This window comes from Rossellomorea sp. YZS02, assembly GCF_033963925.1.
Classification (GTDB): domain Bacteria; phylum Bacillota; class Bacilli; order Bacillales; family Bacillaceae_B; genus Rossellomorea.
Map to the genome: position 1 here is coordinate 115,343 of NZ_JAXBLY010000011.1, position 43,979 is coordinate 159,321.

35 protein-coding genes, 1 tRNA gene and 1 other RNA gene (1 of these 37 cut by a window edge) are annotated in these 43,979 nt (G+C 43.7%); 5 read left to right on the forward strand and 32 right to left on the reverse strand.

All coding sequences use genetic code 11. From position 1 onward, the window contains the following. The 9 genes from qoxB to SLH55_RS12520 form a co-directional block, all read right to left on the reverse strand. Positions 1-1,921, reverse strand: the 5' portion of a protein-coding gene (gene qoxB / locus SLH55_RS12480) for a cytochrome aa3 quinol oxidase subunit I (RefSeq protein WP_320323556.1). It extends 41 nt beyond the left edge of the window; the window shows 1,921 of its 1,962 coding nt (coding positions 1-1,921); its start codon is at positions 1,919-1,921; its stop codon lies off the left edge, out of view. 16 nt (positions 1,922-1,937) lie between these two features. Next, entirely contained in the window at positions 1,938-2,990 is a 1,053-nt protein-coding gene (gene qoxA, locus SLH55_RS12485) for a cytochrome aa3 quinol oxidase subunit II (RefSeq protein WP_320323557.1), read from the reverse strand. Positions 2,991-3,344: 354 nt separating this feature from the next. Then, positions 3,345-4,871 (reverse strand): multicopper oxidase family protein, encoded by a 1,527-nt coding sequence (locus SLH55_RS12490; RefSeq protein WP_320323558.1) that lies wholly within the window; start codon positions 4,869-4,871, stop codon positions 3,345-3,347. Between the two features lie 71 nt (positions 4,872-4,942). After that, positions 4,943-5,182, reverse strand: a complete 240-nt coding sequence (locus SLH55_RS12495; RefSeq protein ID WP_219166052.1) for an SHOCT domain-containing protein — start codon at positions 5,180-5,182, stop codon at positions 4,943-4,945. 244 nt (positions 5,183-5,426) lie between these two features. Next, positions 5,427-5,708: a glutaredoxin family protein gene (locus SLH55_RS12500; protein ID WP_320323559.1), complete on the reverse strand. Its 282-nt coding sequence runs from the start codon at positions 5,706-5,708 to the stop codon at positions 5,427-5,429. A 29-nt stretch (positions 5,709-5,737) separates the two neighbouring features. Next, the gene (locus SLH55_RS12505; protein WP_320323560.1) at positions 5,738-8,194 is read right to left on the reverse strand and encodes a heavy metal translocating P-type ATPase; all 2,457 of its coding nucleotides are present in this window, start codon (positions 8,192-8,194) and stop codon (positions 5,738-5,740) included. Positions 8,195-8,208: 14 nt separating this feature from the next. Further along, a complete protein-coding gene (locus tag SLH55_RS12510; RefSeq protein ID WP_219166046.1) occupies positions 8,209-8,424 on the reverse strand; it encodes a heavy-metal-associated domain-containing protein in 216 nt (71 codons plus the stop codon). Between the two features lie 24 nt (positions 8,425-8,448). Then, entirely contained in the window at positions 8,449-8,910 is a 462-nt protein-coding gene (locus tag SLH55_RS12515) for a CopY/TcrY family copper transport repressor (protein ID WP_219166044.1), read from the reverse strand. A 225-nt stretch (positions 8,911-9,135) separates the two neighbouring features. Further along, positions 9,136-9,690 carry a YdhK family protein gene (locus tag SLH55_RS12520; RefSeq protein ID WP_219166043.1) on the reverse strand — a complete coding sequence of 185 codons (555 nt, stop codon included), beginning with the start codon at positions 9,688-9,690 and terminating at the stop codon, positions 9,136-9,138. 216 nt (positions 9,691-9,906) lie between these two features. Between SLH55_RS12520 and SLH55_RS12525 the strand changes: the two genes are divergently transcribed. Genes SLH55_RS12525 through SLH55_RS12535 form a run of 3 tightly spaced genes read left to right on the forward strand, consistent with a single transcriptional unit; the run spans position 9,907 to position 12,911 of the window. Next, positions 9,907-11,268 carry an ATP-binding protein gene (locus tag SLH55_RS12525; protein WP_219166041.1) on the forward strand — a complete coding sequence of 454 codons (1,362 nt, stop codon included), beginning with the start codon at positions 9,907-9,909 and terminating at the stop codon, positions 11,266-11,268. Between the two features lie 16 nt (positions 11,269-11,284). Then, on the forward strand, positions 11,285-11,971 hold the full coding sequence (locus tag SLH55_RS12530) for a response regulator transcription factor (RefSeq protein ID WP_219166039.1): 687 nt from the start codon (positions 11,285-11,287) through the stop codon (positions 11,969-11,971). Between the two features lie 19 nt (positions 11,972-11,990). Next, positions 11,991-12,911: a F510_1955 family glycosylhydrolase gene (locus SLH55_RS12535; RefSeq protein ID WP_320323561.1), complete on the forward strand. Its 921-nt coding sequence runs from the start codon at positions 11,991-11,993 to the stop codon at positions 12,909-12,911. 51 nt (positions 12,912-12,962) lie between these two features. Here SLH55_RS12535 and SLH55_RS12540 read toward each other — a convergent pair whose 3' ends face one another. Together SLH55_RS12540 and SLH55_RS12545 are read right to left on the reverse strand one after the other, a co-directional pair. Continuing rightward, on the reverse strand, positions 12,963-13,289 hold the full coding sequence (locus tag SLH55_RS12540; protein WP_219166035.1) for a four-helix bundle copper-binding protein: 327 nt from the start codon (positions 13,287-13,289) through the stop codon (positions 12,963-12,965). 206 nt (positions 13,290-13,495) lie between these two features. Further along, on the reverse strand, positions 13,496-14,677 hold the full coding sequence (locus tag SLH55_RS12545; protein ID WP_219166034.1) for a permease: 1,182 nt from the start codon (positions 14,675-14,677) through the stop codon (positions 13,496-13,498). A gap of 297 nt (positions 14,678-14,974) precedes the next feature. Between SLH55_RS12545 and SLH55_RS12550 the strand changes: the two genes are divergently transcribed. Continuing rightward, positions 14,975-15,424, forward strand: a complete 450-nt coding sequence (locus SLH55_RS12550; protein WP_219166032.1) for a DUF305 domain-containing protein — start codon at positions 14,975-14,977, stop codon at positions 15,422-15,424. A 410-nt stretch (positions 15,425-15,834) separates the two neighbouring features. Here the strand turns inward: SLH55_RS12550 and ssrA are convergent. From ssrA to SLH55_RS12625, 15 genes are all read right to left on the reverse strand, one after another. Continuing rightward, positions 15,835-16,175: a transfer-messenger RNA gene (ssrA, locus tag SLH55_RS12555) on the reverse strand. A 157-nt stretch (positions 16,176-16,332) separates the two neighbouring features. Next, complete coding sequence (smpB, locus tag SLH55_RS12560; protein WP_173107530.1) at positions 16,333-16,803, reverse strand: SsrA-binding protein SmpB; 471 nt, start codon at positions 16,801-16,803, stop codon at positions 16,333-16,335. Positions 16,804-16,921: 118 nt separating this feature from the next. Then, positions 16,922-19,264, reverse strand: coding sequence for a ribonuclease R (rnr, locus tag SLH55_RS12565; RefSeq protein ID WP_320323562.1), 2,343 nt, complete (start codon positions 19,262-19,264; stop codon positions 16,922-16,924). 27 nt (positions 19,265-19,291) lie between these two features. After that, positions 19,292-20,038 (reverse strand): alpha/beta hydrolase, encoded by a 747-nt coding sequence (locus tag SLH55_RS12570; RefSeq protein WP_219166029.1) that lies wholly within the window; start codon positions 20,036-20,038, stop codon positions 19,292-19,294. A gap of 486 nt (positions 20,039-20,524) precedes the next feature. Then, positions 20,525-20,752 (reverse strand): preprotein translocase subunit SecG, encoded by a 228-nt coding sequence (gene secG / locus SLH55_RS12575; RefSeq protein WP_206857361.1) that lies wholly within the window; start codon positions 20,750-20,752, stop codon positions 20,525-20,527. Positions 20,753-21,159: 407 nt separating this feature from the next. Continuing rightward, positions 21,160-22,452 carry a phosphopyruvate hydratase gene (gene eno, locus SLH55_RS12580; RefSeq protein WP_320323563.1) on the reverse strand — a complete coding sequence of 431 codons (1,293 nt, stop codon included), beginning with the start codon at positions 22,450-22,452 and terminating at the stop codon, positions 21,160-21,162. Between the two features lie 13 nt (positions 22,453-22,465). Beyond that, the gene (gpmI, locus tag SLH55_RS12585) at positions 22,466-24,001 is read right to left on the reverse strand and encodes a 2,3-bisphosphoglycerate-independent phosphoglycerate mutase (protein ID WP_320323564.1); all 1,536 of its coding nucleotides are present in this window, start codon (positions 23,999-24,001) and stop codon (positions 22,466-22,468) included. Continuing rightward, the gene (gene tpiA / locus SLH55_RS12590) at positions 23,994-24,758 is read right to left on the reverse strand and encodes a triose-phosphate isomerase (RefSeq protein WP_219166024.1); all 765 of its coding nucleotides are present in this window, start codon (positions 24,756-24,758) and stop codon (positions 23,994-23,996) included. Before tpiA ends, gpmI begins: the two co-directional genes overlap by 8 nt. A gap of 61 nt (positions 24,759-24,819) precedes the next feature. Continuing rightward, positions 24,820-26,004, reverse strand: coding sequence for a phosphoglycerate kinase (locus SLH55_RS12595; protein WP_219166022.1), 1,185 nt, complete (start codon positions 26,002-26,004; stop codon positions 24,820-24,822). Positions 26,005-26,186: 182 nt separating this feature from the next. Further along, positions 26,187-27,194: a type I glyceraldehyde-3-phosphate dehydrogenase gene (gene gap / locus SLH55_RS12600; RefSeq protein WP_044338275.1), complete on the reverse strand. Its 1,008-nt coding sequence runs from the start codon at positions 27,192-27,194 to the stop codon at positions 26,187-26,189. A gap of 56 nt (positions 27,195-27,250) precedes the next feature. After that, positions 27,251-28,267, reverse strand: coding sequence for a sugar-binding transcriptional regulator (locus SLH55_RS12605; RefSeq protein WP_219166020.1), 1,017 nt, complete (start codon positions 28,265-28,267; stop codon positions 27,251-27,253). Positions 28,268-28,414: 147 nt separating this feature from the next. After that, on the reverse strand, positions 28,415-28,660 hold the full coding sequence (locus tag SLH55_RS12610; RefSeq protein WP_320323565.1) for a glutaredoxin family protein: 246 nt from the start codon (positions 28,658-28,660) through the stop codon (positions 28,415-28,417). Positions 28,661-28,785: 125 nt separating this feature from the next. Further along, complete coding sequence (gene rpoN, locus SLH55_RS12615) at positions 28,786-30,126, reverse strand: RNA polymerase factor sigma-54 (RefSeq protein WP_320323566.1); 1,341 nt, start codon at positions 30,124-30,126, stop codon at positions 28,786-28,788. 400 nt (positions 30,127-30,526) lie between these two features. Next, a complete protein-coding gene (locus SLH55_RS12620; protein WP_320323567.1) occupies positions 30,527-31,126 on the reverse strand; it encodes a 3'-5' exonuclease in 600 nt (199 codons plus the stop codon). 380 nt (positions 31,127-31,506) lie between these two features. Further along, positions 31,507-31,578, reverse strand: a tRNA-Arg gene (locus tag SLH55_RS12625). Between the two features lie 609 nt (positions 31,579-32,187). Here SLH55_RS12625 and clpP point away from each other — a divergent pair. Further along, positions 32,188-32,784, forward strand: coding sequence for an ATP-dependent Clp endopeptidase proteolytic subunit ClpP (gene clpP, locus SLH55_RS12630; RefSeq protein ID WP_044338279.1), 597 nt, complete (start codon positions 32,188-32,190; stop codon positions 32,782-32,784). Between the two features lie 96 nt (positions 32,785-32,880). Here clpP and SLH55_RS12635 read toward each other — a convergent pair whose 3' ends face one another. From SLH55_RS12635 to SLH55_RS12660, 6 genes are read right to left on the reverse strand one after another with little or no spacing between them, the layout of a single operon-like run. After that, entirely contained in the window at positions 32,881-35,757 is a 2,877-nt protein-coding gene (locus SLH55_RS12635; protein WP_320323568.1) for an ATP-binding protein, read from the reverse strand. Beyond that, positions 35,741-36,115, reverse strand: coding sequence for a response regulator transcription factor (locus SLH55_RS12640; RefSeq protein ID WP_226676136.1), 375 nt, complete (start codon positions 36,113-36,115; stop codon positions 35,741-35,743). The genes SLH55_RS12635 and SLH55_RS12640 overlap by 17 nt, the downstream gene beginning before the upstream one ends. Before the next feature lie 3 nt (positions 36,116-36,118). After that, entirely contained in the window at positions 36,119-39,352 is a 3,234-nt protein-coding gene (locus tag SLH55_RS12645; RefSeq protein ID WP_320323569.1) for a hypothetical protein, read from the reverse strand. Then, a complete protein-coding gene (locus tag SLH55_RS12650; protein WP_320323570.1) occupies positions 39,349-40,749 on the reverse strand; it encodes a glycosyltransferase in 1,401 nt (466 codons plus the stop codon). The genes SLH55_RS12645 and SLH55_RS12650 overlap by 4 nt, the downstream gene beginning before the upstream one ends. Further along, on the reverse strand, positions 40,746-41,789 hold the full coding sequence (locus SLH55_RS12655) for a HEAT repeat domain-containing protein (protein ID WP_219166006.1): 1,044 nt from the start codon (positions 41,787-41,789) through the stop codon (positions 40,746-40,748). Before SLH55_RS12655 ends, SLH55_RS12650 begins: the two co-directional genes overlap by 4 nt. After that, positions 41,790-43,391: a diguanylate cyclase gene (locus SLH55_RS12660; protein WP_320323571.1), complete on the reverse strand. Its 1,602-nt coding sequence runs from the start codon at positions 43,389-43,391 to the stop codon at positions 41,790-41,792. Between the last annotated feature and the right edge of the window lie 588 nt (positions 43,392-43,979).

A 43,979-nucleotide genomic window follows, 5' to 3' on the forward strand; every position in this document is an offset into this window, starting at 1 on the left:
CTTCCACACTTACATAATAGCCTTCATCCTGTTTGTGGGACATCATTGAACGGAATGCCATGCATCCGAAGATCCCGACAAGTGCTGCTATCGCCATCCAGAACAGTTCAAATACTAAACCAAATCCTGCGACGAAGAACAGCGCGGACATGATGAAAGGTGTCCCTGCATTGCTTGGCATGTGAATCGGTTGATATTCGAAGTTGTCAGGAACCATCTTTCTTCCTTCTTGCTTCATATCATAAAATGCATCATGACTTTTCACTTCAGGAACGTGTGCAAAGTTGTAATGAGGCGGGATTGCTGAACTTGTTGCCCATTCAAGGGTACGTCCATCCCACGCGTCACCTGTTGTTTCTCTCTCTGCAAAACGGTAGCTGTAATAGATACCATAAACGAGTACCATGAATCCTACTCCCATTCCGAAAGCTCCGACAGAAGAAATTACATTCAATGCTGTCCAGCCATCTTCAGGACCATACGTGTATACACGTCTTGGCATACCTGCAAATCCTAATACGAACTGAGGTAAGAAACAAAGATTGAATCCGATGGAGAATAACCAGAAAGCCCATCGTCCGATTCGTTCATTCATCTTATGACCAAACATCTTAGGATACCAGTATGCAAGTCCCGCGAAGCAGGCAAATACAACACCGGCAATCAATGTGTAATGGAAGTGAGCAACCAGGAAGTAGTTATTGTGATATTGGAAGTCGGCCGCAGCCATTCCAAGCATAACCCCTGTTACCCCACCGATAAGGAATGTCGGGATGAACGCAACAGACCATAACATCGGTACAGTAAATTCGATCTTCCCTTTAAATAAGGTACCTAACCAGTTGAATATTTTGATTCCCGTCGGTATGGCAATCGCCATCGTTGAAATCGAGAATACACTGTTCACTGCTGCGCTTCCGCCCATCGTAAAGAAGTGATGGACCCAAACAACAAAGCTTAGTCCAGAGATCGCAACAAGTGAGATAATCATAGATTTATAACCAAATAGTGTTTTTCTTGCAAAAGTAGCAATGATTTCTGAGAAAATCCCGAAGGCCGGTAATATAACGATATATACTTCCGGGTGCCCCCATAGCCAGAACAGGTTTGACCAGAGCATCGGGTTACCACCATCCGTAAGCGTGAAGAAGTGGGAACCGAATAAACGGTCAAATGTCATTAGAGCTAATGTGACAGTCAAAATCGGGAATGCGAATACGATGATGAATGCCGTGATCAGCGTTGTCCATGTAAACATTGGCATGCGAAGAAGCGTCATGCCTGGTGCACGCATCTTAATGATGGTGACGACAAAGTTGATCCCTGTGAGTAACGTACCGATACCCGATATTTGCAGACCTAAGAGGTAATAGTTAATACCCGGTCCAGGACTACCTTCGATCGCAAGCGGTGCGTAGTTCGTCCAACCTGCGTTCGGTGATCCACCGAATACGAAAGAAATATTGAAAAGGATTGCCCCGAACATAAATGACCAGAAGCTTAGGTTATTCAAATAAGGGAATGCTACGTCCCTTGCACCAATTTGCAAAGGAACGACCACGTTCATCAATCCAAGTAAGAACGGCATCGCCATGAACAGGATCATGATTGTACCGTGAGTCGTAAAGATTTCATTATAGTGCTCAGATGTCAAAAATGAGTTATTCGGCACCGTCAATTGTGCCCTCATCAAAAGGGCATCGACCCCTCCGCGGAAGAGCATGACAAGTGCTGCCAGGATATACATAATCCCGATTTTTTTATGATCAACGCTTGTGATCCAATCGTTCCACAGCCATTTCCACTTTTTAAAGTAGGTGAGGACTGCAACGATTGCGACTACGGTGAAAGCGATCGAAATGTTGGCTCCTATGATCAACGGATCGTTGAGGATAAGATTATCCTTAATAAAATCAAACATTTAAAGTCCTCCTTTCTTAATGCTCGTGACTGCCATGATCTTCATGGTCGTCTTCTTTATCTTCATCTTTTTTCATATCATCCTGGTCCATGTCTTCGTGACCTTCCATATCTTCCATGTCACCATGACCATCCATGTGCATTTGCCCATGAACACTCATAGCGTCTTTATCCGCGCCGCCAACTGTCGTATCAAGGCCATATTTCTGACGGATGGCCATGGCGTATTCAGAGTTCTTCCCATGATCGACGAACTCTAAGTGAGTGGAAGAGAATGTCATCTTATCAACCGTTTCAGGAAGCATCAGTTTTTCATACGTGTCTTCCGTCAATTTCGGTTCGTTCGATTGAGCATCTTCGACCCAATCTTCATATTTGTCTTGTTTCATGGCAACGAAATCAAACGTTTGGTGCGTCATTCCTTCACCGGTGAAGTTTGAATTCCTTCCATCATACGTGCCCGGCTCATCAGCCTGCAGATATAAGTCATTGACCATACCAGGCATTCCATAGATCTGACCGCCGATTTGAGGTACCCAGAATGAAGCCATGGAATCTGCCGCTGTTACCTTGAATAGAATTGGGTGATCTTCAGGAACATTCACATAGTTGACCGTTTCGATTCCTTCTTCAGGATAGCTGAAGATCCATTTCCAATCGACAGCCGTCGCATGGATCACGATTGGATCCTTATGAGAGGTCGCTTCCGGTGCGTCTCTTAATTCATAAAGGGCTTTTGTGTTCGGAATGGATAATGCGATGACGATCAGGACGGGAATGAGTGTCCAAATAATCTCAAGGAAAGTACTTCCGTGCATATCCGGCTTATAGTCACTATTCTTCTTACTGCTTCGATACTTGAACAAGATGATCGTAAAGAAACCGAGAACAACAACCATAATGGCAATCATATAGTATATCGATAACATAATCAGATCTTTTTGGACGGCTCCGACCGGTCCTTTAGGATCGAGGATGATTAATTCGCTATCAGTACTGAATATAATGATGAAAAATAACGAAATGAGACTTATTAAAACAATTAAATACGGTTTAAATTTATTAAACAAAAGAAATCACCTTCCTTTATGTAGAATTTACTCTCGTAGACCTATACTATCAAATTCTCTAAACACGTACCCTTAATAACTGCATTTTTAAACAGATTTTCGAAATTTCGACGCATTTTATTCACAGAACGGTAACAATGTTGGAAAGAATTTCTCAAGGGACAAAAAAATAACTCTCAAAGTTATCTGAGAATAACATTGAGAGCGTTTTATAGGTTGATTATTTAGAATATTATCATCTATATTTTTATAAAATATGAACAGATTTCGAAATCATATCATTATGTCAGGAGAATTTTAATCGTAAGCATCTTTTATCTCTGAAGTATGAAAACACGCTCTTATCATCCATTTTCAGTTCGGTTGGTTTTCTTTTTCACCACCTAAATCAAACGGGGAGTAGACGCCTTCATAGTCCACGATCGTCACCATTCCCCTGGCGGCATGATTGTTATCGTGGCAATGAAATAACCATTCTCCAACATTATCCGCTTTAAAATAAATAACATATTCCTCTCCGGGTTTTACATGAATTAAATCTTTGACGATCGGCTTTTCAAATTCCCTTCCATTCTTCGAGTTCACTTGAAAGCGATGGCCATGCAAATGCATAGGATGATTCATCCTGCCATTATTTCTAAGTGTGACCTTAACGATGTCCCCATCTTTTACATGGATAGGTGGTGTATCTGGAAAGGTTTCATCGTTAATTTGAAATGACATGCCTTCTCCCATTGACATCCCCATACTTAGGTCCATGTCGTAGGTAACATCCGGTTCAGGAATTTCTCCGAAAATAGGCTTCTCGCTCCCATATGAAATCCCCTTCGCCACACCTGCTTCTTTAGCGAGTGTGGCGCCCTGATGTCGATTTTGATTTCTCTCGGAAACGACCGGGATGATCATATCTTCCGCATTTTCTACACTCTGTTCCTGACCGATAAATACCGTTTCCTTTTCAGGCTTCGTAAATTCCACATCCATTCGTTCTCCAGGGGCTATTTCAAGAACATTGGATTCGTGGTCTTCAGACACCACATGTTCTGCATCATTTGCTATGACTCTCATTGACCCTTTCGGGAAAACCAAGCGATGCTCCTGGTATCCGGCATTAACAAATCTCAATCTCGCTTTTTCACCCGCTTCCATCGTAAGCGGCTCGATCGCTCTTCCCGCTTTTCCGTTCACGGTAAAGGTATCGTACATTTGTTTCGTATCCGCTTCACCGTCTCCGGACATCGCTCCCATCATCATACCTCCCATATTGGAGATATCCTCTCTCTCTTGATCTACTGACCACTCATCCAGGATGAACACTTCATCCATCTTATACTCTTTTTCCTTTTCTTCGACAACGAGTGATCCATATAAACCTTTGTCAACCTGTATAGAGCTTTGTTGATGGGAATGGTACCAATACGTGCCTGCATCATTCGCGACGAATTCATACGTAAAACTTTCGCCAGGTTGAACGGCATCCTGGGTCAACCCTGGAATGCCATCCATTTTGTTCGGTAAAAGGACCCCGTGCCAGTGAATTGTCACCGGTACGTCCAACTCGTTCACAAGCTTTACTTGTACAACATCACCTTCTGTGACACGGAGAGATTCTCCTGGCACTGTACCATTATAGGTCCAGGCAGATACCTTTTTATCCTCACTGATGTTCCACTGTTTTTCCTCTGCAGTCAGAACGAATTTCTTAACTGGATGATCCTTTTTTTCTTGCGCACTCACTTCCAGAATACTCGTTTCTCCACCTTTCACTTCCTTTGGTAAACTCAAATCTCCACTTCTATACCAAGGTGATTGAAGGAACACGATGATTCCGATTCCCACTAATCCGATAATGAGCATAGAGCCAATGACCTTTCTATTCATAGCTGTCTCCCCTTTTTTCTCACTTGAAGTTTTCTAACACCCAAGTTCCGGAAAAATCTCATACCATTCATTTATTCATCTATTTTCCGTTTGAGCCGCTCATATTCTTCTTCCGTGATTTCTCCTTTTGCCAAACGCTCCTTCAGCAGTCCTAATGAATGATGATTATGATGGTGAGTTGAATGACTAGACTGCCCCGGGTTCTTCCCCCTCATCATCCAAATGAATATGCCAACAATCGCTACTATTAATATGATAAAAAGAAAGCCAGTTCCAAAGAAACCTGCGCCCATTCCTCCACCGTTCATCATAGAATCATCTCCTTTATACTTATACTCTCTTTATACCCAATGAGGTATCTACAAAAACAATCTTTTCTCTCAAATTGATAAGATTCCCCCTTTTTTATAACCAGAATCACCTTTCTATTTCCCCGTAAATGTGCAAATAAAATGGAGAAAGAAAAAAATCAGATACCCCCTGTCAATCAACAGGACATATCTGATATGGTTGGATTCTCCATCATCTTTGTTTTAGATGATGGAACGGTTGAAGTCATTTCAACCCTAATAACTGCTGAATTTCCTCTTTATTATTCTCAAATCCAATTAAATTCTTTACAAGCTTTTTCTTCCCGAATAGACTTTTCTCGTAAAAGACAAAGGAAGGCACGATCCTTGAACCCACAATCTCTTTGAGTTCTTTTTCATACCTATCCTCTTCACCTACGTTCTTATGAACATAGTCGATCTCCTGTTCATTTAAATATTCTTTTGCCGCTTGACAATCTGAACAGGTGGGTCGGGTGTAAAGCTCTAATGTCAGGTTATTACTCATCTTGTCAATCAGCTCCTTTTTGTAAAGAACTACATCCCGGAAGGTTTAAACCCTTTCAGGCGAAGGGCGTTCAAGAGAACGGATACGGAACTGAAGCTCATGGCGGCCCCGGCGATCATCGGATTGAGTAACGGCCCTCCGAACAGATAAAGGATCCCCATGGCAACAGGAATGCCAAGGATGTTATAGCCAAATGCCCAGAAAAGGTTCTGCTTGATATTCCGAATGGTCGCTTTACTTAATTCAACGGCTGTCGGTACGTCCATCAGGTCACTTCGCATCAGGACGATGTCCGCAGACTCCATGGCTACATCCGTACCGGAACCGATGGCAATCCCGATATCCGCTTGAGCAAGGGCAGGCGCGTCGTTGATTCCGTCTCCGACCATCGCCACTTTCCTGCCGCCCTCCTGCAGCTTCTTGACTTCATTTGCTTTATCTTCCGGCAGGACTTCACTGAGGACCGTGTCAATACCGACTTTTTTTGCGATGGCCTCCGCCGTCCGCTTGTTGTCTCCCGTGATCATTGCCACTTGGAGTCCCATTTTGTGAAGCTTTTCAATCGCTCCAATACTCGTTTCTTTCACCGTATCGGCTACTGCAATGATACCCGCGATTTCCTCTTCAATGGAGATGTACATCGGTGTTTTACCCTCGGCAGCGAGCCGGTCCGATACTTCCGCCAATTCACCGACTTCGACATCATTTTCATCCATCAGCTTGCGGTTTCCAAGCAACAGATCCTCTCCGTCTACCGTCACTTCGATTCCCTGACCTGTAATGGCATCAAAGAAGGCAGTCTTGCGGAGGGAGAGTCCTCTCTCCTCTGCCTCCCGGACAATCGCTTCTCCCAGTGGATGCTCAGATCCCTTTTCAGCAGAAGCAGCAAGAATCAGGAGTTCTTCTTCTGAAATGGATTCTGACGTGACAATATCTGTCACCACTGGCTTTCCTTCAGTGATGGTGCCGGTTTTATCAAACACGATGGTTTCGATTTTATGTGTCGTTTCAAGGGCACCACCGCTTTTGATCAATACACCATTTTCCGCGCCTTTCCCCGTACCGACCATAATGGCCGTTGGTGTCGCGAGTCCCAGTGCACAAGGACAGGCGATGACGAGAATCGAAATCGCGATTGTAAAGGCGAACAGACCTGATTCCCCTGCTATATACCAGGCGATTCCAGATAGAATGGCTAGAACGATGACGATAGGAACAAAATAACCTGAAATGATATCCGCCATTTTGGCGATCGGAGCTTTTGAACCCTGAGCCTCTTCTACCAGCTTGATGATTTGCGATAATGCCGTATCCTTCCCTACTTTGGTAGCCTCGTATCGGATAGTACCATTTTTATTAATGCTTGCACCGATGACGTTCGAGCCGCTGGTTTTCTCAACAGGGATACTCTCCCCTGTCAGCATCGCTTCATCGACGGAGGTCTTTCCTTCAGTCACCACTCCATCAACGGGGATTTTTTCACCCGGCTTTACGATGATGATATCTCCGACTGCCACTTTTTCCACCGAAATCTCGACTTCTTCTCCATCTCTTACGACAGTCGCTGTTTTAGGGGCAAGCCCCATCAGTTTTTTGATGGCTTCAGACGTTTTCCCTTTCGAAAGAGCCTCAAAATATTTCCCCAATGTAATGAGGGTGAGAATGACGGCTGCCGATTCGAAATAGAGATTCTGCGCATAGCCTTCACTGCCTGCTATGATCATGATGGTAGCGAATAAGCTGTAAAAGAAGGCAGCTCCGGTCCCCAAGGCAACCAATGAATCCATGTTGGGATGCCGTTTCACAAGTGTCTTAAACCCTACGCTGAAGAATGGTTTACCCATCATCATGACGGGAACCGTAAGAACCAGTTGAAGTAAGGCAAATCCAGACGGATTAACCATCGGATCGATGGCCTCGGGTAGAGGCATTCCGAACATATGGCCCATGGAAACCAGAAGCAGGGGCACTGTAAATACGGCTGAAACCCAAAAGCGTTTCCACATCGTCTTGATGTGCTGCTCTTTCTTATCCCTGTCTTGGTCCACTGTATCTTCTGCATCAGCGTCCTCGTGTGCTTCGTATCCGGCTTCTGAGACCGCCCCCTTGATATCGGACACGGTGACGACGGCAGGATCGTACTCAATGACCATTTTCTCTGTCGCCATGTTGACAGTCGATTCCTTGACTCCATCGAGCTTTCTTGTTGCCTTTTCCACGGATTGCACACAGGATGCGCAGGTCATGCCCGTCACGCTGAATGTCTTCTTTTCCATTTCCGTGACCGCTTTATAACCTGCGTCATCTACAGCCTTTTTGATCTCTTCCAATGAAAGTTCATTCTCATCATAGACAATATTGAGTTTCTCCGTTGCAAGGTTCACACTTGCTTGTTCAACACCGGCCAATTTCTTCGTTGCTTTCTCAACCGCCTGAGAACATGAGGCACATGTCATCCCTTCAATGCTTACTGTTTTTTCCGTCATTGTCCCAACCACCTTTATTTCGCTGGTTCTGTTTCGTACCCCGCATCAGACACGGCTTTACTTAAGCTGTCTGGAGTCTGCTTCGTTTCATCATACTTCACCTTTGCCGCTCCATTTTCAAGATCGACTTTCGCTTTTTCCACACCGTCCAGTTCATTTAATACGCCTTCTACCTTTTTCACACAGTTTCCACATGTCATTCCTGATACGTTTAATAATGTTTTTTCCATTTTTCAACACTCCTTGTGATTTTTTTAATGTTGGCAGTTCATGCCGTGATCTTTTTTACAGGTACACTGGCCGGGTACGCAATTACATGCGATGTAGTCGACAGCGTTTTCCTTTTTGGATTGTAAAGCCTGTTCTAGCAGAGCAATATCTTCGTGACTCAGGGTGGCTTCATCAATCAGATCAGCAATCGTCTTTCCAACTGCCCTGCTGCATATATGGGTGAACAATCCTGACTTCAGTGTCTTAAGACTTTCTTCTTCACTGACACCTGCCCTGTAGATGAACCGGTTGCCGATTTTTTCCGTTGTGAGCATCCCTTTTTTGACCAGACGACCAATAAAGGTTTTGGTTGTTGCCGGCTTCCACTCTTTCTTTTCCTGCAGGACGGAACTGATCTCCTTACTGGTCACTTCTTTCAGTGTCCAGACGACCCTCATGACTTCCCATTCAGAATCTGTGATTTCCGGTTTTTCTTCTTCGGGCAATGATATCCCTCCATTCGTTTACATTTGTAATCGATTTATATTTATAGTTTACAACTGTAATCGATTTTGGTCAACTGATTTGATTGGATTTTTTTAAAATGGGCAGTTATTGAATGGCTAGGTGACATTTTTATTCTGTACCACTCGCTAATTTCTATAAACGTATTTACCTGTTGACTGTTATAAAAAGAGATGAACCAATGGCCATCTCTTTTTTCTGATTTATTATTCAACTGGGGATAATTCGCTTTCTGTGACCCATTTATGATTTTTCACTTGTTCTCCACCTGTGGTTGGTGTGTAATCCACCATATAAACGGCCATTTCTTCTGCTGAATCAATCGTTGCCGTCGCTCCCTTCATTCCTTTCATATGATCGGTATCCAAGACCACTTCATCTCCTGGTTTAAACGGTTGATCTCCGAAATCTTTCAACTCTTCATGAATGACCCATTTATGGTTCTTCACCTTTTCTCCACCCGTGGTCGGTGTGTAGGTAACGGTGTAGACGACAGTATCATAAACACCTGATATAGTAGCTTCCGCATCCTTCATCCCTGCCATGTGATCATCTTTAATGATGGCTTTACTTCCTACTTCATACCTCGGATTTGATGCTTCTATTAAACTCTTTGGCAGCTCTTCTGAACCAGAGTGATTCATGTCGCTATGCTCCATGCTGTCCATTTCTTCCGTCATCCCGTCTTCATCATTTGAACAAGCTCCCAGAAAAAGAAGGGCCATTAAAATGAAAAGAAACGATTTTTTTCTATGTTTCATCGTGATCGTACCTACCTTTCGAGTGATATCTATTAAATTTTATCCTGCAAAATTGCAGAATCTATGGAGAACATATGTAGAAGTGTGATATTTTCGTGACAAATGCGACAGAATGAATCATGCCTTGGAAAGAACCCGACAAACCTGTCTTTATGCATACATTTTTCATATTTTCACGTTACACTGGTAATAGAAATCATAAATGAGGGAGTCTCTATGAATAAAATTTCAACGAAACTTGCAGCTGCCTTCACTATAGCCGTCTTCATCATGGAAGGATTATTGATGCTCTACCTCCATGATAATATTATCGATTCCCGGATCCAGGAGGAATTTCAGTCCATCCTATCCCGGGGGAACAGTCACCGGGACGTACTAGAGGACCGCTACACCAATACGACCCTTCACCATATCGCACTCATGGAATCCAAAACGGAAACCGAGGTTGTCATTACAGATGAGAATCATTCTGTCATCATCGGCTCGAAGAAGTTAACGGATGGAATGCGTGAATTAATCAATGAGAGTCCGGATTCCTTACCCCGAGAAGGAAGAGTGATTGAAGCAAACTGGAAAGACGTGAATTATTTAGCCACCGTCACCTCTTTTAAAAACGGCGCTGATGAAGGCTATGTTTATATGTTTAAAAGCGCCTCACCGCTACGGAACTTAATTCATAAATTAAACGGCCATTTTTTACTTGCAGGAATCATGAGTCTCATCATATTAGCCTGTATTCATTTTCTCCTGTCCAAAATGTTGACACGACCATTGATTAAAATGAAAAAGGCTACTGAAGAATTAAGCAAAGGGCATTTTGGGGTAAAGCTCCCCAAATTGGGGAAAGACGAACTTGGAGATCTCTCCACTTCCATACAAACATTAGCAAATGATCTGGAAACGATTCAACATGACCGCACGGAATTTCTGGCTACCATTTCCCACGAACTCAGGACACCCTTGACGTATGTCCTCGGGTATGCGAATGTCGCCATTCGTGACGAAATTTCAGAATCTGAAAGAAAAGAGTATTTAACGATTATCAAGGAAGAATCGCAGACCATTGTCACGTTGATTGAGAATTTATTCGAACTGGCCAAGATTGATGAGAACAACTTCTCCATACATCGGGAGGAAATCTCATCATCCCCCTATTTCCATAAGATGATGAGCAAAATGAAGCCGGCCTTTAAAAGTCAGGGGATGAACCTGAACCTGTCTGTTTCAGAAGAATTCTTGTTCCAAGCGGACCCAATTCGATTGGAGCAAATCATCATGAACCTGTTGGATAACTCCTTAAAATATTCAAAGCCCGGTTCAACGACGACAGTCATTGCCCGTCAACATATACCGGGTAAACTGAGCCTGACAATCAAAGACCAGGGTATAGGCATTCCGCCTGACGAGCTCTCTCAAGTATTTAATCGCTTATATCGGGTAGAAAAATCTCGTTCAAGGGAATTTGGCGGCTCCGGCCTCGGCTTAACCATCGTAAAGGAGTTGGTGGAAGCACACGGTGGAGAGATTTCAATCGAAAGTGAACCAAATAAGGGAACATCCATCAATATCATACTTTAAGGTTGGAGGGTCGACTGTGAATAACATATTATTAATCGATGATGAAACAAGGATGTTAAATCTATTGGAGCTTTACCTCACTCCATACGATTATTCCTGTGTAAAGAAAAATAACGGCTATGACGCCATTCACTATATGAAACAGCATCCCGTCGATCTAATCATTTTAGACATTATGATGCCGGAACTGAACGGTTTTCAGACATGTGAAAAAATCAGGGAGTTCTCCCATGTTCCAATCATCATGTTGACAGCAAGGGGCGAGAAGGATGACATCGTAAAGGGATTAAACGTCGGGGCGGATGATTATATTACAAAGCCCTTTGACGAAGAGGAACTTGTCGCACGCGTGAATGCCCTTTTCAGAAGAAAGAAGCGCTATGATCAAATCGAAGAGACTCAACAACTCATCAGGGGCGGATTCACATTAGATGGTCATACCTACACGTTAAACTATGAAAATCAAATTCTTTCCTTGACCTTAAAAGAATACAACATCCTTCACTCCCTGATGAAAAATACAGACCGAGTCTACACGAGGGAACAACTCCTGCTGATGGTGTGGGATATCAATTCCAAAACCGACATCAGGACTGTAGACTCACACATCAGAAACCTGAGGGATAAATTAAAAAAAGCCGGGTTCCCGATAGAAGATCATTTAAAAACCATATGGGGGATCGGGTATCAGTGGAAAATATAATGAGAAAGCAGGATAAACAATGAAACATATAAAAACTTTTTTTCTAGTATCTTCATTAGCCATCATGGTATCTGGCTGCTCTGCAACAGACGAGGATTATTCCTATGTCAAAACGGAAGATAAGACCATCGACCACATTCACGGAATGGGCTACCCAAATAATAAAGGAGAATTGGTCATTGCTACTCATGATGGTTTGATGAAATACAAGGATTCCACATGGTATGAAACAAATAGCGAAAAACACGATTATATGGGCTTTCAGCCGTATAAAGATGGATTTTATTCCAGCGGGCATCCGGAAGAAGGATCAAAGCTAAAGAATCCCCTGGGACTGGTCAAAAGTACAGATGGCGGCAAATCATTGGACAAGTTGGCCTTTTACGGGGAAACCGACTTTCATTATCTCGGGGCAGGTTATCAATCCAAGGCCCTTTATGCGATCAACCAAGAGTCCAATTCGGAGATGGATACAGGGCTTTACCGTTCCATGGACGAAGGGGAAAATTGGAAGAAGGCTGATATGAAAGGGTTCGACTCTACTTCAATCGGAAATATTGCGGTTCACCCTTCAAAAAAAGAGATGCTGGCTATCTCAAGTAAAGATGGGGTATTTGTATCACAAGATGGCGGAGACTCCTTTACAAAAGTGGAGAATACTCAAACGACAACCAGTATCTACTTAACGGAAAAGACCGGGCTTTTCGCCAGTATAGAAAAAGGAAAGATACAATTATATGAGTTGAACCTTGACTCAAACAAAATTCAATCCTACCCTACTCCTGACTTATCTCAAGATAATCCGATTATGTATATCTCATCCAACCCGGAACGCTCTGATGAGTGGACGATCGTGACCTATAACAATGATATCTTCCAATCGACTGATAATGATGAGACATGGAATGAAGTTGTGGATGAAGGAAAGCTTGCAAAGTAGGGAATTTAATAAGGAGTGGAGACCAATTGAACGGTTTCCACTCCTTTTTGTTTACGCGATTTTCTTACACTCTTCTGCACAATTGAAGCAAGCATCGGCACATTTCTGGCAGTGATCATGATCATGTTTCTTACATTCTTCCCCGCATGTTTCACAAATACCGGCACACACTTGGGCAAGTTCCGCTGCAAATGGTGTTCCCCTTACTAAGGATTGTTCTAAGTATGCACATATATCCGCACATTCGCGGTCCAAACGGATACACTCTTTCATCATATTGATGTCTTCTTCTTTTAGACAAGCATCATAGCAGTGGTTACACGCCTCCATACATTGATGAAGCGCTTGGATGGCAGATTGGTACTTTTCATGTGACATATTATCTTCCTCCTTAAAATTATTGGTTACTACAACATTACTATATCCAGTTAGAATGCCATTAAACGGAAAAATCATTTTTTTATTTGTTTCGACAAGTTTATTTTGTTCTGCATAGAATCTGCATAAACTCAGGGTAAACATAAGAAATTTGAACAGTAAAAGGGATGTCCCGATTGGACATCCCTTTTACTGACTTTACCCTATTAAAAAATGAACAAGATTGTTCCTACTACTAAATAAAGTAAGCATAAATACGTCACGATCGTCTTGAACTTCGAATCTCCCTCCATCATCATCATGTGCGAGTGGGCATCGGATTGTTTAAACAATTTATTCAAGTAGATGGACACACCTGCCACCACCACAAAGACGATATTCAACCAGAACGTATAATCAATCTTAAACGGATCTTCATTCATGACCTGCTTGGCATCTTCAGGAAGAAGTCCCATAGCTGTAAAGCCGTAGTGCATGCCAAGCGCTGTTAAAATAATGGATACGTAAAAGACTCCAGCAATATATAAGGCCGTTTTTAATCCATAATATTTTTTATGAACCGCAATAATGGGAGGTACGACCAGATCTGAATAAATAAATGCCATGATCCCTGCGAATGCCACCCCACTGGATGCAAGTATCGTGGAAATTGGAATATTCCCCATGGATCCGATAAAAGTCAACATCGCTACCAACGGCCCTATGAGGGCATTCTCCAACACCTTTAAAAATGAGTCGGGCTGATCTGCGAGAAAGAAGCTTTTCCACGTGTCTTCCGATACAAAGGTGGCCATCATCCCGGCAATCGTAAAACCGATCGTGATTTCTTTCCACACCATTTTCCAGTTCATGACGAATTCATGACCGACCTGAAGCCATCCTTCTTTGGATCTTATCTTCTCTTTCCAATCAAATTCTTCATTTTCATCATCCTCATCCTCAACATGTTCTCTTGCTTCTTCCACCAATTTTTTTGGGAAAGTGAGTTTCACTAACACCCACGTTACTAAAATCAGTGCAATACCGCCGACCATCTCTGCCACTACGAACTGCCAACCAAGGAAGATGTAGATAAGGATACCCAATTCGATCACCAGGTTGGTAGACGCAAACAAAAAGGCTAAGGTCGGGATGAAATGTGCGCCCTTCTTAAATAAATTCCTCCCAGCAGCCAGTGCCGCAAAGGAACAGGATGAACTGATCGCCCCGAAAAGCGAGGATAAACCAACGGACTTCAAGCTCGCATTCCCCATATACTTCACCATCTTATCCTTTTGGACAAATGCCTGGATCATGGAGCTGATCAAGTATCCCAATACAAACGCCCATCCTGATTTCCAAAAGTACCCCAGGGAGGTCTTGGCTGATTCGCCGATTAGTTCTAACAAAGAATCATCTCCTTTACTTAGTCATTCATACGAACATAAATAGGCTAAGCTTAAATACCATCACCATTTATGTAGTGTTCATACATTACCCGGTAAATGTGCAAATTAAATGCAAATCACTAAAAAAAGGATTATTCTCTGTTTTTGTTATGAAATCGCTACATAACTTGATAGACATTTTAGTGATGGTGATAGTATTCCCTGATTGAATGGGTAGTTTTTAATAAATAAAACGTTATTTTGCAAATACTATAGATAAAAAATGGAAAGCTATAACTGAAAAGGAGTGAAATCTTTATGAAAGCCTATAAAAAATTTGGTAGTATGATCCTCACATCTACCGTCGTCATGTATTTGTTTACGTATTGGAATACCTATAAGGTTGATCACATATTCTTCAGTGAAACAAGAGCCTATATGGCCGTGTTGATGGGTGCATCGATGGCTGTCATCATGCTACTATTCATGCAAAACATGCTGACAAATCGCAAAATGAATCTCGGAATAATCCTAGGGAGTATTGTTGTCTTCTTATTTTCACTTTACTTATTGCGCAGTCAGACGCTCGTAGACGATGTGGATTATATGGAAGCAATGATCCCCCATCACTCCATTGCCATCTTAACCAGCGAACGCGCCCAAATTTCCGACCCAAGGGTACGTAAGCTAGCCGACGGCATTATCAAAACCCAAAAGAAAGAAATTGCGGAAATGAAGAAATTAATAGAAGAACTTGATGATGAATAGCTAAGAGCCATGTTACTGATTGTAAGCAGTAGCATGGCTCTTTTGTTTATTGAAGTCTGGTTCTATTTTATCAAAAGATCATTATAATTTTTCAAAATAAAAACCACCAAATATGTATTTGGTGGAGACGGTGGGACGTGCACTTCCATGCTTTCGACATGGCACTGACTATATCTTGAACCTTGTAGTTTCAGGTCCTTTGGCGTATTATGCGAAATGTAAATTTATCTGCTGAGAGATAGGATTCCGCATCCTAGTACTACCGGACTTCGGCAGCCTATAAGTCGATACACGGCTGTTGGATTGCTCCACATACCGCTCGGCATTGCCTTATCACACGAATGTGACTTAGGTTTCACCGATAAAGCCAAATTTTCACTTATGTGTTACCACATAAGGCGACTATGAACTAATCGAACCCACGTCCAGAAACATCGCCACTTAAGCGTCTACGAGCGTAGTCGATATATTCGCAAATTCGCTACAGCTTCTGCCTATCGACGGGCGTCCGTGCAGCTAGTCTGATTAGTCTCTTCCTTTGTCCTCAGACGGTGGACTCCGGCGTAGCCTACTAAGAGTGAGTCCCTTACCCTACCACATAGGCGATGGAGGGAGGAACAGCTAAAGTGCTATTACGCAGCTAAAGCTAGGTTATTGTTAGTTTTGCCAGTTATTATTGGCTTTGGCGTTTTAACGTAGACGACCCCTACGGCTCGCAACCCAAGCTCGAACTATCCCTGTCGAATCCGTAACGTCCCCATGATAAAAGGGAAGAACGGGAAAGAATAAGTTAAGCGTGTAAGTCACTTATTCAATTGTTCTTACTGCCGCTTGATTACCTCGCGACATCTACTAGTATAACAAATCCTGAAATAAATGCAAATGGCATATTCCGGAAAACTGTAGTGTTACATCCCTTTTTGGCGCTGGGCAAGCTCACGCTGGATGGAACGGTTTGCTTCTTTCCGTTTCAGGTCTTCACGTTTATCATATTTCTTCTTACCGCGGGCAAGTCCGATCAGAAGCTTTGCCACACCGTTTTTGATGTAAAGCTTCAAAGGAACGATGGAATAACCGGCTTCTTTTGAATCACCGATCAGCTTGTTGATCTGCTTACGATGAAGCAGTAATTTACGCGTTCTAAGCGGTTCATGATTAAATCGATTTCCCTGTTCATACGGGCTGATATGCATATTGTGTATGAAAATTTCACCGTTTTGAACACGGGCAAACGAATCCTTTAGATTCACTCGGCCGCCACGAATCGATTTGATCTCTGTTCCCTGGAGAACGAGACCCGCCTCATATGTTTCTTCTACGGCATAGTCATGGCGTGCTTTTTTATTCTGGGCAATTAGCTTGCCTTCTCCCTTTGGCATTGGAATCCCCCTAGTCATCGCTGGTTTACTCATTATTATCTCATATTTTGAAGAAAAATTGTATCGTTACACCCTGAAAAGAAAAGGAGCAAAGGGCGTCCCATTGCTCCTGATCCCATTATTTCTTCTTTTTACGTTTGCTTCTAGGTGCATTTTCAAAATGTTTCTTATTGGTTTTTTTCTTCTTATTGTTTTTAGGTGGACGCGTTGACCATTCCCCGTCCTTTTTACGGGATGAAGAACGATCCGATTTTCCACGGTTTGATTTTCCTTTATCCGAAGAAAACGAGCGTACACTGTTTTCGCGCTCCTTGCGCTTTCCTTTCATGCCGACAATTTCAAAATCAATGGCGCGCTCATCTTTGTTGACGCTCACGACACGCACCGTGATTTCATCACCGATCCTGAACACATTGGCGGTCCTCTCACCGATCATGGCAAGATGACGCTCATCAAACCGGTAATAATCATCCGTCATGTAGCTTACATGGACAAGGCCCTCAATGGTGTTCGGCAATTCGACGAACATTCCGAAGTTTGTCACGGAGCTGATGATGCCGTCGTACTCTTCTCCCACCTTGTCTTCCATGTACTCTGCTTTCTTCAGCTCATCGGTTTCACGCTCGGCATCCACTGCACGGCGCTCGCGGCTGGACGTGTGCTCAGCGATGTGCCCCATTTGAGCGCCCCACTTCTCACGGGTGGCCGGATCAAGCTTACCTTCAATCAAGTAGGTTCTGATCAATCGATGAACGATCAAGTCAGGATAACGGCGTATCGGTGATGTGAAGTGTGTATAAAACTCCGTCGCGAGTCCAAAGTGACCGAGACTTTCAGGGTCATATTTCGCCTGCTGCATGGATCGAAGCATCATCGTTGAAACGACCATTTCTTCCGGTTCTCCCTGTACGTCCTCGACAATTTCCTGAAGGGCACGGGGGTGGATGCTGTTGGCCGTCCCTTTCACAATCAAGCCGAAGTTGGTGATGAACTCGAAGAAGCGCTGCAGCTTATCCTCTTTCGGATCTTCATGGATACGATAGATGAACGGCACGTCCATCCAGTGGAAATGCTCAGCAACCGTTTCATTCGCCACCAGCATGAACTCTTCGATCAGCTTCTCAGCTACCGAGCGCTCACGAAGGACGACATCTGTCGGCTCCCCTTCTTCATTTACAAGGACTTTTGCTTCTTTGAAATCGAAGTCAATGGCTCCGCGCTTCATCCGTTTCGTGCGAAGCACCTGGGCCAGGTCTTCCATTTCTTCGAACATTGGTACCAGTGGTTCATATTTTTTGCGAAGCTCTTCGTCTTTATCAACGAGGATTTTGTTTACATCTGAATAGGTCATCCGTTCTGTTGTCTTAATGACACTTTGGAAAATTTCGTGTTTTACGACATCGCCTTCTGGTGAAATCTCCATGTCACATGAAAGGGTTAAACGGTCCACTTTTGGATTAAGAGAACATATCCCGTTAGATAATCGATGAGGGATCATCGGGATGACACGGTCCACGAGATAGACTGACGTTCCTCTGTCAAAGGCTTCCTGATCAATCGGGGAACTTTCTTTCACATAGTAAGTGACGTCTGCAATATGTACTCCGAGCTTGTAGTTCCCGTTGTCCAGTTTTGTTACCGTCACGGCGTCATCGAGATCCTTGGCATCTGCGCCATCGATCGTGACGATGGTCTGATCCCGCAGGTCTTTCCGATTTGGAATTTCCGATTCGTCGATTTCACTTGGCACCTTATTCGCCTGATCCATGACCTCTTCAGGAAATTCAATATCAATTCCGTGCTTATGGATGATAGATAGGATATCGACTCCCGGATCATTTTTGTGACCGAGGATTTCAATCACTTCCCCTTCGGCACTCTTCCGTCCTTCCGGATAAGACGTCAATTTCACGACAACCTTATGTCCCTCTGCTGCCCCCATCTGGGCGGATTTCGGAATGAAGATGTCGCTGGCAAACTTCTTATCATCGGGGATGACAAATCCGAAGTGCTTACTTTCCGTAAACGTACCTACCATTTGATCGACACCGCGTTCAACGATTCGGACGACGGTCCCTTCTCTTCTTGATCCTGAAGATGACGTTGAAACTCTGACCAACACGATATCGCCATGCATAGCGTTATTGGTTTCGTTCGGAGGGATAAAGATATCGTCCATTCCGGATTCTTCCGGTATGACAAAGGCAAATCCTTTTGCATGAGCGGATACTTTCCCTCTGACCAGATTCATTTTTTCAGGCAGGCCGTAGCGGTTGCTTCTTGTGCGTACGACGAGGCCCTTCTCTTCCATCACGACAAGCGCTTTGACAAAATCCTTGAAGTTCGTCGACCCTTCAATTCCGAATGCTTCTTCAAGCTCCTGTACCGTCAATGGTTTGTATGCTTCTTCCTTCATATAGGAAAGGAGCCTATCCACATGCTCTTTAATGTTTTCGTCCATGACAATCCCTCCTGATCATCGAATTCATCAAACCGTCCAGTCCAATTTCTCCAGGAAATCGTAGACGTCTTCATGAAGCTGTTCTTTTTCTTTATCTAATGTAATGACATGACCGGACTCTTCGTACCACTTGATTTCTTTCTCATCGGACTCCACGTTATCATAAATGATATTTGCAGAATCCGTATTGATCATGTGATCATGCCGTGCCTGTACCACAAACGTCGGTGAATAGATCATATCCACATTTTCACGTACGTCTGCAATCAATTCCTGCAGTGCTTTCAGAGTATTCATCGGCGTTTTCTTGAACTCTTCTATTTCTTTTTCAATTTGGTCTTCCGGTTTTCCTTCAAACTTTTTAAATTCACGTGCGTAATCCACAACCCCTTGATACATGATTTCTTCACTTTTTATATACATTGGCGCACACATAGGGACAATACCCTTTACAGGTACAGTGTAACCTAATTTAAGAGAAAATACCCCTCCGAGGGATAGGCCTGCGACCGCTATTTCTTCGTATCCCTTGCTCTTTAAATGTTCGTATCCATCCATGACATCCTTCCACCAATCTTCTGGTCCCGTGTGAACCAATTCTTCAGGTGGAACACCGTGTCCTTTATAGTGAGGGGCATGGGACGAATAACCCTTCTTTTCAAGGAAGCGTCCAAGCATGCGGACGTCGGCAGAGTTTCCTGTGAACCCATGAAGCAATAATACGGCTCTCGGGCCTGCTTCGAATGTAAATGGTTTTGGTAAGACAGTTTTCATCTTTATGACTCCTTTTTATCTCAATTTAAACAAACGTTTGATTAAGAGAGAGAAACCTTGATTTGACAGGGTCCATTCTATTAAACAGTTGTTTAAACCATATTGTTATGTACTCTGATTTTCTGTGGATTATTATTAAACAAACGTTTGATTAGTATCAGGAAAGCTTGTTACACCAGGCTTGATTCCATTAAACGATCGTTTAGTCCACTCTTCTTCTCTATTTTTAGCAAACATCGGTCAGACAATCCAATATTTTCGCTTGAAATAGTCATTAATATCGGAAACTTTTCAATAGTGAGTGCTGGCTGATTTCCGCTCCAGGTGCTCGCTTTCCGCGCTACAATCAACTTATAAGCATGAACTAATAAGGATTACCACTACGTAGTGTATTGATTTATAAACTAATCCTAATTCTTATTTTCTAAAAAAAGTATGTGTTTAAATAAAAAAACCTGACCTTAATGATCAGGTTTTTTGTCCGTATTAGATAGCTACGATAGCAATGGTTAGTACGAAGAACAGTACCGATAATACGATTGTGATTCTGTGAAGTACTAAGTCAATACCACGTGCTTTTTGTTTACCGAAAAGTTGTTCTGCACCACCAGAGATGGCCCCTGAAAGTCCAGCACTTTTACCTGACTGAAGTAATACAAGAGCAATAAGTGCAATTGATACGATAATAAGTAAAGTGACTAAAAAAGTGTGCATGAGTCCCACCTCCTGATACGAACATAACATTAGTCTTAGTTTACCATAGGAAAGATGTAGGGGACAAGGTAATATTGTTTGAATTATGTAAAGAGTTGGATTTGGGGAGGCGTGTGTCGGCGATTGATTTTGGTATAAAATGTTAAATGGCTGGATTCCTGGCTATTTCGGCCGGATTTGATGCTAAATCGGCTGGATTTTCTTTTAGACCCGCTGGATTCTCACCAATATCGGCTGGATTTCCGCTAAAACCCGCTGGATTCCTCTCAAAACCAGAAGCTGACACCCTCCGAAAGCCATCGAATCAACACCCAAAAGCTGGACACCGATCAAATCCCCCTCCAAAAGTCTCCACAAACAAAAAAACAGCCCCGTCCAAAGACGGGGCTGCCTCTCTTCAATCGCTATTAGCGATTAACGTTATAGAATGTTTTCGCTCCAAGATATTGAGCTGTGTGAGCCAATTGATCTTCGATGCGAAGAAGTTGGTTGTATTTCGCAACGCGGTCAGTACGTGATGGAGCACCTGTCTTGATTTGACCAGCGTTTGTTGCTACAGCGATGTCAGCGATTGTGCTGTCTTCTGTTTCACCAGAACGGTGAGAGATGACAGCTGTGTAACCAGCGCGTTTCGCCATTTCGATTGCGTCGAATGTTTCAGTCAGTGTACCGATTTGGTTCACTTTGATCAGGATCGAGTTACCGATTCCTTGCTCGATACCTTGAGAAAGCTTAGTCGTGTTCGTAACGAATAAGTCATCCCCTACTAATTGAACCTTGTTACCGATGCGCTCAGTCAGTAGTTTGAAACCATCCCAGTCGTTTTCGTCAAGACCGTCTTCGATTGAGATGATTGGATATTTATTGCACATTTCTTCGTACCAATCAACCATTTCAGCTGAAGTACGAACGACGCCTTCACCAGAAAGATGGTATTTACCGTCTTCTTTGTTGTAGATTTCAGAAGCTGCTACGTCCATTGCAAGAAGAACTTCTTCACCTGGTTTGTAGCCGGCTTTTTCGATTGCTTCGATGATTGTTGATAGTGCTTCTTCATTTGATTTAAGGTTTGGAGCGAATCCACCTTCATCACCTACTGCAGTGTTATAACCTTTAGATTTAAGAACTGATTTCAGGCTGTGGAAGATTTCAGCACCTATGCGAAGACCTTCTTTGAATGTAGGAGCTCCTACAGGCATGACCATGAATTCTTGAATGTCTACGTTGTTATCAGCATGCTCTCCACCGTTAACGATGTTCATCATTGGAACTGGAAGCTGCTTCGCGTTGAATCCGCCAAGGTATTGGTATAATTCAACTCCGAAGAAGTCAGCAGCTGCGCGTGCAACAGCCATGGATACACCAAGGATTGCGTTGGCACCTAATTTACCTTTGTTTTCAGTACCGTCAAGAGCGATCATCGCCTGGTCGATGGCTACTTGTTCAGTAACGTCGTAACCGATGATTTCTTCAGCGATTTCGTTGTTTACGTTGTCAACTGCTTTTTGTACCCCTTTACCAAGGTAACGGTCTTTCTCTCCGTCACGAAGTTCTACTGCTTCGTATTCACCAGTTGATGCTCCAGATGGAACAAGTGCGCGTCCGAAAGCACCTGATTGTGTGTAAACTTCTACTTCGATTGTTGGGTTACCGCGTGAATCCAATACTTCACGAGCATATACGTCTGTAATAAATGGCATTTAGAATCTCTCCTTATTTTTTAATTAATGATTTTCCAGTCATTTCGTCTGGTTGATTGACATTCAATAGATCTAACATAGTCGGGGCAAGGTCTCCAAGGATCCCACCGTCACGAAGCTCCACGCCTTCCTTTGTCACGATGACAGGAACAGGGTTCGTCGTGTGAGCCGTCATTGGCTTGCCTTCTTCGGTCAGTACTTCATCTGCATTCCCATGGTCTGCTGTGATGATGGCTGTACCACCTTTTTCCGTGATGAGGTCGATGATCTTTCCAAGACACTCGTCCACTGTTTCGATAGCTTTAATCGTCGGCTCAAGCATACCTGAGTGACCGACCATATCCGGATTGGCAAAGTTCAGGATGATGGCATCCTGACGATCTTCACGAATCTCTTCAAGTAAAGCATCCGTCACTTCGTAAGCACTCATTTCAGGCTTCAAGTCATACGTTGCCACTTTAGGGGAATCGATCAGGATCCGCTTCTCGCCCGGGAATTCAGCTTCACGGCCACCGCTCATAAAGAACGTGACATGAGGGTATTTCTCTGTTTCAGCGATGCGCAATTGCTTTAATCCGTTTTGTGAAAGAACTTCACCTAGCGTGTTATCAAGGTTTGTCGGTTTGAATGCTACAAAACCATCAACCGTTTCACTGAAACGTGTCAGGCACACGAAGTGAAGATCTTTAGGGAACTTGTTCCCGCGATCGAACGAACGGAAATCTGCATTGGCAAATGTATTCGAAATTTGGATGGCGCGGTCAGGACGGAAGTTGTAGAAGATAACAGCATCTTCATCCTTGATCGTCGCTACCGGCTCTCCGTTTTCTTTTGTAATGACAGATGGAATCACGAATTCGTCGTAGATTCCGTTTTCGTAAGAGTCGTTTACGAGTTCAATTGGATCCTGGTAGCTTGGACCTTCACCATATACCATGGCGCGGTAGGATTTCTCAACCCGTTCCCAACGCTTATCGCGGTCCATTGAATAGTAACGACCTGAAATCGTCGCAAATTGACCTACGCCGATTTCTTTCATTTTCGCTTCTGCGTCTTCAATGTACTTCTTCGCCGTTTGAGGGCCGACGTCTCGACCGTCAAGGAAGGCATGGACATACACATCTTTGATTCCTTCTTTGGCCGCTAAACCAAGAAGCGCATAAAGATGCTCGATATGGCTGTGCACTCCGCCATCCGAAAGCAGTCCGAAGATATGAAGATTCGTGCCTTTTTCTTTCGCATGATTGATGGCATCCAGGAAAGTGGTATTCTGTTCGAATTCCCCTTCACGTATGGCCAGGTTCACACGAGTTAAGCTTTGGTACACGATACGTCCTGCACCGATATTCAAGTGGCCAACTTCAGAGTTCCCCATTTGACCTTCAGGGAGACCTACTGCTTCGCCACTGGCTGTCAGTTGATTGTGAGGGTACTGGTTCCACAGGCGATCAAAGTTCGGTTTGTTCGCTTGAGCTACCGCGTTCCCTTCTTTCGTGTCACGGCAAGCAAAACCATCTAAGATGATTAACGCAACTGGTGATTTACTCATTGTTGCTTGCACCTTCTAACAATTGAAGGAAGCTTTGTGGTTCAAGGCTCGCTCCACCTACAAGGGCACCATCGATATCTGATTGAGCCATGTATTCTTTGATGTTAGCCGGTTTCACACTACCGCCGTATTGAATGCGCACAGCGTCTGCAGCTGTTTGAGAGAATTCTCCTGCAACCACTTGACGGATGTGGGCACATACTTCGTTCGCGTCTTCCGCTGTAGAAGATTTACCTGTACCGATTGCCCAGATTGGCTCATAAGCAATGACCGTTTGTTTCACTTGATCTTCAGAAAGACCTGCAAGTGCTTGTTTCACTTGAGTTCCGACAAGATCTTTTGTTTCGTTGTTTTCACGTTGCTCTAACGTCTCACCTACACATACGATTGGTGTTAATCCGTGTTTGAATGCAGCAAGAGTCTTCTTGTTCACAGACTCGTCTGTTTCATTGAACATTTCACGACGCTCTGAATGTCCAAGGATGACATATTGTACACCTAAGTCAGAAAGGGCTACAGGACTTACTTCTCCTGTGAACGCTCCGTTTTCTTCAAAGTGCATGTTTTGAGCACCAACAGCCACCTTTGAATCTTTTGTCAAGTTCACTAGGCTTTCTAAAAATAGGGCTGGTGAACAAATGACAGAATCAACGACTTCTTGATCCGGCACTAGTCCTTTTACTTCTTCAGTAAAGGATTTAGCTTCTCCAAGCGTTTTGTTCATCTTCCAGTTACCTGCAATAATCGGTTTACGCATTGTACTCATCCTTTCTGGTTTACAAATCGTTTCAAAAAATTGTTGGTCTTTGATGAAGCGATTATTTATCGTTAAGAGCTACGACTCCCGGAAGTTCTTTTCCTTCCATGAACTCGAGTGATGCTCCACCACCTGTAGAAATATGACTCATCTTATCAGCATAGCCAAACTTTTCAACGGCTGCTGCAGAGTCACCGCCACCGATAACAGAATATGTATCTGTTGCATCGGCTAACGCCTCCGCCACGGCTTTTGTTCCGTTTGCAAATGTTTCTAATTCGAATACACCCATCGGTCCGTTCCAGATCACAAGCTTGGAGCTTTTGATTGTATCCTGGAATAGAGCTCTCGTCTTCGGTCCGATATCAAGTGCTTCCCAATCAGAAGGGATGGAATTGATATCCACTTCCTTCGTATTTGCATCATTTGAGAAGTCATCAGCAACGACTACATCAACAGGCATAAGGAATTTAACGCCTTTATCTTCTGCTTTTTTCATGAATTGCTTGGCTAAATCGATTTTATCTTCTTCAAGAAGGGATTTCCCTACTTCATGACCTTGGGCTTTCACAAATGTGTAAGCAAGTCCACCGCCGATGATCAGGTTGTCCACTTTATCTAATAAATTGTCGATGACACCGATTTTGTCTTTTACTTTTGCTCCACCCACGATAGCTGTAAATGGGCGTTCAGGATTAGATAGGGCTTTCCCTAAAACGTCAAGCTCTTTCTCCATCAGAAGGCCTGCTACAGCCGGAAGATGCTTTGCCACTCCTTCAGTGGAAGCATGGGCACGGTGAGCCGCACCGAATGCGTCATTGACATAAAGGTCTGCTAACGCTGCAAATTCCTTCGCAAGTTCAGGATCATTCTTTGTTTCTCCAGGGTAGAATCGTACGTTTTCCAGTACAAGAACATCCCCTTCAGACATGTCACTGATCTTGGATTGAACAGCTTCTCCATACGCTTCATCTGCTTTGGCAACATTTTTACCAAGAAGTTCAGAAAGTCTTTCAGCTACTGGCGTTAAACGCAGTTCTTCCACCACTTCACCTTTAGGACGGCCTAAGTGACTAGCGAGAATGACCTTTGCTCCGCCATCCACTAAATACTTAATAGTAGGAAGAGCAGCTTGGATACGTGTTTCGTCTGTAATCTTGCCTTCGGACATCGGTACGTTAAAGTCTACACGGCAAAATACGCGTTTCCCTCTTACATCGACATCTTTGATCGACTTTTTGTTCATCGTAAAGGCCTCCTTTGAATTTCAATTTCTACTCTTTTTTTCAAAAAAATAGAAACAACAATAAGAAAAGGGAGAGGGGAATCTTCCCCGCTCCCCTTCATCACATCTTCATTATAGATGGTGGGACAAAATTTATCCATCAATCACCATGCTAATGATGTCAATTTACAAAACTTTAAGGATTAAAGTCCTTTAGAAGCGATGTAACCAGCTAGGTCTACTACACGGTTAGAGTATCCGCTCTCGTTATCGTACCAAGAGATCACTTTTACCATGTTGTCTTCTAGAACCATTGTAGAAAGTGCATCGATTGTAGAAGAAGCCGGGCTTCCGTTGTAGTCAGTTGATACTAAAGGCTCTTCGCTGTAAGCAAGGATTCCTTTAAGATCGCCTTCAGCAGCTTCTTTAAGAGCTGCATTAACATCTTCAGCTGTAACGTTCTTATCAAGTTCAGCAACTAAGTCTACTAGAGAAACGTTTGGAGTTGGAACACGAACCGCTCCACCGTTCAGTTTCCCTTTAAGCTCAGGAAGAACAAGAGATACAGCTTTCGCAGCACCTGTAGTTGTTGGAATCATGTTCTCAGCAGCTGCACGTGCACGACGGTAATCTTTATGTGGTAAGTCTAAGATTTGTTGGTCGTTTGTATAAGAGTGGATTGTTGTCATCATTCCACGCTTGATTCCGAACTTGTCGTTAAGAACTTTCGCGAATGGCGCTAAGCAGTTTGTTGTACAAGATGCGTTAGAGATAACGTCGTGGCTAGCCGCGTCGTATTTATCTTCGTTAACACCCATAACCACTGTGATGTCTTCATCAGATGCAGGAGCAGAGATGATTACTTTCTTCGCACCAGCTTCGATGTGTTTCGCAGCGTCAGCACGCTTTGTGAAACGTCCAGTAGATTCAACAACGATATCTACACCAAGATCTCCCCAACCAAGTTGAGCAGGATCGCGCTCAGCCAATACTTTTACTTTCTTACCGCCAACTACAAGGTAGTCACCGTCAACAGTTACTTTCTCTTGAAGAGTTCCGTGAACTGTATCATATTGTAAAAGGTGAGCAAGCATGTTTGCATCAGTTAAGTCATTAACCGCTACTACCTCTACGTCGTTATTTTTAAGTGCTGCACGGAATACATTACGTCCGATACGTCCAAATCCGTTAATACCAATTTTAGTTGCCATGAATAACTTCCTCCTTTAGATAGTTAAGGATGATTTTTTTTATATTTCAAAAGGGCTTACCCTTTTAAAAGCGATCTCGCTGCTCCTTCATCCGTGATGAGCACGGTTTTATGGGGAGCACTCTTCATATACGCCCGAATCGCTTTCGCCTTCGAGCTGCCGCCGGCGACGGCAATAACATGTTCGATGTGACTTAAATCTTCAAGTTGCAGGCCGATCGTTGGCACCTTATGTACCACTTCACCCGCTTCGTCAAAATAATAACCAAACGCTTCCCCGACAGCATGACCCCCGGTGATCTTCTCAAAATCCTCTTCCGTGGTCTTCCGTCTTTCTGCCATTGTGATAGCATCTCCAATTCCATGGAGAACCATGTTAGCCGATTTGATCAAATTGAGTACCTCTTTGATCATCGGTTCTTTCAAGAAGGATTTGTATACTTCTTTACTAACCTGATCCGGCACATATAAAACACGATGTCGCGTTCCCGTATGTTCGGCCATCTTGGCACAGATGGTATTGGCCTGGTTCTTGACATCCTCCCCAATTCCACCCCGAGCAGGAACAAACAAGGTATCATCAGAGAAATCGGGTAGCCGTTCTGCTACGGCTGCCATCGTCGAACCCCCAGTCACAGCGATGATAGTATTTCCCTTAAGTCGGCGTTTCATACTAGAAGCTGTTGCACGCCCTAATTCTTCTTTTACCCAAGGTGACTCATCACTATTCCCCGGAACGATTACAATTTCATGAAGATTAAGTAACGATTTTAATTCCTGTTCCATAACGTTGATTCCTGATATCTCCCTCATCATGCTTTCAAGGTTTTCTAAAAGCTCTAAACCATCCGCCGTCATAATCATGCCAGAGGTTTTGATATCAATGAGATCTTGATTGTTCAGGAACTCCACTTCGCTTCTCAGTACACGTTCGGTCAGGCCCATATTCTGAGCAAGACTTCTGCGTCCGACAGGCTGCATGAACCGGATGGAACGAAGAATTTGATGCCTTTTTTGCATAACTTCAAGCAGGTCAGGTAATAATCGCTTTTGTATGTCAATTAATGATTCCATGATAAAAGCTCCTTCAAATGGAGTGATCAGCGTGTTGGACTTTAAAAGTCCCACATAGACATATTATGTCCCACTACCTCCAAAAAAAATTCATCCCTGCTTTCAAGACTTATTTTATCAGGGTATGAATCGTAATTCAACTAGAAACTATCGGGTTTTTTCATGTAAACGCTTGCTAAGCGTAAAATAATCAATTTGCCCATATTGAAGGATCTCCCCGTCCAATTCAACGACCGGAATCATCAGTCCAAATCGTTCGGTCAGATCATCACTTTCCTCGATGTCCTTCTCAAGGATTTCAAAATTCAGTTCACCCTGGAGGAGCTTTAAGGTGATTTTCGCGTCTTCGCATAGTCCGCATTGTGAGCGTGTATAGAATATGACTTGTTTCATTTTATTGCCTCGCTTTGTTGGGTTGTAGGTAGCATCAGTTCGATTGTTATTCTTGTAGCTGGTACAAGATGGTTGATTTTTACCAGGTACAAAATGGCTAAGGTGTACCTGGTAAAAATTCATTTCTATTCATACCGCTTCCTCAACGTCGAAGAAGCAATCCCTAATTGATCCCGGTATTTGGCGATCGTCCTTCTCGAAACATCAAATCCTTTATCCATTAATAGATGAACAATCTTCTGATCCGATAATGGCTTTTTCTTATCTTCTTCTTCTATCAGCTTTTGAAGCTCGTTCTTCACCGTCCGTGCTGAGGCCGCTTCAGAATCCTCGAGCCTGACCGATTTTATCGCCGAGGTAAAGAAATACTTCAATTCAAAGATTCCATATGGGGTTTGCATATACTTTCCTTTCACGGCACGGCTTATGGTCGATTCATGAACATCGATTTCATCCGCCACCTGCTTCAAGGTCAACGGCTGGATAAAGGAAGGCCCTTGAAGAAAAAAGTCCTTCTGCTTTTCAGCAAGCATCCTCCCTACCTTCAGGATCGTCTGCTTCCGCTGACGCAGGCTTTGCAGCAGCCACTGAAAATCCTGCTCCTTTTCCTGAAGATAGGACCGGACTTCCTGATCCGGATGATCCTTTAAGAATTCTGTGTACTCTTCATTATATGTGACGTTAACCGTTGTACCATCATATAGGGATACAGCCACGGTATGTCCGTCGATCACGTTCACAACCAGCTCAGGAATAATGTATTCAGCTATATGCTGCGAATATTTCGATCCCGGTCTTGGATTGCACTGCTGGATGAAGTCTGCCACCTTCTGGATGTCTTTCAGCTCAACCGACAGACCCTTTGCAATGGCCTTCCATTTCTTTTCGGCAAAGTTTTGGAAATGGTTGTCTACAACCATCGTAACCAGAGTGGGGACATCGGCTTTTCGCTGCAACTGAAGGGAAATGCATTCCTGAAGGGATCTCGCCCCTATCCCGGCAGGTTCTAATTCCTGTAGCCTATTAATATAGTTTTCAAGTTGAATCCTTTCCAGACCATGCTTTTGTATGAAGGAGTCTTCATCCACTCTTAAATATCCATTGTCATCCAGGCTGTATATTAACTCTTCCATTACTTTTCGATCTAAAGAAGTAAGCGATTTCAAATTCATCTGAACGGATAACGCATCCGCAAGCGTTCTCTTTGGGACGGATACATACTCATACCAATCCACTGTATTTTCACGATGTCCGGCGCTTCGTTTATACGTATAAGGTTCTCTTTGATGAAGGGGATCTTGTTTAGGCGGTTCTAATTGTATAAGGGGATTCTCTAATTGCTTAGCTTCTAGATAAGCATTCAATTCCATCGTAGAATATTGGAGGATGGTGATGGCTTGAGAAAGCTGTTGTGTCATTTGAAGTTTTAGTTGTTGATTTTGAAATAGTCCTGCTTTCAAATTCATGATTACTAACCTCCCATTTATATATTCTACAATAAAATCGGTTGTTCGTTAATGGGAATTCGTTGGTAGTTGATGGGTTTGTACTATATATATATGATTTATTCCTTAAAAACTTTACGGAGAGAGTAGTGGTTGATTTCCGCTGCAGGTGCTCGCTTTCCGCGGGGCGGGCGGTGAGCCTCCTCGGCTTCGCCTGTGGGATCTCACCTGTCCCGCGTTTCCCGCAGGAGTCAAGCACCTGCAGCTCCAATCAACTGTCGTGGTGTGGGTGTTCTCCATCCATCACAACATCATTCTCTTAAATTTTTGTTCAATAGAATAAAAAGCTACTAATGAAAAAGACACAGGAGGATGTCTCAATTGAACATCACTATAAGATAGAGCTTCTCGGAAAGTTGAGTTATTTAGCGGATTTACTTACTAATGAAGAGCGATAGATGCCTTCGGATATTTCTCCAGGTTTAATTCGAGTTTTATTGTAGAGAGAATCAAAGTCTGTAATCTTGTACTCTTCTGCTAGCTTTAGCATTATTTGAGCGCATGCTTTAGCATCATCTGCAGCATGATGGTGATTATCTAATTGTATTCCAAAATAAGCACAAAGAGATGATAGCTGGTAGGCAGGAAGACCCTTCACCATTTTTCTGGACATTTGATATGTGCAGAGAAATTGGTTGTATACGGGCTTCATTCCATAACGAGCTAAATTATCTCTCAAAGCGTATCCATCGAAGGAAAGATTATGAGCAATCATTAACTTATTCTCTATCTTGTCCTTAATAGAATGATAGAAAGCATCGAACGTCATCGCACCTTCAACATCTTGTGGTTGAATTCCATGAATTCTGATATTAAAATGATCAAATTTCTCTTCTGGATCGATTAATTGATAAATCGAATCGACAATTTCTCCATTTTCTACAAATACCATTCCGACTGAGCATATACTGTGTCTTGCACGATTAGCCGTTTCAAAGTCAAAAGCTATAAAATCCTTCATACGAAGCCACCATCCCTGTTTAAGATTTGTTCTTCTTTGCTATATCAACGAGTTTCCTTTTCACTGTGTATGACTCATATTCATATGGGAAATTGATCCACACTTCTTCAAAATAAGAATTTTAAATAATTATACAATATATAAAATTGTAAAATAATCGTTTTATATTTTCTTGACCACTAGATACCACTTGAAAGTAGTAAGGATGTTTTTCTATGTATGATGGAAATCTCCATTACTATGAGAACAAGGAACTTTAAGTATGCCAAGTATATTTCGTGGTATTTTCTTTCATAAATACCCTTAATCTTAGGAACGAAAAAAGGTGCCTCCACAAATTAAAAACTTGTAGAAACACCTTCATATCACTCTTTCAACTACGCCCTCGGAGGGAATCGAACCCCCATTTTAAGAACCGGAATCTTACGTGCTATCCGTTGCACCACGAGGGCAAGAAATGAATAACCGTCACGAATATATATTATAAGGTAGAAATTGCTTGTTTGCAATAGATATTATTGTATATGTCTTTTTAACTTCACCATTATTATCTTTTAAAAGGTGTAGTGGAAATTTGTAAAAGAAGTTTATCTAAATTAGAATTCTTCACTCATCATCTATCCCTATTCAGAACCACAGAGTGGATTGAAGCGTAAGGCACTTGACTCCTGCGGGAATAGAGGGAAGGTCGAGACCCCACAGGGCGCAAGCCCGAGGAGGCTCGACTCCCTCCCCGCTGGAAAGCAAGTGCCTGCAGCGGAAAGAAACGGTCCATGAATTATTCGAAACTAAATTAGAACATATCTACTCATTAAGTCACTCCTTAAATATTCAACTTATTCACCTTAAACCTATCAGTCTTCTGACTCAAATAACAACAAACTTCCCAATACATCCCCGTTTAAAAAAGGAATGAATGGGTATCATGTAGAAAGGATTTATATACAGGATAATAAAGGAATCGTTTAGTTTGACCTTTATTGACCATGGGTGTATGATAACAGTACAAAGTGAATAAGTAATTCTAACAAATAAAAAAGGATTTCTAAGGAGGAACGAGGATGAATTTAATTCCTACAGTAATTGAACAAACAAACCGCGGTGAACGTGCTTATGACATTTATTCACGTTTATTGAAAGACCGTGTCATCATGCTTGGAAGCGGAATCGATGACAATGTGGCGAACTCCATTGTAGCACAGCTACTATTCCTTGAATCTGAAAACCCGGAGAAGGATATTTCAATCTACATAAACTCTCCTGGCGGAAGCATCACAGCGGGTATGGCCATCTATGATACGATCCAATACATCAAGCCTGATGTCCAAACAATCTGTATCGGTATGGCGGCTTCAATGGGTGCGTTCCTTCTTGCAGCAGGTGCAAAAGGCAAGCGTTTAGCCCTTCCAAATGCTGAAGTCATGATTCACCAACCACTTGGTGGAGCTCAGGGTCAGGCGACTGAAATCGAAATCGCTGCGAAGCGTATTCTATTCCTTCGTGAGAAACTAAACCAAATCCTGGCTGATCGCACTGGTCAACCACTTGAAGTGATTTCAAAAGATACGGATCGCGATAACTTCATGACAGCGGAAAGAGCGCTTGAATATGGTTTGATCGACCGCATCATCACTCGTAACGAAATGAACAATAAATAAGTACTTTAAAGCCCTTCGCGACTGGTCGCGAAGGGCTTTTTTTGGCAATCAACACTAAATAAAGAAGAGGCTTCTTTCGATGGAAGCCTCACTCTTTTATTTTTCTCCTGACTTTTTCTCACAAACAGGCACCAAGATTTCACCATTCATCCCTTTTTTCAATAAAAGGTGCAGGATGGTCTTGGATAGTCTGCTTGGATGATAAGGTTTCACAAGATAGTCATTGGCTCCCAATGTGAGTCCTTTTTCTTTCTCATCCAAAGCCGAGGATACGATGATCGGTACTTGGGAAAGATGTTCATCCCCTTTCATCTCCTCCAGGACGTCCCATCCGGACATGCTTCCTTCAAGCATGATATCCAGAACGACGGCATCTGGCTTTTCATCCTTCATTTTGGTCAAAGCTTCGCTTCCCGAGGGGGTATGCTGCACCTTGAAGCCACTGTCGGAAAGTTCGGCTTTGAGTAAAGATGCCAGATTGATGTCATCTTCAATGACGATGATATACATTCCATCGCCGCCATGCTCATCGTCTTTGAAGGTTTCAATCGTCACGATCGGCAGGCGGATGGTGAACACGCTGCCTTTTCCTTCCTCGGATGTCACCATGATTTTCCCTTCATGGGTTTCAATGATTTCCTTTACGATTGTCAGACCCAATCCGGTACCGCCAATTCTTCTCTGATCGGAATTATCGACCCGATAGAACTTGGTAAACAGGTTTGGAATGGCTTCCTGAGGAATGCCAAGACCTTCATCACGGATCTCAATGCTGATGCATTCGTCCCCTTCACGGAACATGACGGTGATGGTTCCTCCGTCAGGTGAGTACTTGATGGCATTGCTGATTAAATTGGTAAATGCCTGGGCAAGCTTATCCCGATCACCAAGGACGATTGTACAGTCCGTTTCCCTGGCAATGTTAAAGGAATGATGGGGAGCATTCACCTTCTGTGTATCAATCACCTGCTGCATGATCGGTACGACATCCTCGAATTTCCTCTCGAAGGTCTGGCGTCCCGATTCCATACGCTGGACATCCAGGAAGTCGTTGATAAGTGACGTCAGCCTCTTCGCTTCCTGGTAGATTGTCGTTAAGTATTTCTTTGTTCTTTCCGGTTTTAGATCTTTTGTCAGCATCAATTCCGTAAAGCCCAGCACGCTTGACAGTGGAGTGCGGAGTTCATGACTGACCGTACTCACAAACTCTGATTTCATTTGATCGACTTCGAATTCTTTCGTGATATTGCGGTGAACGAAGATCGTGCCGATTTGATCTTCTCCCCGATAGAGAGATTCGGAGTATACTTGGAAAACTTCTTTGCTGTCTGCCAGGTGGTAGGTAAGAAGATGTTTTCCGGTCTTTCCTTTTTTCACAATCTCTTCGTAATACTCCTCGAGCTTTTCTTTATCTTCAACCCGGTTGATCAGTGCCTTTTTCCAGGTCTGGTAGCACACCTGATGAAGGTTATCAAATTCACCTGAAATCAAAGCAGATAACTTCGTATTCATTAATAGGGTATTACCATCTTTATCAATGAGCTGAATGCCTTCTTGAATATTATTAAGAATATCCTGTGTTAGTTGACGGTTATCCTCGGTTTCTTCAAATAACCTGATTTTCTGCAATGAGATGGATATTTGTTTTGCCAGGCTAACATACTCGCCCAGTTCCTGCTTGTTGAAATCATTTCCGAAGCGGCTGAATACCATGATGGCTTCCACTTCATGATCAGCTGAAAGGACAGGCAGAAATAAGTCATATGAGTACAGCACTTCTTCGTGATACCCCTTCTCTGATGGTGTCATTTCCCTTTTGAGGGAGAAGGGCTCTCTTGAATCAAATAATCGCTGATGGATTCCGTTATAGATATACGCCAGGAACTGTGCTGCTCCATTTTGGGATATTCCAAACGACGCATTGGACTTTTGTTCATCCATAAGGACAATCATCCCACGGGAGGCGCCGATCACGTGACTCATGCTTTTGACGATGCTCTCTAGTACCTCTTGCTTGTTCAGGGAGCTTGATATACCATGTATGAATTCGTTTCTGCGCTCCAGCTGTGCCTCCCTGTTCTTCGTCATATTCAGGAGGTGCTCAAGCTCAGATTGCTGCGATTCCAACTCATCCTGCTGCGCCTGCAGTTCTTCATTCTGGGCAAGGAGATGCTCTTCCTTCTCCTGGATTTTATAGATCATCTTTTCGAAGGCCCGTGACATCTTACCGATTTCATCTTTTCGTTTATTGTTAAAGTTCCAATTCTGGTATGCATCGCTCTCTGCAATTTGCTCTGCTGCAGAAGCCACTTGATCGAGAGGCTGACCGATTTGCTTGGCGATCATTCTCATTAACCTCATCAGAACGAGAAGCATCAGAAAGATAAAGACAATGAACGCTGTCTGACTTAGAGACTCTTTTCGTTTCACCTCATCATAAGCATTTCGTTTACTTTGTTCAATGGAGTCTGCATACCCGTTCAGCTGGGTCTGGAATGTTTCGATCGTGGCTGTGGCACCACTCGCAGAAGCCTCTTTTACAGCCTCTATATCGCCCTTTTCAAAACTCTCAATGACAGGTGGGACCATTTCCTTAAAATAGAGGTCGGAAAACTCCTCCACATCTTTCACGAAGAGGAGATCTTCAGGTTCCGTTTGCAATGCCTTTAGCTTTGTCAACGTGTCATTCACTTTTTTCTCTTGATTAAAGATACTTTCTTTGAATTCCTTTCTGTCGAAGGCTAGATATCCCCTCGCATCAAAGAATGCCTTTTGAAAATCTCTATCCAATTGTTCAGCTACGTCTTCTTTTTGGTTTAACTTGTCTCTGAGTATTTGATAGTCATTGGCAATTGTCTGATCATATACGTACAGAAATGCCGCCCCGATGAAAAAGATGACAATAAAGCCGCTCATCAGCCCGATGAACTGATTTCGTAAACTTGTTTGAAAAAACTCATTGATCTTCTTCATTCAAAATGTCCTCGATCCGCTGAACAAGCTCTGCCGGACTGTACGGTTTCGCAATGAAATAGTCGGCACCCGACTTCAGAACAAGATCTTTATCCGTCTGCTGGCTCTTCGCAGACACCATCATGATCTTTACCGTGCTTTTACCAGGTGAATTCCTCACCCTTTCGATGACTTCCAGACCAGTCAACAGAGGCATCATATAATCCAGGAGTATGAGGTCGTACTCATTTTCCATGATGTGATCGATCGCTTCCTGACCGTCGGCGGCTTCATCCAGCTCATGCCCCTCGTCTTCCAGTGTGTCCACCATCAACATCCGAAGAACTTCTTCATCTTCCGCAATCAATATTCTCGCCATGTGTTATTCCCCTTCTTTCTCAAAAGCTTTCTTCATTTCGTAGTAGGACTGCTTCAACCTCTCATGGGAGGTCGGCTGGTCCCATGTTTCCCAGTTGTATGGATAAAACCCTGCAGGATCGATGAACCCATCTTCTTTTCGTTCAGGGTATGAGAATACTTTTTCTCCATCGGTTTCATATAGACCGATTTTGATAGAATCAAGGGTAATGGAACTTTGGATCCCTTTTTCTGACCATATATCCCCCATTGCTTCTTTCAGGCTTGGATCCTTGATATTCAGCAGCTGCCAAGGTATACGGATTTCATATCGCCCCTTTGAGGAGTCGACACTGATATCCGTCAAGGAATCATATGCTTCATCCTGGGGATTTGAAGTACCGAACTGGAGAACACCGGTTTCATAGGATTGAAACGGAATGTTTTCTCCTTCAACGTCCAGTGATTTGTTCAGTGTCAGCCGAATCGGGTGGTATTTGCCGTTATCTTTCACTTTGGCATATGTCTCTTCCTCGATCATGTCGAGAACGTGTCCGTAGTGATAGTAATGAGTATCGTAATAGCTGTCGATCCACAACCGTGCTTCTTTGGTCCCCTTAATATGCAGTGCAAAATCCACACCTTTTGTAGATACGTCTTTTACATCAGGCAGCGTGGACTGTCCTTGATTCCCAATCGTATCAAAGAGCAGATACGTGTCTTCCCCTTCGTCTATAGGATCAGAATCTACACGAACATATACATAACGCTCATCGCTCGTTACATACATGCTGTGTCCGTCTTTTTGGAAAGCCGGTTGGATTCCATTGAAGGACCAGTCTTCCCCTCGCCCATCCACATGGATCATACTGCTTTTACGAACCCCAGGGTCGAAGCTGACCATTCCAAACTGCTGCTCATTCGTCTGGGCATTTTGCCAGAACGGACGTCTGTCCGGGTTGTCATAGTCCATCGTATTCCATGTTCGTTTGAACCACTCATCCTGCCAGGCGAACACCATTCCACCCGCCATTTTTTCTTCCACGATATCCTCGAATAATCTGCGGTCGATTTCGCCCTGCTCTTTTTCTGAGTGATGGCCCTGGTCCATGCCGTAGACGTTTTTATGTGTCATCCCCCTGGATCCCGGGACTCCGAATTCCGCTACTACTAAAGGCATGGAGTGAGCTTTTTTCATATCATTCAGATAGCCGGCATAGTTGTTTTTTTCTCCCCGTTGATCAATATAGTCGACATATCTCTGCTCGTAATTCAGAAAATCTGGGTAATACGGATAGATATGATAGGAAGCGAATAAACCTGTTTTCAATTTATCCGTTCCCTTCATGACGTTCGGATCAACAGACACCATGTCTTCCTTCTCCAGCGGTTCACTTGGATGATCCAACAGATCAGTCGTGACCCAGTTCGTAAAGCTCACCGGTCTTTGCCACTGATACGTATCGGTTTCATACTTGACTCCTTCATTCATTCGTTGGGTCAGCCAGATCTCGAATGGCTGTGCCTTTTCGGTTCCGATGTATTCGCCCTTGAAGTCCTGGAGTCCTTTATGCTTTTCATTTGTTGCAAGGACCACTTCGGGATCCCACTCGACTCCGAAGATCCAGCCAAGAACGTAAGGGGATATATCGTAGGTGTATGATCCCGATGCATGCCCTTTCCGCTCCGGTATTTCAGCGTTCCCATGGACGAGATCGATGGTCTTTTTGATTTCAGACGCAAATTCGTCCGTGTTCTCTTTTGCAAAGGCATCCTCAGACCTTAGGAAAATCTCTTCATTCACCCATACCCCGTGGAATAAGTACAGAGGCTCATCCGCCATCTGATTATATTCGTAGAAGGCTTCATAAAATTCCGGGGGATGGATGGTGTAAATCCGGAGGGCATTGGCATTCATCGCCCCGATTTGTTTGAACCATCTCAGATATTCTTCCTTCGAGATGGCCGTTTCTCCTGGAAATGAACCGGGTTTCGCAATGCCCATGTTCACCCCTTTTATGAGGATGTCTTCCCACTTTCCGTCCTTATTCACCTGAATATAATCTCCGCCTGTTTTCCCTCCGAGCTTCAGACCATCTTCATTTGTTATTTCTACGGTTTCCTTCTTCTTCGTGGCATCATCCTTTTGGATATCCTTCAAGATAGCCGTCATCATCGGAGTGTAGGCTTTCCAGTAAAACTGGGATGAATCATCCGGTTTCGATGATCCCGTCCACTTTCTCCAGGATGAGAACCCGACCGTTTGATAAAGACCCGGCACATCTGCCTGATCCGCATAATCCCCGCTAAAATAGTAGGTGTCGTATTGTCGGTTCTGTCCGTGGACGACAGCCGGGAACGTCACCGGCAGGTTCAAGGCTTTCATGGTATCCTTTCCGCTCTTTGATAAAGACAGCGTGTAGTCAGCCACGACCTCATCGGGATTGATCGCTTCCACAATATCAAACCAATAGGAATAAGGGGTGCTGATTTTTTCACCGATCAACTTTTCACCATGAGGAGTAGTGGAAAAAACCACTCCCTTATCCCCGATGTCTTCCTTATCCAGTACGACGAGACGATCATTTTCGTCCACCAGTACATAGCCTGGACCTTTGAAGTTATAGGCCGCTTCATACTGTTTTTCATAATTATCCCTCACCCACTGAGGCACTTCACTGTTTTCCAGTTCAGGGAAATACCTTCCGATCCATCCGGACCACTCCAAATTGAAAAGGGAATAGAATTTCTTGCGCGTTGCTTCCTCAGTAGGCTGCGCCATGGAATTGAACTCGGCGATCAATGTTTTTCCATCCTTCACCGCCATGTCTTTCAGTGCGTCCATATCCTGGTCGGTCAAGCCTCCATAAAGCTTGGTGGACCGCTTGCCTGATACATTTTTATTGTGGAACTCTTCTTCATAAACCCCATACGTATCGGCTATGTAGACCGCATCATATTGGTCTGTGGATGAAGGGATATTTTTTATATTGTAGGTTTGGTCCTTTTTCGGAACAAATCCTATATAGTCTTCCTTCAGGTTGTACCTTTCCCCATTGGATTGAACATATTTCTGTTGATTCAAGAGCCACATTAGCCCCTTATGTTCCCTGTATGTCGTATCAGGTACCGTTTTATCGATGATCAACAGGTCCAAATCTTTATCTCCCTTCACCTGCCAAAGCCAAAACGGGGCAGAGATCAAGAGCACAATACCGACGATGAACAAAACAAACCAATAAGATTTCAGCTTCCTCATTTTGAAACTCCTTTTCTCGCCATCTCTCCCCAGCCTCTCTTTTTGCGCAGCACGTCAAGGATCCCTTCGCAACGCCAGAGAACGGTCAGTGGACGATACCATAACGTCTCGGTCAATGAATAAGCAAAGAGCCGTCCGATATCGGATGCTCTTGGGAACTTTCTGACAGACCATTCTTCAAGGAGGACGGCTGCCATGGACAATACCGATCCATAGAGGATGGATAACAAGAATAATAGAATGGCAAATTCCAGGTAAACGCCGCCCAGGAAGATGGAGAAGATCATGATGACGTATCCCATCAATTCAACGACCGGTCCCAGGAATTCAATGATTAAGAAATAAGGCATGGACACCATCCCGATCGACCCATACTTCGGGTTGAACAGGAGTTTACGGTGGATCCAGAGGCTTTCAAATAGTCCCCGATGCCATCTGCTGCGTTGACGTCGTAGGTATTTCAGGGATTCAGGTGCTTCCGTCCAACTTACCGGATCGGGAACATAGACGATTTTTTTATCCGCCTTTTGCTCCTTTACATACCGGTGAAGCCTGACAACAAGCTCCATGTCTTCCCCCACAGTATGGGAGTATCCACCGGCATCGACGACCCAGCGCTTTGAGAAGACACCGAATGCACCGGAAACGATCAATAACAGATTATGCCTGCTCAAGCCGATCCTGCCCATTAAGAACGCCCTTAAGTATTCGATTACCTGCATGACGACAAGGGGAGAACGGGACAAACCTACCTTTACAATTTCCCCGCTTTCAATTTCACAGCCGTTGGCAATCCGGATGCTTCCACCCGACGCGATGACTTCCCCATCGGATTCGACGATCGGTTTCATCACTTTCAGGAAAGCCGTTCTTTCAAGCACCGAGTCTCCATCGATGGAACAGAAGTATGGAAAGTTCGAGACGTTGATCCCGGCATTCAAGGCGTCGGCCTTCCCCCCGTTTTCCTTATCGATGACCAGAAGGTTTTTATATAGTTTTGACTGATACACACCTCTCACCGGTTTTGTGTCCAGCTGCTGACGGATGACCCACTTGATTTTCACCAGTTGAAACGTCTCAATGAGCTTTTCCAGAGAATCATCGGTGGAACCGTCGTTAATGATAATGATTTCGTATTCAGGATACTCGATACTAAGGAGTGATCTCACCGTTGCCATGATTCCCACTGACTCATTGTAAGCCGGGACCAATATGGACACAGGCTTGGTTTGATGCAGATGCATCAGCTCCTCGTACGGTTCCCATTCATCCAGGCCATATGTTTTCCTTAATTGAAACAGGGAAATGACGAGGAGAATCGTATAAAAGGAGATAACGAGAATCATATAAACAAGCACGAACCACCCAATGATCATCATGATACTTCCCATACTCATGAAACCGCCCCCCTTTCAAGCCACTGCGCTGCCATATCCCTTGCGTATCCATCTTCTGCATGGACAGCCATTTCTCCCAGCACACTTTTGCCATTCTCAAGACGCAGTAGAGATTGCGCGGCTTGGGACCGAACATAGAAGGACGGGTCGCTCATAAGTTCCTGTAAATATGGACTTAGCTCAGGGGAACGGATATACTCGCATGCTTTAATGGCCATCAACCGTTCCTGCCAAGACTCAGCCCGCAAATGAATGGAGAGCGTCGGTATATCAAGATAGTACTCCATCCCCACCACGGCCTTTAACGCTCGGATCCTCAGCTCAGTGGAGTCATTGGTCAATAATCGCTGCAGAAAAGCAATATGTTCCATTCTATTCTTCACCCCGATTGAATCGATGAGGGCATATTTCATCACGTCGGGCAGTTCGTCAAAGGCTTGGACCAATGGCTGGAACTGACCTTTTCCGAATGACTGAAACAGCAGGCTGTACTCAAATTCCGTCAACTCATGCAACGTGTCTGTCAATCGTGGAAGAAGGTCCCGATCATTGAAGAGCACATCTATTTTCAATAACTGAATTTCTTCCGATTTACTCATGGATCCCGATTCCCGGAGTTCCCTCAACGGCTCTTTCATACTGCTCATTCTGAAATCCTGTATCCAGTAAAGAGCATTCATCCGGATACTCCACCTTCTGTGCTGTAACTGCGACAGAATGAACGGTTGAAGATGGTCTTCTGCAAATTCTTGTACCCTCTTGAGGATGTCTGGTGAGGAAAGAACCTTTGAAAAGCCGGCCAACAGCTCCACCAATGCCCGGGTTTGGAGGGGGGAGCTGTTCAGAAATCTCTTATCCTCGATGCCTTCATGTAAAAGTTGAAAAAGAGCTAATTGATATTCTTCTTTATACTTCTCTATCTTCGTCCGATTCTTATTGTCCATCATCTTCTTTATCATTAAATATAGGCAAAGGCCCGTCAACACAACCAGCAAACCGACCAGCACAATAGAAAAATAAAAAATTTCCTTTGAAAACAATTACCTCATCCTTCTCAGCATTTGACCTAAACGGGCCTCGAGCTCTAATAATTTGAAAGGCTTTGTCATATAATCATCCGCCCCTAGTTGAAGGGATCTGGAAATGTCCTTTTCACTCTTCCGCGAAGTCAGCATAAGAACTTTGTACCGGTCCGAATCACTTCTTGAACGAATGCGTTCCAATACTTCCAGGCCATCCATCTTCGGCATCACCCCGTCTAATATGACAAGACAAGGGTGTGAGACATGCCAGTCAGACCCAACAAAGGCTGCCCCATCGTTGAATGTCTGGATGTCATACTGAATATGGGTATCTCCCGGCAGCTTCGAAACGATATCCTTCATCACCGTCCGGATGATCGGATCATCATCCACAATGGCGATCTTTATCATTTTATGAGGGATGTTATCACTTGATTTCCTATCGATCTTCACGTTGTTCCTGCCGTTTCCCTTCGCCTCATAAAGGGCATGATCGGCAAGCTTTAGCCATGTATCAAAGGGCTTCGTCGGATCAGCGATTTCCGCCACACCTGCAGAGAAGGAACAGGAAAATTCCTCTTCTGCCTGAAACATTACTTGATTGAACCCTTTACGTATATCATCGACCAATTCGAACGCTTCTTTTACAGATGTAGAAGGGAAAATGATGACAAATTCTTCCCCACCAAACCGAAAGACCGTATCCTGGATCCTCGTTTCGGACTTCAAGTGTGAAGCGAATTTCTTCAGCACCAGGTCCCCCACCAGATGTCCGTACCGATCGTTCACTCCTTTGAAATGGTCGAGGTCGAGGACCGCCACAGAATAAGAGTCCCCTCTGCGTGCCCAATCACTTTGCAGTTGGGCATACGCCTGCCCAAGATATTTACGGTTATACACCAGTGTGAGTTCATCGATCAGCACAAGCTCTTCCATCTGTTTCTTTCGCTCCATCTGCCTTTTCACACGTACAATGAACTCTTCCAGGTCAAAGGGTTTGGCGATAAAATCATCGGCCCCCATCTGATAGCTTTTTATACGGACTTCCTTACTGTTTTCCGCACTCACCATCACCGTAGGAATGAACTGCTGCTTCAGCTTTTTCTTAAAAAAGTCCAGTACTTCGAATCCATTCGTCCCGTCCATATAAATATCAATGATGGCACAGTCCGGCTTTACGTCGTAGTAGGACATGACCGCCTTATCCGGATTGGCGATGGGGACGACATACCATCCTATTTTCTCAAGTTCTTCCTTCATGTACATAAGGAAAGATGTGTCATCATCGATGAGTAGCAAGACAGGTTCTTCGCCGGTCCTCGTTTGCTTTCCAGGAAATACTTCCGTGGACTCCTCTTCATATTGATAACAGAATTGAATGATATCAAACAGTTCTTCCTTCACTTCTGAAATCGTCCATATCCGTTCTTCCTTTTCTTCATATTGACCCATCAATTCACGGGCCCTATCCCCGATTTTATGTAACCCAAGCACCGAGGCCGATCCAGCCATGGAGTGGATGAATCGGTATACTTCTTCATGAGGGATGGACACTGCTGCCTCCCACTCTTGTAATTTCTTTCGTACATTATTAAAGAAATGCTTTGTGTATTTTTCCATTCGGCATCGTCTTCCTTTATCGTAAACTTCTATTTTTAACAAATTATCCGTTAGCATTGTAATGGATGTACTCCAAACTTATTTCATTATACTCTCGTATTCTTTAGTTTAATAGGTGGGTACTGGAAATATTATGTGTCTTTTTCTTCATTTCTCCTGAAAAGTTCAATGTATCAGAAAAATGAAAAGACATCCATTGAGGATGTGAAAAAATGGGAAAAAAGGTTCGAATGGATTAGTTGCTTATTCTTAATTTTTTTACATCCATATGTTGTTTGAACAAGCTAAATGAGCATCTTTGTAAAGATTGGACCGTTTCTTTCCGCTACAGGCACTTTCTTTCCTCTATTCCCGCAGGAGTAAAGTGCCCTCCGCTCCAATCCACTCTGTGGTCTACACTCTGAATATTCTAAAAAGAAGGCTGTTTTCGTAAACATTGTTGCTTTTGGATGTAGCGAGTGGCGGTTGATTTCCGCTACAGGTGCTCGCTTTCCGCGGGGCTGGCGGTGAGCCTCCTCGGCTACGCCTGCGGGGTCTCACCTGTCCAGCGTTTCCCGCAGGAGTCGAGCACCTTCCGCTCCAATCAAC

What these genes read in the sequence shown, in the direction of transcription:
- SLH55_RS12640 (WP_226676136.1), bottom strand. Translation starts at nt 36,115, where the DNA reads ATGGCGAGAATATTGATTGCGGAAGATGAAGAAGTTCTTCGGATGTTG.
- SLH55_RS12490 (WP_320323558.1), bottom strand. Translation starts at nt 4,871, where the DNA reads ATGAATAGAAAGGTCATTGGCTCTATGCTCATTATCGGATTAGTGGGA.
- SLH55_RS12535 (WP_320323561.1), top strand. Translation starts at nt 11,991, where the DNA reads ATGAAACATATAAAAACTTTTTTTCTAGTATCTTCATTAGCCATCATG.
- tpiA (WP_219166024.1), bottom strand. Translation starts at nt 24,758, where the DNA reads ATGCGTAAACCGATTATTGCAGGTAACTGGAAGATGAACAAAACGCTT.
- SLH55_RS12550 (WP_219166032.1), top strand. Translation starts at nt 14,975, where the DNA reads ATGAAAGCCTATAAAAAATTTGGTAGTATGATCCTCACATCTACCGTC.
- rnr (WP_320323562.1), bottom strand. Translation starts at nt 19,264, where the DNA reads ATGGACGAAAACATTAAAGAGCATGTGGATAGGCTCCTTTCCTATATG.
- SLH55_RS12605 (WP_219166020.1), bottom strand. Translation starts at nt 28,267, where the DNA reads ATGGAATCATTAATTGACATACAAAAGCGATTATTACCTGACCTGCTT.
- SLH55_RS12525 (WP_219166041.1), top strand. Translation starts at nt 9,907, where the DNA reads ATGAATAAAATTTCAACGAAACTTGCAGCTGCCTTCACTATAGCCGTC.
- SLH55_RS12645 (WP_320323569.1), bottom strand. Translation starts at nt 39,352, where the DNA reads ATGAGGAAGCTGAAATCTTATTGGTTTGTTTTGTTCATCGTCGGTATT.
- secG (WP_206857361.1), bottom strand. Translation starts at nt 20,752, where the DNA reads ATGCACACTTTTTTAGTCACTTTACTTATTATCGTATCAATTGCACTT.
- eno (WP_320323563.1), bottom strand. Translation starts at nt 22,452, where the DNA reads ATGCCATTTATTACAGACGTATATGCTCGTGAAGTATTGGATTCACGC.
- SLH55_RS12540 (WP_219166035.1), bottom strand. Translation starts at nt 13,289, where the DNA reads ATGTCACATGAAAAGTACCAATCTGCCATCCAAGCGCTTCATCAATGT.
- SLH55_RS12500 (WP_320323559.1), bottom strand. Translation starts at nt 5,708, where the DNA reads ATGAGTAATAACCTGACATTAGAGCTTTACACCCGACCCACCTGTTCA.
- rpoN (WP_320323566.1), bottom strand. Translation starts at nt 30,126, where the DNA reads ATGAATTTGAAAGCAGGACTATTTCAAAATCAACAACTAAAACTTCAA.
- SLH55_RS12660 (WP_320323571.1), bottom strand. Translation starts at nt 43,391, where the DNA reads ATGGAAAAATACACAAAGCATTTCTTTAATAATGTACGAAAGAAATTA.
- SLH55_RS12505 (WP_320323560.1), bottom strand. Translation starts at nt 8,194, where the DNA reads ATGACGGAAAAAACAGTAAGCATTGAAGGGATGACATGTGCCTCATGT.
- SLH55_RS12610 (WP_320323565.1), bottom strand. Translation starts at nt 28,660, where the DNA reads ATGAAACAAGTCATATTCTATACACGCTCACAATGCGGACTATGCGAA.
- SLH55_RS12510 (WP_219166046.1), bottom strand. Translation starts at nt 8,424, where the DNA reads ATGGAAAAAACATTATTAAACGTATCAGGAATGACATGTGGAAACTGT.
- SLH55_RS12635 (WP_320323568.1), bottom strand. Translation starts at nt 35,757, where the DNA reads ATGAAGAAGATCAATGAGTTTTTTCAAACAAGTTTACGAAATCAGTTC.
- clpP (WP_044338279.1), top strand. Translation starts at nt 32,188, where the DNA reads ATGAATTTAATTCCTACAGTAATTGAACAAACAAACCGCGGTGAACGT.
- gpmI (WP_320323564.1), bottom strand. Translation starts at nt 24,001, where the DNA reads ATGAGTAAATCACCAGTTGCGTTAATCATCTTAGATGGTTTTGCTTGC.
- SLH55_RS12650 (WP_320323570.1), bottom strand. Translation starts at nt 40,749, where the DNA reads ATGAGTATGGGAAGTATCATGATGATCATTGGGTGGTTCGTGCTTGTT.
- SLH55_RS12595 (WP_219166022.1), bottom strand. Translation starts at nt 26,004, where the DNA reads ATGAACAAAAAGTCGATCAAAGATGTCGATGTAAGAGGGAAACGCGTA.
- smpB (WP_173107530.1), bottom strand. Translation starts at nt 16,803, where the DNA reads ATGCCAAAGGGAGAAGGCAAGCTAATTGCCCAGAATAAAAAAGCACGC.
- SLH55_RS12520 (WP_219166043.1), bottom strand. Translation starts at nt 9,690, where the DNA reads ATGAAACATAGAAAAAAATCGTTTCTTTTCATTTTAATGGCCCTTCTT.
- gap (WP_044338275.1), bottom strand. Translation starts at nt 27,194, where the DNA reads ATGGCAACTAAAATTGGTATTAACGGATTTGGACGTATCGGACGTAAT.
- SLH55_RS12570 (WP_219166029.1), bottom strand. Translation starts at nt 20,038, where the DNA reads ATGAAAACTGTCTTACCAAAACCATTTACATTCGAAGCAGGCCCGAGA.
- SLH55_RS12495 (WP_219166052.1), bottom strand. Translation starts at nt 5,182, where the DNA reads ATGATGAACGGTGGAGGAATGGGCGCAGGTTTCTTTGGAACTGGCTTT.
- SLH55_RS12620 (WP_320323567.1), bottom strand. Translation starts at nt 31,126, where the DNA reads ATGAAGGATTTTATAGCTTTTGACTTTGAAACGGCTAATCGTGCAAGA.